We start from the raw sequence: 56,511 nt of genomic DNA, 5'->3' as shown, positions 1-56,511 counted from the left end.
ACCGCGCCGTGCTCAACGCCCTGGCCGACGCGGGTGTCACCCCGGACGAGGTCGACGTCGTCTTCGCCGACGCGGCCGGCCTGCCCGAGCTCGACGCCGCCGAGGCACGCGCCCTGACGAAGATCTTCGGACCCTCGGGCGTACCCGTGACGGCTCCGAAGACGATGTTCGGCCGGCTCTACGGAGGCGGGGGACCGCTCGACCTGGCCACCGCCCTGCTGAGCATCCGGCACGACACGATCCCGCCCACGACCAACACCCAAGTGCGCGCCGCGGACTGCGCGAGCCTCGACCTCGTCCTGGGCGAGCCCAGGCGGAGCGAGGTGCGGACCGCGCTCGTGATCGCACGCGGCTACGGCGGATTCAACGCCGCGACAGTTGTCCGCGACCACCCCCATTGAGTCAAGCGGAGGAGCAATGGCCGAGATGACCTTCGAGGAACTACGCACGATGATGCGCGAGGCCGCGGGCGAGGGCGACGACGTCGACCTCGGCGGCGACATCGCCCGAACTCCTTTCGGGGAGCTCGAGTTCGACTCGCTGGCCCTCATGGAGATGGCGGCGAGGATCAAGCAGGAGCACGGCGTCGAGGTCCCGGACGACGACCTCCCCGAGCTCAAGACCCCTCAGATGATGCTCGATTACGTCAACGCCCAGCCCGCAGTGAGGTGAGTGGAATGCCCGCGAAGACAGACAACAGCGTCGTCATCAACGCACCCTTCGAGCTGGTGTGGAGCATGACCAACGACATCGAGTCGTGGCCGCAGCTGTTCAACGAGTACTCGGACGCCAAGGTCCTCGAACGCGACGACGAGCGCATCCGGTTCCGGCTCTCCACGCACCCGGACGCGGACGGCCAGGTGTGGAGCTGGGTCTCGGACAGGTTCCCGGACCACGCGACGAAGACGGTGCGAGCCGTACGCGTCGAGAAGGGCCCCTTCGAGTTCATGAACCTGCACTGGGAGTACGAGGAGTTGCCCGAGGGCACCAGGATGCGCTGGCAGCAGGAGTTCGACATGAAGCCCGGCGCGCCCAAGAACAACGAGCAGATGACGAACCATCTCAACACCGCGACCCAGAGCAACATGGGCCACATCAAGAAGGTCATCGAGGAGGCCGCGCAGCAACAGGCCGGTACCCGGTCGGTGGTGGAGACGATCCCGCTTGCCGACGACGACCTGCACGGCTGGCACCAGGTCCTGCTCTCCTTCGGCGGCAGGCTGCTGAAGGTCGTCCAGGTGCTCCTCGAACTCGACATCGCCGAACGGCTGACGGGCGGGCCCCGCCCCGTCGAGGAGCTGGCACGCGAGTCCGGTGCCGACGAGACGGCGCTCTACCGGCTGCTGCGGACCGCCACCGCGGTGGGCATCTTCCGTGAGACGGCGGCCCGTTGCTTCGAGAACACGCCGATGTCCTCCGGGCTGCTGCGGTCCTCGGACGTCGTGCCGCTCATCAAGTACAACACGATGGACATGACGACCCTTCCGTACGAGGAACTGATGCACAGCGTGCGGACAGGCGAGCCGGCCTTCGAGCACAGGTTCGGCAAGTCCTTCTACCAGTACCTCGAGGACAACCCCGCCGACCGCGAGTTCTTCGAGCAGTTCATGAGCCACTGGGCGCGGCAGATGACCGAGGAGGAGATGAACTCCTTCGGGTTCGAGCGCTTCACGAAGCTCGCCGACCTGGGCGGCAACGACGGGTACTTCCTCGGCCAGGCGCTGCGCGGACACCCGGGGCTCAGCGCGGTGCTGATGGACCTGCCCGAGGTGGTGGGCTCCGCGGACCCGGTGCTCGCGAAGCACGGTGTGTCCGACCGGGTCGAGGTGTGCGCCGGGGACTTCTTCGAGCAGCCGATCCCGGAGGGCTGCGACGCGTACCTGCTCAAGGCGGTGCTCCACAACCACTCCGACGAACGGGCCGAGAGGCTGCTGCGCCGGGTCCGCGAACGGATCGGCGACACCGGCGCGACGCTCCTCGTGTGGGACATGGTCATGGCGCCGGCCAACCACTGGGACCACGGCAAGCTGCTCGACCTCGACATGCTCGTGCTCTACGGAGGCCGCGAACGCACCCTCGAGGACTGGCGGGAACTCTTCGCCCGCACCGGGTTCGAGCTGGTGAACGACCCCATCGAGCACTGGACTCTCCTGGAGTGCAAGGCACGGTAATCCACCGACGCAGGATTGGTTCTCGATCATGGTTCATGGTCAGGTCATCTCCGTCGCGGAGGCCGAGTGGTCTCCCTGCCGCGCGTGCGGCCGACTGGTCTACTGCCGGCAGTGGCAGCGGTCGTGGGGTGTATGCCCGCACTGCTCGCACCACAGCAGGCTCTCGGCCAGGGACCGGATCGCGCAGCTGGCCGATCCGGGCAGTACCCGGCTGCTCGACTTCGACGTCGGAGCGTACGACCCGCTGGAATTCGTGGACTCCGAGCCCTACTCGGAGCGGTTCCAGCGGGCCCGGGAGTCCACAGGGATGGACGAGGCGGTGGTGTGCGCCCGTGCCGAGATCATGGAACGGCCACTGGTGATCGCCGCGATGGACTTCCGCTTCATGGGCGGGAGTCTGGGCAGCGGCACGGGCGAACTCATCACGCGTGCCGCCGAGTTCGCGCTGGAGGAGCGCATACCGCTGCTGGTCGTGCCGGCCTCCGGCGGGGCACGGATGCAGGAGGGCGCCCTCTCGCTGATGCAGATGGCGAAGACGAGTCAGGCCCTCGCCAGTCTGAACGAGGCCGGGATCCTGACCGTCTCCCTGATCACGGACCCGACGTACGGCGGTGTGGCCGCGTCGTACGCCTCGACCACCGACGTCATCCTCGCCGAGCCGGGGGCGCGCATGGGATTCGCGGGCCCCCGGGTCATCCGGCAGACGCTTCAGCAGACGCTGCCGGACGACTTCCAGACCGCGGAGTTCCTGCTGGAACGCGGCTGGATCGACGACATCGTGCCGCGGGCCCATCTGCGGGGCACGCTCGGTTCGTTGCTTGCGGCGCAGACGCCCCGCACGCCGGTGGTCGACGGCGACGTGGAACTGGTGACGGACCCCTCGGGGCTGGCGGACACCGATCCGTGGGCCGCCGTGCAGCGGGCCCGGGACCTGTCCGGGGCGACCACGGCCGATTACCTCCAGCGCTCCTTCGACTCGTTCCTGGAGCTGCACGGCGACCGTGTCTCGGGCGACTGCCCCGCGGTGATCGGCGGTCTGGGAGTGCTGGAGGGAGCACCTGTCGTCGTGGTCGGGCATCAAAAGGGCCACGACTCCGCCGAGTTGGCGGCACGCAACTACGGCATGGCCTCACCCGCCGGCTTCCGCAAGGCGGCCCGGCTGATGAGGCTGGCCGGCAAACTCGGCCTGCCCGTGGTCACGTTCATCGACACCCCCGGCGCGTATCCCGGGGTCGCCGCGGAGGAGCGCGGACAGGCCGTCGCCATCGCGGAGAACCTGGTGCTCATGTCGGCGCTCCCGGTGCCGATCGTCACCGTCGTCATCGGTGAGGGCGGCAGCGGCGGTGCGCTGGCGCTCGGGGTGGCCGACCGGGTGCTGATGTGCCCCGGTGCCACGTACTCGGTCATCAGCGCGGAGGGCTGCGCCGCGATCCTCTGGGACGACGCGGAGAAGGCTCCCGACGCGGCTCGCGCCCTGCGGGTCGACGCGAAGTCGCTGCTCTCCCTGTCCGTCGTGGACGCGGTGCTGCCGGAGCCGGGAGACGCCTCCGGCTACGCCGGGTCCGTACCGGACGACGTGATGCGCGTGGCCCTGGCGAGCACGCTGACCGCCCTTTCGGGCGGCGATCCCGCGGCTCTCGTCGCGGAACGCAAGAAGAGGTTCCGAGCTTTCGGGGCCGAGGAGGCCCCGGTGATGCAGGAGGTGGCCGGGTGACTGACACGACGTACACGAAGGAGGAGAAGACAGAGGTCTCGCAGGACGAGCTGCTGCGGTCGGTGTGTGCGCGGGTGGCGCAGCTCGCGGAATCCTCGAAGCTGGGGCCGCGGGTGATCCGGATGAGCGTCTCGGGAATCTCGGTCGAGGTCGAGTGGCCCGAGTCCGGGAACCCGGTGATCCCGTCGGCGATGCCAGGCGAACTGGAGCCGGCTCCCGCGGACAACCCGAACGTGAACCACGTCTGCGCACCGACGGTCGGGCGCTTCTACCACTGTCCGAGCCCGGGCGCGAGGCCGTTCGTGACGGTCGGCGACCGGGTCGAGGAGGGCCAGCAGGTCGGGATCCTCGAGGCGATGAAGCTCATGATGCCGATCCACGCGGAGACGACCGGCATCGTCGAGGAGATCCTCGCCGCCGACGCGGCGTCTGTGGAGTTCGGTGAGGCCCTGCTGGCGGTCTCGCCGAGCGGCGGCGGGGAGTGACCGGCAGATGTTCGAGACTGTTCTCATCGCCAATCGCGGCGAGATCGCCCTGCGCATCGCCCGTACATGCCGGGAGATGGGAATCCGCGTCGTCGCCGTGTACTCGACGGAGGACGAGGACTCGGCAGTGGTGCGGTTCGCCGACGAGGCCGTACGCATCGGCCCGGCCGACGCCAAGCAGAGCTACCTGCTGATCCCCGCCGTGATCGAGGCGGCGAAGAAGACGGGCGCCCAGGCGATCCATCCCGGTTACGGATTCCTGTCCGAGGACCCGGACTTCGCGGAGATCTGCGCGCAGGACGACGTGAAGTTCATCGGCCCGTCCGGATCGACGATGCAGGAGCTCGCCGACAAGTCGCGTACCCGTGCCCTGATGCGCGACGCGGGAGTCCCCGTGCTTCCCGGGAGCACAGAGCCGCTGGACGACTGGAAGGACGCGAAGGAACTCGCCGACGAGATCGGCTATCCGGTGCTGCTGAAGGCCGTCGCCGGGGGCGGCGGCCGGGGCATCGGGCTGGCGAGGGACGCGGCCGAACTCCGCGGCGTCTACCGGGAGACCCGGTCCCAGGCGCAGGCGCTGTTCGGGGACGGACGCGTCTACCTCGAACGGTTCGTGGAGCGTGTCCGCCACATCGAGGTGCAGGTGCTGTGCGACGCGTACGGCAACGGAGTCCACCTCGGCGAGCGGGACTGCTCGCTCCAGCGTCGCCGGCAGAAGCTGGTGGAGGAGTCGCCCGCCCCCGGCCTGCCCCCGGGCGTGGCCACGAAGATGGGCGAGCTGGCGGTGCAGGGTGCGCTGGCGGTCGGCTACGAGGGAGCGGGCACCTTCGAGTTCGTCGTCGACGAGCACGGCGCCTTCCATCTGATCGAGGTCAACTGCCGCCTCCAGGTGGAACATCCGGTGACCGAGATGGTCACGGGGTTCGACCTCGTCGCCGAACAGCTGAAGGTCGCCGCGGGCGAGCCGCTGAGCATCCGCCAGCAGGACGTCGAGTTCCGCGGGACCGCGATCGAGGGCCGGATCAACGCCGAGAACCCCGCGCTCGGCTTCGTGCCGACACCGGGTGTCCTGGAGACCTTCGAGCCGGCAGGGGGCCCGTTCGTACGGGTCGACAGCCACGGCTTCCCCGGCATGACCATCTCCCCGGCCTACGACTCGCTGCTGGCGAAGCTGATCGTGTGGGCGCCCGACCGGGAGCGGGCGATCGCCCGGTTCCGCCGGGCGATCGGGGAGTTCCACATCGCCGGGCACGGCGTGAGCAGCACGGCGTCGTTCCTGTCCGACATCGTCGACCGCCCCGTGTTCCGCAACGCCGAGCACCACACGAACTCCGTCGAGCAGCTGCAGCAGCGCCCGGACGGAACCCACTGACGACCTTCACGAACGGACACCGACAGGAGAACTCCCCATGCACGCAGACAAGACGGCGGCTCTGTCACCGGCACCCGTGCTTCAGCTCACCATGGCCTTCTACGGTTCACAGGCGCTCGTCAGCGCCGTCGAACTCGACGTGTTCACCCAACTCGCGGACGAGCCCCTGCCCTTGGAGGAGGCCGAGCGGGCACTGGGGATCGACCCCCGCGGCGCTCGCGACTTCCTCGACGCCCTGGTGGCCCTGGACCTGCTCGACCGCGACGAGTCGGGCTACCGCAGCAGCACCGTCGCGCGGCGGTATCTGGACCGGCGTGAGCCGACGTACGTGGGCGGCTACGCGATGATGGCGAAGCACTACCTGATGCCCATGTGGGGCAAGCTGACCGATGCGGTTCGCACGGGCGCTCCCCAAGTCCCCACCGGCGGCGGCTTCTTCGACGGATACCAGGACCCGAACGCGGCGCGCCCCTTCCTCGGTGCGATGGACGCGGTGAACGCACAGGTCAGCCGTGAACTGACCGAACTCGTCGACTGGGAGCGGTACACGTCCTTCGTGGACGTCGGCGGTGCACGGGGCAACCTGGCGGCCACGCTGGTGAACCGCTACCCGGACCTCGGCGGCACCGTCTTCGACCTGCCCCAGATAGAGCCCTTCTTCCAGGAGCACGTCGAGGCGCTCGGCGTGGCGGACCGGGTCGGCTTCCGGGCGGGCGACTTCTTCGACGATCCGCTGCCGCAGGCCGACGTGCACATCCTGGGCCACATCCTTCACTACTACGGAGCGAAGGAGCGGCGGCAGATCCTCGAGTCCGTGTACGAGTCGGCCAACCCGGGCGGCGGCATCGTCGTCTACGACCGGATGATCGACGACGAGCGCAGCGAGCGGGCACTGAGCCTCCTCGGCAGCCTGAACATGCTGCTCACCTCCGACGGCGGCCGGGAGTACACGCTCGGCGAATGCCACGACTGGCTGCGGGAGGCCGGCTTCGAGGTGCAGATGTCGGAGCCGGTGGGAGGGATGGACGTGCTCGTCTTCGCGACGAAGCCGTCCGCGGCGTCGTAAGCCCTCACCCTTCCGGCGTCGCGACTCCCCGCGCCTCCGCCGTCGTCGGGCCGCCGAGCCGAGCGGCGGCGAGGCGGCGGCGCCTGCACGGGCGGCCGTACGGCCGGATGCTGGAAGCCCCGCCTCACCCGGCTCAGCCCGTACGTCCCGCACCGAGCGCGGGCAGGATGATGTAGTCGATCACTTCCCTGATGCCGTCCTCGGACAGCGGCCATCCGCGCAGCAGTTGCTGCTGAATGATCATGGCGGGGCCGACCCTGCCCGCGAGGAGCACAGGTGCGGCGGAGCTGATCTCTCCGCGGTCGGCGGCACGGCGCATGACGTCGACGATGAGCTGGATCCTGGGCTGGATCAGGCGCTCGTCGATCGCGGAGACCAGCGCGGGGTGCCGCCCGTCCACGATCACCCCGCGAAGTGCTCTGCCCGCAGGCGCGTTGAGCACCATCGTCATGCGGGTCAGCAGATACAGCAGGTCGCCGTGGAGCGAGCCGGTGTCGGGCAACGGGTCGTCGAGGCGGGGCAGTGCGTCCCGCAGGGCGTCGAGGACCAGCTCCTGCTTGGTCTGCCAGCGCCTGTAGATTGAGGACTTCCCGGTGTGCGCGCGCTCGGCGATGCCCTCGATGGTGGCGCCGTCGTATCCTGCTTCGGCGAGTTCTTCCATCGCCGCGGTGAAGATCGCTTCCTCGAGTGCCCGCCCGCGGCGGCGGGTCGGCGCAGGCCGGCCGCTCCCGTTCGTCCTGTTCACGGGGATCAGCGTACTCGCGGCCGCGGCGGCGGGTCGGCGGGCCGTATTCTCCGAATATTCACAAAGCCCTTTCGTCATGGATCCTCCCGGTTCATCGGGTATTCTCCCGCGTAATGCATGGCCGTGCAGGACACATGAATTCCTCATCTGAGTGCGTGATTTCCTCATGTTGTCGTCCCGTGTACGCCTCATCTACTGTTGGCTGGCTGTGGGCGGTCAACGGCGGCGCGAGATGAGTCAATTCGAATGACACGTACAGACCCTTTACAGGGGACACGGGGGAATTCGTCGGCGCGAGTGGCGCTGGTGCATCGGCTCCGCGGCCGATGTGAACGTACCGGCGAAAAGGTCATCGAGGCACTCGACGACGCATTCCCCGCGTTCTGCACGTCACGAAAAGTGCGCAAAGTGCGCGACGAGGCGGTTCTCTTTATTGTCCGCAGGTCGTTAGAACTGTGGTCCGAGGGTAAACGCGTCTCGGATTCGGACATGCAGATCTACTGTTCCAAGATGCTGGAGCTGTCGCGGTCCGGCTGCTCCTTCAGCGACCTGATGGCCATCTGCGAGTTCGTCGGGTCCACCACGCTGGCCGAGACGTGGGCGGTGGCCGAGGCGGGGGACCTCACGAACCTCGCCGACTTCACCCGGTGGCAGGCGGAGCAGCTGCCCTTCATCCTCGAGCGGGTCCAGTCGACGCTGTGCGATTCGATGCGCGACGAGAGCCGTGGGCGCAAGGTGCGCCGGGAGTACGCCCAGGCGCTGAGCAAGGGTCTGGCGACCAAGGAGCTCGCCGTCGCTGCGGATTTCGCGGCCGTCTACTCCTACGTCGTCATCGTCCCCATCGTGGCCGACCCGGCGATGCGGCACGACATCCTGCTCGCCGCGGAGGCCGCGGACGGCGGGGACTGGGGCAGGGTGATGATCTGCGACGGCGAGCCCCTGCCGGCCGTCTTCCTCGCCGTGACCGACGCGGCCGAGTGGAACGGCGACGCTCCCGCGCACCGGATGACCCGCGTCCATCGCCTCTACCAGGCCCTGCGCAAGCGGCTGGGGAACGGCTGGGCCATCGCGACGGCTCAGGCGGACGGGCCCGAGGCGGTGCCGGACGCGCTGGAGCGGGCCCGCGGCATCGCGAGCGTGGCGTGCAACTCCAGCACGTGCGGGGTCATCACGGAGGAGATGGTCCCGCTCGATCGCGCGATCGCCTCGGACGAGGGCCTGCGCGACGCGCTGTGCGAGGTCATCGCACCGCTCCTCCCGTACCCGGAACTGACCGAGAGCCTGGACCTGCTCTACCGGTTCGACCTCGACCGGGGCCGCACCGCCCATGCGCTGGGCATCCACCGCCGGACACTGGTGCACCGCCTGCGCCGGATCTCGGAGAAGACCCATCTGCATCCGGTCTCGAGCCGGGGGGTGGCGGTGCTCCAGGTGGGCCTCGTCGCTGCCCGCGCAGCCGGGCTGCTGGAGTTCCCGAAGGCTCCACGCGCGATACGCGCGAAGAACTGAGCCACATTTCACTTCGGATTCCGCAGGTGTATTCCTGAGCCGCTCATTGACCGGCGTTTGACCTTTTCTTGGGCCCTCATTTCATGTTCGGCCGACATGGGCAAGGAATGCCCGAGTTTGCGATGTTACCGATGGTAGCTGGCAGCATGGGAAATGGCTCGCCCTGCCATGGCCCACTGTGACATCCAGTTTGCCTTGACCCTCGGTCAAAGCCTCTTGAGTATTGAGAACGCCGTCGCACGAGTACCGCTGGGCAATCCATGCCTGATTTTCTCCCGCTTCGGCTCCGCACGAGAAAGCATGACAGTGCCGGACTCGTGCCGGCAGCACTGGCGATCCGTCGGAGGAGACGTGAACAGCAACGAAAATGAAGTCATGCATTACACCGTGCTCCGCGCGGTGGGAGTGAAATTGCGCGATCATTACCTCTCTCTTACCGCCGCAAAACCAAGGGCGGTGCTCGCGCTTCTCATGCTCAACGTCAACGAAACAGTGCCGAAATCGGTTTTCCTGGACGAACTGTGGGGCGAGGACCCTCCCAACAGCGCGTACAACACGCTCCAGACCTACATCTTCCAGATCCGCAAGTGGATCTCCCGCGTACAGGGGGTGGACCCCGCGCTGGTCAGCGGGGAGCGCGTCGTCACCGAGCCCTGCGGCTACAGCTTCTGCGTCCCGGACAGCAGGCAGCTCGACCTGGGCCAGTTCGTCCTCCTCGCACAGGAGGGCGAGCGGGAGTTCGCGTCGGGCAACTACACGGATGCGGTGAGGCTGCTGAACGCCTCGCTGGACCTGTGGAGCGGGCAGGGAACTGTCGAGGCCCGCACGGGCGGAGCCATCGAAGCGAAGTTCACACAACTGCGGGAGCGGCGGCTGCGTGCCCTGGAGGACCGCATCGAAGCCGACCTGATGCTGGGCAGACACCGTGAACTCCTCGGTGAGCTGGCCTCGTTGGCCATCGAGTACCCGCTGCACGAGAGCCTCCACGGCAAGCTCATGATCGCCCTGGCCCGCTCGGGGCGCGTGCCCGACGCACTCAAGGCGTACCAGCGCCTGCGCAACAGCCTCGTGGACGAGCTGGGGCTGGAACCGTCGGAGCAGTTGAGGAGCCTGCAGCAGGCCGTCCTCGCAGAGGACCCCCGTGTGAAGCCCGAGGGCGAACACGAACTTCTCGAACTCTCCAGCCGGCAAGCCGGATAGGGCTCGTCCCGGCGCTGAACAGACACCGGACGGCGAGAGCCGCGGTGGTCGGCCGGCAAGGCCGACCCGAGCGCTTCGCCGTACATACGGCCGACGGTCAGGGCCCGCCGGCCAGTCGACGACCTGTTCGACGTCGCGGAACGCGGGGCCGCAACTCCCGTACCGCTCCGTCGAATCCTGGGGCCGTCCGTCGCGTGACGTCACGCGTGCGGGCGGCCTTGCGCGTTCGTGCCGGAACCCTCCGCGTCCCCTGCGGCAACGACCCGGGCCGCCGTCGCCCGTCCCCGTCCACACCTCGACTCAGGCTCACGTGGATGTCGACGGGCGGGCGCCACGATGAGACCGCGTCACAGGAAAGGCCGGAAGCACACCCGACTACCGGACGGCGGAGACCAACTGATGCTGCACCAGACCCTGATGGTCAACCGATTCAACGACCCCTCGGACACCCGCGAGATCGCTGAGCTCTTCGCCGAGCACGACCGCACCCCGCTGCCGATCGAGCTCGGTGTGTCGCGTAGGACCCTGTTCCGCTACCGCGACCTGTACATGCATCTCATCGAGACGCACGGAGACCTCATGCCGAACTTGAACGCGGCACGCGAGGACCCGCTCTTCCAGAAGGTCAACACCCGCCTCGGCACCCTGCTGAGCCGCTACGACAGCAACTGGTCGGAGATGGAGGACTCGCGCGCCGAGGTCTTCTACGACTGGATGCCCGACCGGAGGTGACAGGCGGTTCCGGCAGGCCAGCTACCTTCCCGGAAAGGATCCCGGTGTCTGAGATCACGGTTCCCCGGCTCAACAACAACGACGCCTCGTACGTGTTCCTGGAATGGCTCTTCGAGGACGGCCAGGACGTGCCGGGCGACGCCGTCGTCGCCATGGTGGAGACCGCGAAGGCGGTCGAGGAGATCGTCGCCGAATCCGCCGGAGTGCTGCGCCAGGAGCGCAAGCCGGGCGAGGAGTGCGCGCCCGGGGACGTCCTCGGGCGCCTGCTGGACCCGGCCGAGTCCGGGTCGTCCTCCCCGGCGGCCGCGCCGTCGCAACAGACGCCCGACGAACCGGAGTTGACGGTCACCGAGCCCGCCGCCGCCTTCATGGCGGAGCACGGCATCTCGCGGAGCGACGTCGCCTCGCTGGGCAAGCCGGTCGTCACACGCGCCGACGTGGAGCAACTGGCCGCAGGGCCCGCTCAGGACGGCGAGCGAGTCGTCGACCTCGGACGGCACCAGCAGGCGGTGGCCGCCACGGTCGAGCAGTCGATGCGTGAGATCCCGCAGGCGTTCGCGCTCATGAGGATCAAGGGGACCGTGCTGGCCCAGGAGCGCAAGGCCGTACGGCTCGAGACCGGTCTGGTGTTCACCACCCTGGAGGTGCTCGTGCTGGCGGCCGGGAGGCTCGCCTCCGAGTTCCCGATGATCCACGCGCGCAGGATCGACGAGGGGCGCGTCGCGCTGGCAGACGACGTGCACGTCGGCGTCACCATCGACTCGGGGAACGGCCTGTACATCCCCGTCGTGCGCTCCGTGGCGACCAAGTCGCTGAGCCAAGTCACGGGCGAACTCGAAGAGTTCCGCCGCAAGTCGCTGACCGGCGACTTCCGCGCGCGGGACCTGACGGGCGCCCACCTCTCGGTCTCGGTGGCGGGATACACGGACCTCACGTGCTCGGTGCCGTTCGTGCAGCCGGGGCAGAGCTGCATGCTCTCGCTGTGCGGCACCCAGTACGAAGCCGACCCGGCCTCGGGCCGCCGGGTCCCCTACTTCAACGTCGGGCTCTCCTACGACCACCGCGTGGTCAACGGGCGCCTGGCCGCTCACTACCTCAAATCAGTGAAGGCACTGCTCGAGAGCCCCGAGAAGGCCGCCGAGATCTGCCGTGGCAACGACCCGGCCGTGCCGACCATGTGGACGGAGGAGAGCCGTGATGGCGGCTGACACACCGGGAAGCACGCCCCTGACGCACAGCCGGCTGACGTACATGATGTCGGCCTACAAGGAGACCAGCGTGCTCAAGGCCGGTATCCGGCTGGGCGTGTTCGACGAACTGGCCCGCAAGGAACCGCAGGACGCGGAGTCCCTGAGCGCCCTGCTCGGCTCGGACCCGAGGGGGACGCGGATCCTGCTGAACGCGCTGGCCGCCCTGCATCTGCTCGACACCGACGGGCACGAGTACCGGCTCACGGAGGGGGCCGCGGAGCTGCTGGCCCGCGACAGCGACGGATACGCCGGCGACATGATCCACGTCATCGCGAGCGACTTCGAGTGGGACGCCCTGAAGAACCTGGACGGCGCCGTGCGGCACGGAGGCACGGTCCTCGACGAGCACGCGGAGACCCCCGAGTACTCCTACTGGGAGGACTTCGCGGCGTACGCGCCGCACGTCGCCAAGCCGACCGCCCAGGTGCTGGCCGACGCGCTGGAGCCGTGGGCCCGCGACCGCGAGGGCCTCGACGTGCTCGACGTCGCCTGCGGGCACGGCGTCTACGGATACACCGTGGCCCAGCGCTACGAGCAGGCGGCGGTGTGGTCGCTGGACTGGAAGAACGTCCTGGACGTGACCGCGAAGCACGCCGAGTCGATGGGGGTGCTGGACCGGACGGAGTTCATCGTCGGCGACATGTTCGACGTCTCCCTCGGCGGACCGTACGACCTGGTGCTCGTCACCAACGTCCTGCACCACTTCTCCGACGAGCGCGCGCAGGAGTTGCTGCGCCGCGCGGCCTCCGCGCTCAAGCCCGGGGGGAAGGTCGGAGTGGTCGGCTTCGTCACGAGCGACGAACCGCCGATGACTGACCCGGCACCGCACCTCTTCTCGGTGCTGATGCTCGTGTGGACGGCCGAGGGTGAGGTCCACTCCGAACGCGACTACGAGCGGATGTTCGCGGCTGCGGGTCTGGAAGCGCCCTCGATCCACCCCGTCGAGAACATCCCCTTCCATGTCCTGCTCGCAGGCCGCGCCTGACGCGAGTGGAGGTACCGACCATGCTTGACGCGTCGACGACGACGGCCCCCCGCGTCGCCGGGCCGGCCGAGCCCGCTGACGACGATCTCGAACTGCTCCTGCTGATCCGGCACTTCGAGCTCAGCCTGCTCGACCTGTTCTCGGCGGGAAAACTGAACGGCACGACCCACACCTGCCTCGGCCAGGAGCATGTCCCGGTCGCTCTCGGCCCGTTGCTGGGCGAAGGCGACTACGTCTTCAGCAACCACCGCGGCCACGGCCACTATCTCGCCCGGTTCCGCGACCCCGAAGGGCTGCTGGCCGAGATCATGGGCCGGCAGGGCGCCGTCTGCGACGGCGTCGGCGGCAGCCAGCACATCCTGCGCGGGCGCTACCTCTCCACGGGCGTCCAGGGCGAGAGCCTGCCCGTGGCGGTCGGCACGGGACTGCATCTCAAGCGGCACGAACCGGGCTCCCTGGCGCTGGTCCACATCGGCGACGGCACCTGGGGCGAGGGCAGCGTCTACGAGGCGCTGAACATGGCCCAGTTGTGGCGGGTTCCGGTGGTCGTCGCCGTCGAGAACAACGGGATCGCGCAGTCCACGCCTGCCGCCCTGCAGATGGCGGGCTCCATCGAAGGCCGCGTGACGGGCATGGGCATCGCCTACCGCCGCATCGAATCGTGCGACGTCCACGACATCAGGACGGCCGTCGAAGCGGACGTGGAGCAGGTGCGGGCCACGAACCGGCCGCTCGTGCTGGAGTTCTCCGTGCCGCGGGTGGGCCCGCACAGCAAGGGCGACGACACCCGTACGCAGGAGGAACTGGCCGACGCCCGTTCGCGGGACTGGTACGAGGTCTACGGGCGGCGCTTCCCGGAGGGCTTCGCCCGCGCCGACGCCAGGCTGCGCGAGCGGGTGTCGCAGGTGACCCGGGACGTCGACGCGCGCCCCCTGTCGGAATGGAGGGACGCATGCCTCGCTCCGAGCGCGTAGTGGAGAACCTCAACGCCGCGCTGCACCGGGTGTTCGCCGAGGACGAGTCGGCGTACCTCATCGGTGAGGACCTCGCCGATCCGTACGGCGGAGCCTTCAAGGTCGGCAAGGGGCTGAGCACGAAGTACCCGGGCCGCGTCCTGAGCACCCCGCTGAGCGAGAGCGGCTTCGTCGGGGTGGCCAACGGGCTGGCGCTCACCGGGAACACCGTCTTCGCCGAGATCATGTTCGGCGACTTCGCCTTCCTCGCCTTCGACCAGTTGTGCAACTTCGCGGCCAAGTCCGTGTCGATGTACGGCTCGCGCCAGGAACTGCGGATGGTCGTCCGGTGCCCCGTCGGAGGGCATCGCGGCTACGGGCCCACGCACAGCCAGGCCGTCCAGAAGCACTTCATGGGCGTGCCGAACCTGGCGCTGTACGAGCTGACGCCGTTCCACGACAGCGCGGACGTCTTCGCGGAGATGGTCGGGCGCGGTGAGCCGTGCATCCACTTCGAGGACAAGACGCTCTACGGCACCCGTCGCTGGACCGAGGGAACGGACGACCTCTTCGAGTTCGGCTTCGCGGGCGCGCGTCGCGAGTACGGCACGGCGCAGCCGCGGGTCGGCTCCGGCGACGCGGACTGCGTGATCATCGCGACCGGCGGCACCGCACCCCTCGCGCTCCAGGCGGCGCGCAAGCTGTTCCTCGAGGCGGAGACCGTCTGCCGGCTCGTGGTGCCTTCCCGGCTGTACCCGCTGGATCTCTCGCCGGTCGAGGGGATGCTCGCGCGCGCCCGGCGGATCGTGGTCGTCGAGGAGGGAGTCGCGGGCGGAACCTGGGGCGCCGACGTGGCCCAGGAGATCTACGAGCGCATGTGGGAGAGCCTGTCCGGCCGTGTCCGGCTCGTCCACTCCGACTCCAGCGTCATCCCCTCCGCCGCTCATCTCGAACGCGAGGTGCTGGTCCAGGCGGAGGACATCGAGAAGACCGTCCGCGAGGCACTGGCCAGGTAGCGGACGGCGGCCCGTATCAGGAGGTAGCAGCATGGCGACCATCTCGGCCGGTGACGACGTCTTCACCCTGGTGAACGTCTTCCCGGTGGAACCGGAGGACCAGCAGGAACTCTTCCGGGTCCTCACGGACGCGACGGCCATCATCAAGCGGATGCCCGGCTACATCTCGGCGAACGTGCACCTGAGCCGCGACGGCAAGTACGTCATCAACTACGCGCAATGGCGCAGCGAGGCCGACTTCCGCGCGATGCACGGCAAGCCCGAGGTCCAGGAGCACTTCGACGCGTGCCGGCGGCTGTCGAAACCGCAGCCGATCTTCTGCAAGGCGGCCTATACCCACGATGCGGAGAGCGACGTGGAGCGCTGGGCGTGACGAGGACGCATCCCGCGGTACCCGGTCCGTCTGACGCACCGCCAGACGGACCGGAGCCGGGCCGGGCGCAGCGGCCGTACCGGTCCCTCGTGCCGCCGAACTGCCGCACCAGCCACCGGAATTGAGGACAGCAGCATGCGGAAAACGCTCCTACGAACCGTCTTCCGGCGCTTCTCGCCGGCCACCGAGAACCGGCTCCTGAGGCCGTTCCTGGTCGTCACCGGCCTGGTGGTCGGGGCCGGGTGGTTCGAGATGCGCGTGGTCATCCCGCAGTGGGCGGAGGCTTCGAACGCCGAGGAGGTGGCGGAGGCTCTGGAACGGTCCGGGCACATGGCCTCCGGAAAGCAGTTCTGGGCGCTCGTGAGTCCTGCCGCGGTGCTGCTGACGGCCGCCAACCTGTACGCGGCCGTGGGATCCGAGGCCCCCCGGCGCGGGCCCTGGATCCTGGCCTCCGGGACGGCAGCGGTGACCAGCGCGGCGACCGCGGCCTACTTCGTCCCGGAGCTTCACCGGCTGAGCAGCGCACACGACTTGAACGACCGTCAGGTGCGTGAGCGGATCCGGCGCCGGGTGCGCCTGGACCAGGTGCGGCTGGTCGCACTGACGGCCACCTGGTACGCGGGCCTGCGCGCGTTGTCCCGCTGAGCCCAGCTGAGCCCAAACGGGTGTCCGACGTCGGACGGCGTCACTCGATGCAGTCGATGAACCGGAATTGGCCTGCTGTTCACCCACACATGAAGGTCTTTTAGATACGCTTGCGTATCTAAAAGACGCGAATACAATACACAAGCGTCTGTTAACTGGTTCGACGTGGGAGTCTCCGATGACATCGACGAATCCGGCGCAGGCCGAGGCGAAGGAGAGCCCGGCCGCAGCGCGTTCCCCGGGGATGGTGCTCGCGGTGCTCGCGGGCGCGCAGTTCCTGGTCGCCCTGGACATCACGATCATCCTCATCGCAGTGCCGAGCATCGAGCGGGATCTGAACTTCTCGCCTGCCGCTCTGCAGTGGGTGGTCAACGCCTACACCCTTACGTTCGGCGGGCTGCTGCTGCTCGGCGGCCGGCTGGGCGACCTGTTCGGCAAACGACGGATCTTCCTGACGGGGACCGCCGTCTTCGTGGTCGCCTCGCTCTTCGGCGGTCTCGCCCAGGACCAGGCTTCGCTGATCGCGAGCCGGGCCGGGCAGGGCGTCGGCGCCGCCCTGCTCTCACCCACGGCCTTCGCGCTGGTCGCCACACACTTCTCCGAAGGGCCGCGGCGCAACCGGGCGTTCGGCGTCATGAGCGCCACCGCGGGCGGAGCGTCCGCGCTCGGAGTCATCGCCGGCGGAGTCCTCACGGACGCCCTGACATGGCGGTCCGCCTTCTTCGTCAACGTCCCGCTGGGCGCGCTCATCTTCGCCGGTGCGGCGCTGCTGCTCTCCGAGCCCGCCCGGCCCAGGCGCAAGCTGGACCTGCTCGGCGCCGTCACCGTCACGGGCGGCTCCACGGCACTCGTCAACGGAGCGATCAGCGCGTCCGGCAGCGGGTGGACCTCGGGTCCCACGCTGATCTCGTTCGGCGCCGCCCTGGTCCTGCTCGTCGGCTTCGTCGTCGTCCAGGCGACGCACTCCCAGCCGCTGGTCTCGCTCAAGCTGTTCGTGAACCGGGCCCGATCCGGCGCGTTCGGCGTCCAGTTGCTCAACAACTGCGTGAACATCGGCTTCTACTACTTCCTGAGCAAGTTCGCCCAGGACGTGTTCCACTACGACCCGCTCACCGCCGGCTTCGCGCTTCTTCCGGCGCCGGTGTGCGTGATGCTCGCAGCGCAGATCGCCTCCAGGCTGCTCGCCAGGACCGGCCCGCTCCCGATCCTCATCGCGGGCGCGCTGCTGCTCATCAGCGGGCTGTTCTACGCCTCGTTCCTCTCGTACGACTCCGACTACCTCACCCGGATGCTTCCCGCGCTGATCCTCTACGCCTCCGGCTTCGGCAGCATGGTCGTGCCGGTCACGATCACGGCGCTCTCCGGGATCCAGCCGCAGGACTCGGGCATGGCCACGGGCGTGCTCAACGCCTGTCAGCAGGTGGGCACTTCGTTCGGTCTGGCCGCGATGGTCACCGTCTTCGCAAGCGGGCTCCACGATTCGCCGGGCAAGCCGAGCCCCGGAGTCGTGACCGCCGCGTACGACAACGCCCTGACGCTCGGCGCGGGAATCGGGGTGCTCTCGCTCCTGGTGGTGCTCCTCACCATCCGGCAGCAGCGTGCCCGGACCAGCTGAGCCCAAGTTCCCTCGATCCGAGCGGAGTCGACTCTCATGAAGCTCGCGGTATTCGGCGGCACGGGCAGGACCGGCCACCACCTCATCCGGCAGGCGCTCGACGCCGGCCACGACGTCACGGCCGTGGTGCGAGACCCCTCCCGGCTCGAAGTCCGGCACGAGCGGCTCGACTTCGAGAAGGCGGACGTCTTCGATCCGCACGCGGTGGCACCGGCCGTCGACGGTGCGGACGCGGTGGTCACCGCGCTGGGCAAGACGTCGCGCAGTCAGCCGCACGTCCTGCGCGACGGCACGAGAAGCATCATCACGGCCATGCGGGCCACTGGCACGCGCAGACTCGTCGCGGTCAGCAACTCGGTGCACACGGCGGAGGCCGGCGACTCGCTCGGGCGGAGGCTGGTGCAGCGCCTGCTGCGGCTGCCCCTGAGCGTGCCCCTCGCCGACGTCGCCGCCATGGAGAGGGAGGTCGCCGCGAGCGGCCTGGACTGGACGATCCTCCGGCCCGCCCGCATGAAGGACGGTTCCCGTACCGGGAATTACCGCCTCGCCGTCGGCGAGCACGTGCCCGGTGGCTGGTCCATCGTGCGCGGGGACGTCGCCGACGCGATCCTCCGCGTACTCGACGACGAACGCGTGGTCGGCACCTTCGTCGGCCAGGCCCACTAGGCCCTGCCGGAGCCGAAGTCGGGGAGCGGCCGACAGCTCCTCTCAGACAGGCCCCAGGGAGAATCGGGAGCACATTGTGACGATCTTGGTTACCGGCGCCACCGGCCACGTCGGACGGCGCGTGGCCGAAAGGCTCATCGAGGCCGGCGAGCGTGTCCGCGTCCTGACCCGGAACCCCGAGGGGGCGGACCTCCCCGACGGCGCCGAGATCTGCGGGGGCGACCTCTCGAGTCCGGCGACGCTGGAAGGCCCCCTCGACGGCGTACGGCGCGTGTACCTCTTCCCCGTCCCGGAGACCGCGGAAGAGGTGGCCGGCGTACTGGAGAAGGCGGGAGTGGAGCACGTCGCGCTGCTGTCGTCGATGTCCATCACCGAGGACGGCGAGAACAACCCCAGCGCCCAGCACCATCTCACCGTCGAAAAGGCCCTGCGCGAGCGGCAGTTCACCTGGACCTTCGTGCGGCCCACCGGCTTCGCGACGAACACGCTCTGGCGCTGGGGGGACGCCGTCCGCGCCGAGGGCGTCGTGCGGGCCCCGTACGGGCGGTCCGCGCGGGCCCTGATCCACGAGTCGGACATCGGCGACGTGGCGGCCGAGGCGCTGCTCGGGGACGAGTGCGCGGGCAAGGTCCTCGATCTGACCGGACCCGAACTGCTCACCCAGATCGAGCAGGTGCGGCTGATCGGTGAGGCGATCGGCAGGGAGATCCGGTTCGAGGAGGTGACCCCCGAGCAGGCCCGGGAGGCGATGGCGGGGTCGGTGGCCCCCGAGTTCGCCGACATGGTGCTGGGGGCCCTGGCCCGTCAGGTCGACGACCCGGGCCCGGTGCTGCCGACCGTGGAGGAGGTGACGGGCCGTCCGGCCCGTACGTTCGCGCAGTGGGCGCGCGACCATGCCGACGACTTCCTCGGAAGGGACACGCGATGACGGATCTCGCGGAACGGACCGTCGACGAGGAGGTACTGGCCACCGCCGACCGGTTGCGGCAGGAGAGCGCCTACCGCCTCGCCATTGAGCTCTACCGGTGGCTGCTGGCCCGTGCCGAGTCGGAACGGGCCCACTTCGGGCTGGGGCAGAGCTACGGCAAGGCCGGTGACCACGGCCGCGCCCTGACGCACCTGGAACGTGCCTTCGCGCTGCGGCCCGAACGGGACTCGGGGGCGGGCTATCTCGCGTACGTCCTGGAACGGCACGGCCGGTTGCGGGAGGCGGGGAAGTGGTACGAGCGGGCACTCGGCGGTGCCGAGTCGGAGGACCTGTGGGTCCGTTCGCACCACGCGTGGTTCCTGGAGAAGTGCCACCGCGAGGAGGACGCGCTGCTCGCCTACGAGGACGTGCTGGAGCGGAACCCGCGTCACACGTGGACGATCAAGCGCTACGCCCTGATGCTGCGCCGGCTCGGCGAGGAGCAGAGGGCACGCGTCCTGCTGGAGGACGCGGTCCTGCGGGCACCGGAGAACCCCTTCCCGGCGGCGAACCTGCTGGAGTACCTGCTGCTCGTCGAGAGCCCCGAGTACAACGGCTTCCGGGCGTCGCTCGTGGGGGAGGCCGGTCCCGAGTGTCCCCCGTGGTTCGCCTTCCTGCTGGACCTGTTCGACCTCTACCGGGACCATCTGCTGCCCGGCCACACCGACGACGAGCGCCTGATCCGGGTTCGGTCGGCGGCGGACGCGCTGCCCGCCACACTGCACCGCGACTTCGACGATCTGACCGCGCTGCTCGAGGAGCGCGGCGGAGACGTCGAGGCATGGCGTGACCTTCTGCGACGCCTGGTGAAGTGACGGCTGCGTGAGGCGATCTGATCCACGGCGGGACGTGCCCGACGGGGCGCTCAGGTGCCCTCCTTGAGCACCTTCCTCACGAGAGCCGACTGCGCCTCGGTCAGGCGGGGATCGGCGAAGTGGCCCTTGTCCCCGTCGGCTTCGACCTCGTAGACGAAGCCGTCCGGCACGACCATGTGCATCTCGCCCCGGCCCTCGGCGAGAGCGCTCCGGGCGAGGGCGGCCAACTCTTCGGCGTCCGGCCGCCCTTGGGTCTCGAGCGTGGCCCGGCGGGTGATGCCCGCGAAGCCGCCGGTGCGGGTGACGGTGATGCGCATGGGCCCATCCTCCCGTGCTCGCGGCGAAAGCGCCCCTCAGGGGACCCCGGGGCTTCACGGGACGCCGACGGAGGTGCGACGGCCGGAGCCGCCACGCGGTGCGGCAGCCGGACGGCCGCCGCACCGCGTGGCGGGACGAACCCGCCCTCGGCTACGCCTCAGCGGGTGTCACGCCCACCTCGGACCAGGACTTCAGCACCGCCTCACGCTCCGGACTGCCGTCCCCGTAGCGGGAGCCGGCCGCCGAGACCGTGGCGCCGGCGAACGCCGCGAAGTCGGCGTCCGGGGTGAGGTCGCCGGAGGTGAGCGTGTCGTACCAGATCTGCCCCGCGCGCTCCCAGGCGTGGCCGCCCAGGTCGGTGGCGAGCTGGTGGAAGGCGTGGTTCGGGATGCCGGAGTTGATGTGCACTCCGCCGTTGTCGGAGCCGGTGTGGACGTAGTCCTCCATCGTCGCCGGCTGCGGGTCCTTGCCGAGGACGTCGTCGTCGTACGCCGTGCCCGGCGCCTTCATCGAGCGCAGGGCGGTGCCCTCGACCCGGTCGGTGAACAGGCCGTCGCCGATCAGCCAGTCGGCCTGTTCGGCGGTCTGAGCGAGTCCGTACTGCTTGATGAGAGAGCCGAAGACGTCGGAGACGGACTCGTTCAGCGCGCCGGACTGCCCGAAGTAGGCGAGGTTGGCGGTGTGCTGGGTGACGCCGTGGGTCAGTTCGTGGCCGATGACGTCCACCGGCAGCGTGAAGTCGCGGAAGACCTCGCCGTCGCCGTCACCGAAGACCATGCGCTCGCCGTCCCAGAAGGCGTTGCCGTAGTTCCGGCCGTAGTGGACGGTCGCGTCGAGGGGCATGCCCGCGCCGTCGATCGAGTAGCGGGAGAAGACGGAGAGATAGAGCTCGAAGGTGGCGCCCAGGCCCGCGTACGCGCGGTTGACGCTGGCGTCGTCCGTGGGCTCCTCACCCTCGGAGCGCACCTTCGTGCCCGGCAGCTCCTCCCTGTGGGCGGCGTCACTGATCGTGCGCTGCGGCTTCTTGTCCGCGTCCTCGCCCGTGACGCCGGGGACGCCCGCGGCCGCAGTCATGCGGACGGTGGTGATCCGGCGGCGGGTGCGCTGCAGGGCGTCGTGCTCCAGGGTGCGGCGGGCCGGCTCGTACAGCGTCGGATCACCCGAGCGGGAGAGGTGGTCCAGAACATGCGGCGGGACGATGGAACAGAAGACCGGGTGAACGGATTGTGTGCATGCGGTGCGCTCTGAGTGTGCGTCCATCTACGAAACGTGGCACAGGGTCATCCTTCTGTCACTCCCTGCTGCCGTGATTCGCAGGAATCCGCATGAAGATGTACGGATCCCTTCAACTCCCGTGCAGACAGGGCGATATCGCTCGCGGTCGCACCGTGAAGTGATGCACGGTCCCGCATGCTGATACGGACTCCGGGACTCCGGGTGTCTCCGTTACACTCGGCCATCATGAGTTTCGGGCTGCTTCTTCTTAGCTGCCGCGGCGAGGGTCTGTAGTCGTACGGCTGACCCCCTCCCCGCGGAGATCGGTGATGCCACCGTCGGCCCCCGAAGCCCACTCACGCGGAGTCTTCCGCGATCAGGAGCCCAAGCGTCATGACTTCCTCCGCATCCTTCGGCCGCCCCACGCCCATCACCGCGGCGACCGTACGGCAGAAGCCCTCCGGAATGCCGGTTCACAAGTACGGGCAGTACGAGGCCGTCGACATCCCCGACCGCACCTGGCCGGACAACCGCATCACCAAGGCCCCCCGCTGGCTCTCCACGGACCTGCGTGACGGCAACCAGGCCCTGATCGACCCCATGTCGCCCGCCCGCAAGCGCGCCATGTTCGATCTGCTGGTCTCGATGGGCTACAAGGAGATCGAGGTCGGATTCCCCGCCTCCGGCCAGACCGACTTCGACTTCGTGCGCTCCATCATCGAGGAGGACGCGATCCCCGAGGACGTGACGATCTCCGTCCTCACACAGGCCCGCGAGGAGCTGATCGAGCGCACCGTCGAGTCGCTGCGCGGCGCCCACCACGCGACCGTCCACCTCTACAACGCCACCGCCCCCGTCTTCCGCGAGGTCGTCTTCCGCGGCACCCGCGACCAGGTCAGGCAGATCGCGGTCGACGGCACCCGCCTGGTGGTGGAGTACGCGGAGAAGCTGCTCGACGACCGGACCTCCTTCGGGTACCAGTACAGCCCGGAGATCTTCACCGACACCGAGCTGGACTTCGCCCTGGAGGTCTGCGAGGGCGTGATGGACGTCTGGCAGCCCGAGGACGGCCGCGAGATCATCCTCAACCTGCCCGCCACGGTGGAGCGTTCGACGCCCTCCACGCACGCGGACCGCTTCGAGTGGATGTCCCGGCACCTGACGCGCCGCGAGAACGTCTGCCTGTCCGTACACCCGCACAACGACCGCGGCACCGCCGTCGCCGCCGCCGAGCTGGCGATCATGGCCGGTGCGGACCGCATCGAAGGCTGCCTGTTCGGCCAGGGTGAGCGCACGGGCAACGTCGACCTGGTCACCCTGGGCATGAACCTCTTCAGCCAGGGCGTCGACCCGCAGATCGACTTCTCGCAGATCGACGAGGTCAAGCGCACCGCGGAGTACTGCAACCAGATGGACGTCCACTCCCGGCACCCCTACGTCGGCGACCTCGTCTACACCTCCTTCTCCGGCTCCCACCAGGACGCCATCAAGAAGGGCTTCGAGGCGATGGAGGTCCGCGCCCGGAAGCAGGGCACCACCGTCGACGAGCTGGAGTGGGCGGTCCCGTACCTGCCCATCGACCCCAAGGACGTGGGCCGCTCGTACGAGGCGGTCATCCGCGTCAACTCCCAGTCGGGCAAGGGCGGCATCGCCTACGTGCTGAAGGGCGAGCACAGCCTGGACCTGCCGCGCCGGATGCAGGTCGAGTTCTCGAAGATCATCCAGGAGAAGACCGACAGCGAGGGCGGAGAGGTCACCCCCGCCGCCATCTGGGAGATCTTCCAGCACGAGTACCTGCCCACGCCGGACACCCCCTGGGGCCGCATCGCCCTGCGGGCCGGACAGACCACCACCACGGCCGACGGGCAGGACGAGGTCACCGTCGACGCGACGGTCGACGGCGAGGACATCGTGCTCGCCGGCAGCGGCAACGGCCCGCTGGCCGCCTTCTTCGACGCGCTGCAGGCCGTCGACGTGGACGTGCGGCTCCTGGACTACGTCGAGCACACGATGAGCGAGGGCGCGGGCGCACAGGCCGCCGCCTACATCGAGTGCGCCATCGGCGACAAGGTGCTGTGGGGTGTGGGCATCGACGCCAACATCGTCCGCGCCTCCATCAAGGCGGTCGTCTCCGCGGTCAACCGCGCGGCACGCTGAGGCAGTTCGCGGTTCCGGCCGCAGGGACCACCATCGGGCGTCCCCAGGCGTCCTGCGGGCCTCACCCACTTTCGGGTGAGGCCCGCAGGCGCCGTGGGCGGCGGTGTGCCCCGGCGTGACGGGGCCCCGGCACCGAATCGTCCGGAACGAACTGCTGACGTCGCATCCCCCCTGTGGTTAACATCACGTTCACCGGCAGCGTGGCCGATTCGTGACGGAGGTACGGCGTGAGCGGCGTGAGGCGTTCCCGTGACCAGCGAGGCAGTTGGTCGTCCCGTGGTCGTGGGGTGCGCCTGGCGGGCGTCCGCACAAGCTGGCACACGGTCGACGACGGGGACTTCTTCTGTCCCGGCTGCGGCGGCGACCGCAGCTACCGCCGCCGCGCGGGCCGGCGCCGTTTCGTGCTGCTCGGAGTGCCTCTGCTCTCGCGCGGCGCCGTCGCTCCCGTCCTCGAATGCGCCGCCTGCCAGGGCCACTTCGGCACCGAGGCCCTCGGCCACCCCACCACCTACCGCCTCGCGTCCCTCCTGCGTGACGCCGTGCACGCCATCGCGCTCACCGTTCTCGCGGCGGGCGGCTGCGAGAGCCGTACGGCTCGGCAGACGGCAGTGGACACCGTGCGAAGCGCCGGGTTCACCGAGTGCACCGAGGACCAACTGCTCACGCTCCTGGCCGCGTTGAGCGCCGAGCGGGGCCGAGGCGACAGCGTCTCCGCCGAGATCGAGCTGCACGAGGCGCTGGCCCCGCTCGCGCCCCACCTGGCCCCCGCGGGCCGGGAGGGCCTGTTGCTGCACGGGGCACGCATCGCCCTGGCCGACGGCCAGTACCAGGCGGCCGAGCGCGCCGCGCTCGCCGCGGTCGGCCGCTCGCTGCGTATCGACGACGAGGACGTCGACCGGCTGCTGGCCCAGGCTCATACCCCCTCCTGAGGACGAGCGCATGGCCGGGTGGGCGACAATGTCCGCATGACCCTGTTCCGTGACGACGGCGTCGTGCTGCGCACCCAGAAGCTCGGCGAGGCGGACCGGATCATCACCGTGCTCACTCGCGGTCACGGACGGGTACGCGCCGTCGCACGCGGAGTCCGCCGCACGAAGTCGAAGTTCGGGGCGCGACTGGAGCCTTTCAGCCACGTCGATGTGCAGTTCTTCGCGCGCGGCAGCGAGTTGACCGGCCGCGGGCTGCCGCTGTTCACGCAGACGGAGACCATCGCGCCGTACGGCCAGGGCATCGTCAGCGACTACGCGCGCTACACCGCCGGCACGGCCATGCTGGAGACCGCCGAGCGCTTCACCGACCACGAGGGCGAGCCCAACGTGCAGCAGTATCTGCTGCTGGTGGGCGGGCTGCGCACCCTCGCCGCGGGCGAGCACACCCCCGGTCTCGTGCTGGATGCATTCCTGCTTCGGTCGCTCGCCATGGGCGGCTACGCGCCCAGCTTCGAGGACTGCGCCAAGTGCGGCCTGGACGGCCCCAACAGGTTCTTCTCGGTGGCCTCGGGCGGGGTGGTGTGCGGCGACTGCCGCGTCCCCGGCAGCGTGGTGCCGTCGCCGGAGGCGCTGCGGCTGCTGGGAGCGCTCCTCACCGGCGACTGGGAGACGGCCGACGCGACCGAGCCGCGGCACGCCCGCGAGGGCACCGGGCTGGTCTCGGCCTATCTGCACTGGCACATGGAGCGCGGGCTGCGCTCGCTGCGCTACGTCGACCGCACTCCCGCCGTGGAGCGCGCACCCCGCCCCGAGCGCGCGCCGGGGGCGGAGCTGTCCTGACCGGCTTCGATGTCCGCCCGGACCTGCCCGTCGGCTACGCTCGCCGTACCCCACGCATCCCGCACCCGACCCGCACCCATCCCTGGAGCTGAACGCCCATGGCACGCCGCGGAATGCTGCAAAGGCAGCGTCGCGAGTACGTCACCCCCGAACCGCACCCCTCCGGCGAACACCCGCCGAAGATCCCCGCGGAACTGGTGCCCAACCATGTGGCCTGCGTCATGGACGGCAACGGACGGTGGGCGAAGCAGCGCGGGCTGCCGCGCACCGAAGGGCACAAGGTCGGGGAGGGCGTCGTCCTCGACGTGCTCAAAGGCTGCCTGGAGATGGGCGTCAAGAACCTCTCCCTGTACGCCTTCTCCACGGAGAACTGGAAGCGCTCGCCCGACGAGGTGCGCTTCCTGATGAACTTCAACCGTGACGTCATCCGCCGCCGCCGCGACGAGATGGACGAACTTGGCATCCGCATCCGGTGGGTGGGCAGGATGCCGAAGCTGTGGAAGTCCGTGGTGCGCGAGCTGCAGGTCGCCCAGGAGCAGACAGTCGACAACGACGCGATGACGCTGTACTTCTGCGTCAACTACGGCGGCCGCGCCGAGATCGCGGACGCGGCGCAGGCGATGGCCGAGGACGTACGTGCCGGGAAGCTCGATCCCTCGAAGGTCAACGAGAAGACTCTCGCCAGGTACCTGTACTACCCGGACATGCCCGACGTGGACCTGTTCCTGCGGCCCTCGGGCGAGCAGCGCACGTCCAACTACCTGATCTGGCAGAGCGCTTACGCGGAGATGGTCTACCAGGACGTTCTCTGGCCGGACTTCGACCGCCGCGATCTGTGGCGCGCCTGTCTCGAATACGCCCAGCGCGACCGGCGTTTCGGCGGCGCCCGTACGGACAACGGCGGCAAGGCGAGCGGGGCGACGGGAACGGCGTAGGCCGGAAGTAGCCTCGGAAGGTCAGCGGGGGAGCGGCCGGCCCCGGCCGCTCACTTCGCAGCCGCGGCGCAGTCCCCGCAGGTGCCGAAGATCTCGACGGTGTGGCCGACGTTCACGAAGCCGTGCTCCTCGGCGATCGCGTCGGCCCACGTCTCCACCGCCGGGCCCTCGACCTCGACGGCCTTGCCGCAGTGGCGGCACACCAGATGGTGGTGGTGGTCGTCGCTGTGACAGCGGCGGTACACCGACTCGCCCTCGTCCGTGCGCAGGACGTCGACCTCGCCCGCGTCGGCGAGGGACTGCAACGTGCGGTAGACGGTGGTCAGACCGACCGAGTCCCCGCGGTGCTTGAGCATGTCGTGCAGCTCCTGCGCGCTCCGGAACTCCTCGACCTCGGCCAGTGCCGCCGAGACGGCCGCACGCTGCCGTGTGGAACGACCGCGGACAGGGGGACCTGCGGTGGTCACGCTGTCTCCTTCTTTCGTCACGCTCACTGGACCTGCCCGGTCATTGTGCCAGGCAACTCCGGTCTTCAGTTCTACGCCCGGAAGGCGCCGCCTCCCGCAGTGCTTCCGCGGCCCTTGGAACCTCCGGCGCCCGTTCCGCCCTCCTTCTCGCGGGCGGACGCACTCCCGCTCCCGCCCGAGGCCTCCTCGTGCGGGGCGCCCGCGACGACTCCGCCCCCACCGTCACCGCGGGCCGCCCGGTACCGGGCGAGGGGCACCGAGAGCGCCGTCACCAGGGCGAACAGGGCGATCGCGAGCACGACGATGCTGGCACCGGGCGGGACGTCCGCGTAGAACGAGGTCGCCGTCCCCGAAAGAGTCACCGCGACACCGAAGGCCACGGACAGGCCGAGGGTGGTCGCGAACCCGCGGGTGGCCTGCTGCGCGGCCGCCACGGGGATCACCATCAGCGCGCTGACCAGCAGCAGGCCGACCACCCGCATCGCGACGGTGACGGTCACCGCGGCCGTCACGGCCAGGAGCAGGTTCAGCAGCCTCACCGGAAGACCCGTGACGCGGGCGAACTCCTCGTCCTGGCAGACGGCGAACAGCTGCCGCCGCAGGCCCAGTGAACCGGCGAGGACGAACGCCGACAGGCAGACGATGGCGATCACGTCGGAGTTCGAGACGGTCGTGATCGAGCCGAAGAGATAGGTGGTGAGGCTCGCGTTGGAGCCGTTCGGCGCCAGGTTGATGATCAGGACGCCGCCCGCCATGCCGCCGTAGAAGAGCATCGCGAGGGCGAGATCGCCCCGCGCCTTCCCGTACCAGCGGATCAGCTCCATCGTCACCGCTCCGAGCGAGGCGACGACCACGGCCGTCCACACCGGGCTGGTGTTGAGCAGGAACCCCAGGGCGACGCCGGTGAGCGCGACGTGGCCGATGCCGTCGCCCATGATCGCCTGCCGGCGCTGCACGAGGTAGATGCCGACGGCCGGTGCCGCGATGCCCACCAGCAGCGCGGCGAGCAGCGCCCGCTGCATGAACGGGTAGTCGAGCAGCTCGGTCATACGTGTGTCCCGGGGTTCAGTTCGCTCACGGACAGTCCGGACTGGATCGCCGGGCCTCCCGCACCCGGTTCATGGGTGTCGTGCGGGTGGCAGGCCAGGTCGTGCAGCGCTTCGGGGTCGGCGACGCGCTCGACGAGCCCGTCGCGCAGCACCGCCGCCCGGTCGATCAGCGGGGCGAACGGGCCCAGCTCGTGCAGGACGAGAAGTACGGACGCGCCCTCGCCGACCAGCTCGCGCAGCGCCTCGGCCAGCACGGCCTGGCTGTCCAGATCCATCCCGGCCAGCGGCTCGTCCATGATCAGAAGCTCTGGCTCGCCGGCCAGCGCGCGGGCGATCAGCACGCGCTGGTGTTGGCCGCCGGAGAGGGCGTTGACGGAGTCCTTCGCGCGGTCGGCCAGGCCGACCAGCTCCAGGGCACGGGCCACGGCGGCCCTGTCCTTGCGGCCCAGCGGGCGCAGCCCCGTACGGGCGAGACGCCCGGAGGAGACCACCTCGCGCACCGTGGCGGGGACGCCTCCGGCGGCGGTGGAGCGCTGCGGCACGTAGCCGATGCGGCGCCAGTCGCGGAAGCGGGCGAAAGGGGTCCCGAAGAGTTCGAGGTCCCCGCCGGTGAGGGGCACCTGCCCGATGACGGCGCGGACGGCCGTGGACTTGCCCGAGCCGTTGGCACCGAGAAGGGCGAGGACCTCGCCGCGCTCCAGCGTCAGGTCGATGCCGCGCAGGACGCTGCGCGCGCCCAGGCAGGCTGTCGCGGCTCGGAGGGACACCACGTTCTCCGGTGCGGCCATGGGGCGGACCTTCCTCGGGGGTCGGATGGGTGCCGGGCTTCCCGGCGGTTCCCCGCGTGATGCTGCGGGTCACGCGAGGTGCGGGGGGTGTGGGATTCAGGTCGCGCCGAGAGCTGTCTGCAGCGATTTCAGGTTCTGGTGCATGACCGAGAAGTAGTCGTCGCTCTTCGGGTTCTTCACGCCCTCCAGAGGGCTGAGTACCCCCGTCTTGAGCTTCAGATCGTTCGCGAGCGTCCTTGCGGTCTTGTTGCTGGCGCCGGACTCGAAGAAGACGGTGTCGACGTCGTCGGCCTTGGCGACCTTGTGCAGTTCCTTCATGCGGGCGCCGCTCGGCTCGGAGTCGGGGTCGATTCCGGAGACGGCGGCCTCGTGGAGCCCGTAGCGCTCGGCGAGATAGCCGAAGGCGGAGTGCGTGGTGATGAAGGTGTCGGTCTTCTTCTTCCTCAGACCGGCCTTGAAGTCCTGGTCGAGGGCGTGGAGACGCTTGACCATCGTCTCGGTGTTCTTCTTGTACTGCGCCTTGTGGGCCGGATCGGCCTCGGCGAGCTCCTTGCCCACGCCCTCGGCCATCTGCGCGTAGCGCACGGGGTCGAGCCAGACGTGGGGGTCGGCGCCCTTTCCGCCGCCGGCCGAGGAGTGGTCGTGCCCGTGCTCCTCGCCGTGCACGTCCTGGCCGTGCTTCTCGAGCGTGGTGTACGAGGAGGCCTCGGCGACGTGCTCGGCACCGGACTGCTGCACGCCCTCGTCCACGGCGGGCTGAAGGCCCTTGAGGTAGACGACGAGGTCCGCGTCGGTGAGCCCGCCGGTCTGCTGAGGGCTGAGCTCCAGGTCGTGCGGCTCCGTGCCGGGCTTGGTCAGGGATTCGACCTCGACCTGGTCCCCGCCTATCTGCTGGGCGAGATATTCCAGGGGGTAGAAGGACGCGACGACGTTCACCTTGCCGTCCTTCTCGTTCCCGGAGCCGCTTCCGCCGCAGGCGGTCAGCGTGACCGCGCCGAGGCCGAGAGCGGTCGCGGCCGAGACGGTGCGTATGAGTCGTCGCGAAGCGTTCATGACACTCATTTTCAACCTACTTGGAAACCATTGTCAAATGGCGTCCACGCACCGTCGGATCCTGTACCGATCGCTGGTACCGATTTGATCCCGCCCCCTCTTGGATCGGTAACCTGAAGTATTCCGTCCGCCGTTGATGAAGAGAGCACTGTGGCCGCCGACAAGATCGACACAATCGTCAGCCTGAGCAAGCGCCGTGGATTCGTGTACCCGTGCAGTGAGATCTACGGTGGTCAGCGTGCCGCCTGGGACTATGGACCGCTGGGCGTCGAACTCAAGGAGAACATCAAGCGCCAGTGGTGGCGCGCCATGGTCACCTCGCGCGACGACGTCGTCGGTCTCGACTCGTCCGTGATCCTGGCTCCCCAGGTGTGGGAGGCCTCGGGTCACGTCGCCACCTTCACCGACCCGCTGACCGAGTGCACTTCCTGCCACAAGCGGTTCCGTGCGGATCACCTCGAAGAGGCCTACGAGGCCAAGCACGGGCGGCTGCCCGCCCAGGGCCTCGCCGACATCAACTGCCCCCACTGCGGCAACAAGGGCGGCTTCACCGAGCCCAAGCAGTTCTCCGGTCTGCTCTCCACGCACCTCGGCCCCACCCAGGACGCCGGCTCGGTCGCCTACCTCCGGCCCGAGACGGCGCAGGGCATCTTCACCAACTTCGCCGCGGTGCAGCAGACTTCGCGTAAGAAGCCGCCGTTCGGCATCGCGCAGATGGGCAAGTCGTTCCGCAACGAGATCACGCCCGGCAACTTCATCTTCCGCACCCGCGAGTTCGAGCAGATGGAGATGGAGTTCTTCGTCAAGCCGGGCGAGGACGAGAAGTGGCACGAGTACTGGATGGAGCAGCGCTGGGCCTGGTACACGGGGCTCGGCATCAGCGAGGACAACATCCGCTGGTACGAGCACCCGGCGGAGAAGCTCTCCCACTACTCGAAGCGCACCGCGGACATCGAGTACCGCTTCAACTTCGGCGGCAGTGAGTTCTCCGAGCTCGAAGGTGTCGCGAACCGCACCGACTTCGACCTCACCGCACACTCCAAGGCCTCCGGCCAGGACCTCTCCTACTTCGACCAGGAGGCGGGCGAGCGCTGGGTGCCGTACGTCATCGAGCCGGCGGCCGGCGTCAACCGCGCCATGCTCGCCTTCATGCTTGACGCGTACGTCGAGGACGAGGCCCCCAACGCCAAGGGGAAGCTGGAGAAGCGCACCGTGATGCGGCTCGACCCGCGGCTCGCGCCCGTCAAGGTCGCCGTGCTTCCGCTCTCCCGCAACGAGAAGCTGTCGCCGAAGGCGCGCGGCCTCGCCGAGACGCTGCGCAAGCACTGGAACATCGAGTTCGACGACGCGGGTGCCATCGGCCGCCGCTACCGTCGCCAGGACGAGATCGGCACGCCGTTCTGCATCACCGTCGACTTCGACACCCTTGACGACAACGCCGTCACGGTGCGCGAGCGCGACACGATGAAGCAGGACCGGGTCTCGCTCGACCAGATCGAGGGCTACCTCGCAGGGCGGCTGCTGGGCTGCTGAGCCACGGGACCGCTAAGGGGCCGGTTCCGCCGTGAGGCGGAGCCGGCCCCATCTGTCTGTGTGTCAGGCGCCGCCCGGCTCACCGTCCTTCTGCGGGCCGCAGGGACGGATCAGGCCCGCAGGCCGCGCACGATCAGGGCGCGTACGGCGGCGAAGTCCTGCTCGGCGCCGGGCTTGGACCACTCCGCGGCGTAGGCGGGGTCGTGGAACCGGGCGGTCGCGGAGAAGACGGCGGCGGCCGTCTCGGCGGGGGAGCCGAGGGAATCGGACGAGAAGACGCCCTGGGTCCGCCCGTCTTCGATGATCCGGGCGAGCTGGCCCGTCAGATCGTCGATGTGCCGGTCGACCACCGTGTTGGTGTCGCCCGTCAACACCGAGTAGGTGGCGAACAGTTCGGGATCGTCCCCCGCCTTGTGGCGCTTGGCCTCGAACAGGCCGGTGAGCCAGCGGCCGAGGCGCTCCTCCGCCGACCCCGAGTCCTCCGCGATCGAGGCCAGCTTCTCGCTCGTACGGTTGAGCCAGCGCTGGGTCACGGCTTCACGGAGAGCCGCCTTCGTGCGGAAGTGCCGGTAGACGCTGCCGTGGCTGACTCCGAGAACCCGCGCCACGTCCACGACCGTGGCCTTGGCGGGGCCGTAGCGGCGCAGCACGTCCTCGGTGGCCTCGAGAATCCGTTCCGGGGTCAGCGCGTCCGACACCATCGGTCCTCCCCCTGGTTCTCATCAGTTCTCGCTGTCGAGGTGCGCCATCTGTGCCGCCGGGTAGCGCTCGCCCGCGGCGGAGTCGGCGGGCACTGCGCCCTCGACGGCGCGGAGATCGTCGTCGTCGAGAGTAACCGCCCCGGCCGCCAGGGACTCCGCCAGCCGGTCACGCGTACGGGCGCCCACGAGGGGCACGATGTCCGTGCCGCGTGAGAGCACCCAGGCGATGGCCGTCTGCGCGACGGTGATCCCCTTGCTGTCGGCGACCCGGCGCAGCGCCTCGACGAGGTCGAGGTTGTGCTGGAGGTTGTCGCCGGAGAAGCGCGGGCTCATGCCGCGGAAGTCGCCGGGGGCCAGCTCGCGGTCCCTTGACCAGTTGCCGCTGATGAGGCCGCGGGAGAGCACGCCGTAGGCGGTGATGCCGATGCCGAGTTCGCGGCAGACGGGGAGGATCTCCTCCTCGATGCCGCGTGAGATCAGTGAGTACTCGATCTGCAGATCGCTGACGGGAGCCGTGGAGGCCGCCTTGCGAATGGTGTCGGGACCGACCTCGGAGAGCCCGATGTGCCGTACGTGCCCGGCCTCCACCAGTTCGGCGATGGCGCCGACGGTCTCCTCGATCGGGACGGCCGGGTCCAGGCGCGCGATCCGGTAGATGTCGATGTGGTCCGTGCCCAGGCGCTGGAGCGAGTAGGCGGCGAAGTTCTTGACGGCCTCGGGGCGTCCGTCGTAGCCGGTGAAGCCCCCTTCGACGGTGCGCAGGGCGCCGAACTTCACGCTGACCAGGGCCTGTTCACGACGGGCGGCGGGGGCGGTGCGCAGGGCCTCGTTGATGAGCAGCTCGTTGTGGCCCATGCCGTAGAAGTCGCCGGTGTCGAGGAGGGTGACTCCCGCGTCGAGGGCGGCGTGAACGGTGGCGATGGATTCGGCGCGGTCCGTCCGGCCGTACAGGGCGGACATGCCCATGCAGCCGAGTCCCAGCGCGGAGGTCCGGGGGCCGGTGGTGCCGAGGGTGCGGGTCTGCATCGTGTGCTCCTTCCAAGAGGATGCCACCGATCGTGGCATGACGGATGACAGATTTCAATATCTGTCATCCGTTGGTTCACCACCTGCGCGGCGCCCTCACGCGAGCAGAGCGGTCAGGCGCCGGGCCTGCCGCGCCGCGGTTCCAGGAGGGTTCCGCGCCCTGCCCTCCTCGTCGAAGGCGAGCAGGAAGAGCCAGACGAGCGCCAGCAGCCTCCGGCACTCGGGCAGCCTCGCCGCCTCCGCGTCCGCCAGCACGAACCGTCCGAGGAAGGCTGCGACGTCGAGAGGCCGCTCCACCCAGCTGCCCACGTGCTCGGTCACCTCTGCGAGCTCGAAGGCGCGATCGCTGAGTCCCGAGTCCTCGAAGTCCACGACCCGCACACGGGAGCCGTCCCACAGGTAGTTGGCGAGGTTGCCGTCCCCCGCTCCGAAGACCGGCCGGACGCCGGGCGGCCACGCCTGCTCCAGAGCGCAGCCGGACAGCCACTCCAGGCCGAGGCGCATGGCGCGAACCACCTCGCCGTCGGGCCGGAGGTCGCACTGCGGCGCCCAGGCGCGCAGCTGCGCGACGAGTTCGCGCTGGTGACCCGGTCTCAGAGGTGTCCGCTCGGCCAGCACGCCGGCGGGGACGGCGTCGTGCAGCCGCCCCATTGCGGCCGCGAGAGCGTCGATCCGCTCGCCGTCGAGCTCCTGTCCGCGCAGCGGCCGGCCCGGCAGCCGGGACATCACGACGACGGGCTCCTCCGCTGTGAGATCCGCCTCGTACGGGACGGGCGCGAGCCCCGGTGCGTGGGCGGCGAGCAGGCTCAGCGCACGCCATTCGCGCTCGCCACCTCCCCGTGCCGTGCTCCGGAAGCGTTTGGTCACGCGGTGCGGGCCCAGCTCCACCGTGTGCGTCGTCCAGCTGCCCGAGCTCATGGGCGGGATCCTGTCAGCACTCCCCGCCGGCATGCGGGACAATGGGATGCCGTCGCCGCCCGCCCGCGCGCTGACCAACCGCATCCGCACGTACGTCTCGGAGGACGCCCGCGCCATGACGTCGCCGCTCCACATCGGCCCCCACACCGTCCAGCCCCCCGTGGTGCTGGCGCCCATGGCCGGGATCACGAACGCGCCGTTCCGGACGCTGTGCAGGGAGTTCAGCGGCGGCAAGGGGCTGTTCGTCAGCGAGATGATCACGACGCGGGCTCTGGTCGAGCGCAACCAGAAGACCATGCAGCTCGTGCGGTTCGACGACAGCGAGAGGCCGCGGTCGATCCAGCTGTACGGCGTCGACCCCGTCACCGTCGGCAAGGCGGTCCGCATGATCGCCGACGAGGACCTCGCCGACCACATCGACCTCAACTTCGGCTGCCCCGTGCCCAAGGTGACGCGCAAGGGCGGGGGTTCGGCCCTCCCGTACAAGCGGCCGCTGCTGCGCGCCATCCTGCACGAGGCCGTCGGCAACGCGGGCGGCCTGCCGGTCACCATGAAGATGCGCAAGGGGATCGACGACGACCATCTGACGTTTCTGGACGCGGGCCGCATCGCCGTCGACGAGGGGATCACCTCGATCGCGCTGCACGGCCGCACCGCGGCTCAGCACTACGGCGGGACGGCGGACTGGGACGCGATCGCACGCCTGAAGGAGGCCGTGCCCGAGATCCCCGTGCTGGGCAACGGCGACATCTGGTCCGCTGAGGACGCGCTGCGCATGGTGCGCGAGACCGGCTGCGACGGAGTGGTCGTCGGACGCGGCTGCCTGGGGCGGCCGTGGCTGTTCGCTGATCTCGTCGCGGCGTTCGAAGGCGCGGGGCCGGAGGCGTACACGCGCCCGGCTCTGCGCGAGGTCGCCCGCGTGATGCTGCGCCACGCCACGTTGCTGGGGGAGTGGCTCGGCGACGAGCCGCGAGGAGTGATCGACTTCCGCAAGCACGTGGCCTGGTACACCAAGGGCTTCTCGATCGGTTCCGAGGCGCGTCGCAGCCTGGCGGTCGCCTCCTCGCTGGAGGAACTGTCCGGTCTGCTCGACGGGCTCGACCTCGATCAGCCGTGGCCGCAGGACGCGGACGGCCCTCGCGGGCGCACGCACGGGCGCAACAAGGTCGTGCTCCCCGACGGTTGGCTGAAGGACCCCTACGACTGCGCCGAGGGCATCGACGCCGACGCGGAGTCGGACACCTCGGGCGGCTGACGTCCGGAGCGGCGGCGGCTCGCGCTTCTCCGTCGTTCACGTACGCGAGCAGGCGTGACGGCACGCGCTGCCGAGGTCGGGTGTGCCGAGCAGGACCGGTCCGGCGGTCACAGCCTGTTGATCCGGCACGAGCCCGTCTTGCTCCGACTCCACGCACCCGTGATCCAGGACGGCCGGTCCCTCGGCGTACTGATCGCCGCCCCCCGGAGGGGTCTTGAGCCGTTGGATGCGGGAATGTCCGACTGGTTGTGCTCAGTCGTCCTCCAGATGCGAAGAGACAGTGGAGAAGTTCTCTTCGGAACCGGAGGCGCGCTGCTCCCGGGACTGCGATACTCCCAGCTCGTGAAGGCCATCCTCTTTGAGGAGTTCGGGCAGCTCCCCACACTCCGCTCCGTAACCGATCCGTCCCCCGCCCATGACGGCGTCGTCATCGAAGTGGCGGCCACCGGCCTGTGCCGCAGCGACTGGCACGCCTGGAAGGGGCACGATCCCGACGTGCGTCTGCCGCACGTCGGCGGGCACGAGCTCGCCGGCACCGTGGTGAGCGTCGGACAAGAGGTGCGGCACCCGTGGATGGGGCGCCGGGTGACGGTGCCCTTCGTCTGCGGCTGCGGCACCTGCATGCAGTGCGCGACCGGCAACCACCAGGTGTGCGAGCGGCAGAGGCAGCCGGGCTTCAGCCACTGGGGATCCTTCGCCCAGTACGTGAGGATCGACCACGCCGACGCCAACCTCGTCCCGCTCCCTGAGTCCATAGCCTCGCCGGCCGCGGCCTCGCTCGGCTGCCGCTTCGGCACCGCCTTCCGCGCGGTGGTCCGGCAGGGCAAGGTCGGCGCGGGCGACTGGGTGGCGGTGCACGGCTGCGGCGGTACCGGCCTGTCCGCGGTGATGGTCGCGGTGGCCAGCGGCGCCCGCGTCGTCGCCGTCGACGTCTCCTCCGCCGCGCTGAACTTCGCCCGCGACCTGGGCGCCGCCGTCACGGTGGACGCCTCCACGGTGGACGACGTCGGTGCGGCCGTCATCGACCTCACCGACGGCGGAGCGCAGGTCTCCCTCGACTGTCTCGGCGATCCGCGCACCTGCGAGGCGTCCGTACGGAGCCTGGCCCGGCGCGGCCGTCACGTGCAGGTCGGGCTGCTGCCCGCGGGGGAGGCCGCTGCGGCGCTCCCGATGGACAGGGTCGTCGCCCGCGAGCTGGAGATCGTGGGCAGCCACGGCATACAGGCCCACGAGTACCCGGCCATCCTGGAGATGGTCGAGGCGGGGAGGCTCCGCCCGGAGCGGCTGCTGCGACGGACCATCGGTCTCCCGGAGATCCCGGCGGCGCTGACCGAGATGGACATCCCCGTGCCCGGCTCTCCCGGCCTCACGATCGTGGACCCGGCTCGCTGACCCCTGGGTGATCAGTGGTGCCGGTACCGGCCGCCGACGTTGTGGATCATGCGTTGGAGGACCTTGAGGGTGCGCACGTACTCCTCGTCGGGGATGCCGGTGTGGATCCGGGCACGCAACGAGCTCTGCAGCGCGGCCAGTTCGGCGTGGAAGGCCGCTCCCTCCGGAGTCAGCCGCAGCCGCTCGGCCCCGTCCTGGTCCGCCCAGCCCGCGGCGACGACACCGTCCATCTCCGCCTCCATCAAGGGCCGTCCGACGTCGAGGTAGGGGGACAGGAGGTCCGCCAGCTCCTCGCGCGTACGGCCGCCCTCGCTGCCCGCGAGCTGGGCGAGCACCCACCACTGAGGCTGGCTGACGCCGCGTTCGGCGAGGGCCTCCCGGATGTGGCCGACGGCGGCCTTGTGCGCAGCCCAGCTCCAGTAGCCGATCGGCTGACCGGCCAGTTCGGCGTCGGGGTGTGAGAACTGCATGGTTCGCCCTCGTCTCGTGTCATGCGTGGCCACGCGCCACGCTGCCGGTCCACGAGGACGAACCTAGAAGTTGAACTCACGTTGAGGTCAAGCGCTGCCTTCCAGAGCCGTCAGCAGCGCCAGCGGCGTGGCCGCCGCCCACGCCTGCGGCGAGCAGGCGTGCGGGTAGGGGACGGGGTCGGGGTGGTCGCTGCGCGAGTAGCCGGCAAGCACCTCGGGGAGGCGATAGCCCTGCCTGGCTGCCGCCTCGGTCATGCCGTCGGTGAGCGTACGGACCTCGCCGCGCAGCCCGTAGCGTGCCAGCCCGAGGGCGACGACGGCGTTGTCGTGCGGCCAGATGCTGCCCCGGTGGTAGGAGAGCGGGTGGTAAGGGCCCTGGCCCGAGGCGACGGTGCGCACCCCCCAGCCGGAGAAGAAGTCCGGTTCCAGCAGCCGCCGGCCCACCGTTTCGCCCCTGCTGCGGTCGAGGATGCCGGACCACAGCAGATGGCCCGCGTCGGAGGCGAGGATGTCCGCGCGGGTGCCGGTCTCGTCGAGGGCGAGCAGCGGGAAGCCGTGCTCCTCCATCCAGAAGTCGGCCGCGAAGCGTTCGCGGAGTGCGGCTGCCGCCTTCGTCAGGCGTTCCGCGTACGCCGCGTCCTGCCAGACGGTACGGGCGAGTTCGGCGGTGCGGCACAGCGCGTCGTATGCGTAGCCCTGCACTTCGGCGACCATGACAGCTCCGGAGGGGCGCGTGCCGTCCGCGGTGCATACGGCGCCCGGTGAGTCCTTCCAGTTCTGGTTGGCGAGGCCGCCCTCGTGCGCGTGGTAGGCGAGGTAGCCGTGCGCGTCCAGGCCGCCGTGCTCGAACATCCAGTTGACGGCGGCCCGCGCCTGCGGCTCCAGACGCCGCGCGAGCGACGTGCCGTCCTGCTCCGGACCCGCGCTCACCTGCTCGTGGTGGGCGCTGAGGAGGACCAGGAAGAGAGGGGTGGAGTCGACCGTGCCGTAGTAGCGCCCGTACGGCACCTGCCCGAAGTGGGCCAGCTCCCCGTGACGTACCTCGTGCACGATCTTCCCGGGCTGGGCGAGGCGTTCGGGTTCCGCCTCCGTCGCCTGCGTCGCGGCGAGCGCGAGCAGCGTGGCCTCGGCGAGACGCGGGCGGTAGGGGAGCGCGAAGAGGGAGGTGAGGAGGGAGTCCCGGCCGAAGAGAGTCAGGAACCAGGGCACGCCGGCCCCGGGGATGAGGAGCGGTTCGCCGTCCGGGCCGGGTGCCGTGACCCGGAGACCGGCCAGATCGGTCAGCCCCTGTTCGCACGCCCGCGCCAGCTGGGGACGGTCGCTGTGCGGCGAGGGGACGGGCGGGCTCGTGGTGAAACCGTTCGCCTCGGCACGGAGCCGGGCGAGCAGGGCGAGGGGGGCCTCGTGGAGCGCCTCCGCACCCTTGTCGGGCTCGCGCCCGCCGTGAGGGTACGCCGTCACGCGCAGGCTCACCTCGGCGGAGCCGTGCGGCGGGAGTTCGAGCAGCCAGCTCAACTGCCGGGCGGGGCTGCCGGTTTCCTCGACGGTCACTGGCGGCGGGTCGGCCGTGACCGCCGTACGGGAGTGCCACTCGCCGCGCCGGTAGGCGAAGTCGACGCCGTCCGGGCGCTGTTCGCGAGTACGCACGGCGTGCGGCTTCTCGTACGAGCGGTGGTCGGAGCGCAGCTCGAACTGGTCCGCGAAGTCGGCGTCGACGGTCAGAGCGACCCGGGCCGTGGTGGTGCGGCCGAGATTGCTGGTGAGCCGGATGCGCTCGCTCAACACACCGCTCACGACGGCCTGTTCACGGAAGACCGTGTAAGCGGGCGGCTCCCCCCGCGTCCCGTGCGGGGTCAGCACGGCGACCCCCGTGCTGTCGGTCGCGGGCACGAGGACTGCCGGGGCGGCGCCGTCGACCGTGAGCTGCCAGCGGCTCAGATGCCGGGCGTCCCGTACGAACAGGCCCTCGGGGACCGCCCCTTCGGACCGGGCGCCGGGAAGTCCTCCGTGCTCTGCGCTGACGTCGCCGGAGGGGCCCAGCACGGCGAAGGTGCCGTCGTGCACGAGCAGTCGGTGCTCGGTCGCATTCACAGGGTCAGGGTCCTTCCTCGTGCTCGGCGGTGAGATCTGGCCGGTCGGTCGTCGAACTCCCATAGCCGGGGCGGCTGTTCGGGCCCGATTCGATCTCGGGGCGGCCCTTCAGCAGATCGAGGGCGAGCGCCGCGGTCCAGCTGAAGTCACGGGTTCCCCGTCCGCCTCCGGTGTACGGGTCGAGGTACTCGGCGAACCGGGACGCGTCCGCCGCGACGAGCACGTCGGTGCGCAGCGCGTCGGCCCGCTCGGTCTCGCCGCACCGCCGAAGGCCCTGCTCCAGCAGCCAGTTGACGTTGAACCACGCCGGACCCCGCCAGTAGCGGTACGGATCGAAGTCGGGGCCGCGCAGGTCGTAGCTCGGCACCAGCCGCACGTGCGTGCCCAGCCCGAAGTGCTCGCCGCTGATCGTCTCCAGCAGCGCGGTGACGACGTGACCGGGAAGATCCGGCGCGATCAGCGGCAGCAGCCCGGCGACGCTGCGCACCTGCATCAGCTGCCCGCCGGGGTGTTCGTCGCCGCTCCGGTCCTCGCCGGGTTCCACGCCGGCACGCAGGTCCCGGCACAGGAACTGGCCCGCCTCCGGCGACCACAGCCGATCCACGAGTGCGGCGGTGAGCGCGGCAGCGCGCTCACGGTGAGGGGCCGGGTCGTCGCCGAGCTCGGAGACGATCGAGGCCAGGGCGTGTTCGGAGGCGATGAGCAGAGCGTTGAAGGAAGGGTCCTCGACGGCGAATTCGTGCGGGGCCTCCGCGTCCCGGTAGCCGTGGTCGCGGTAGTCGGCGGCGAGACGCACGTAACGCCCGTAGTCGAGGTCGGTCGGCCGGTCCGCGGCCGCCCCGTGCGTCAGGTCCGCGCGCCTGAAGGAGCCGGCGGCTGCGGGCTCGATCCGCGCCAACGGCCCGTCCCAGCAAGGGCTGTTGTCCATTCCCGGCTCCCACGGATGCACCACGGCCGCCAGTCCGCCCCCGCCCAGGTCGCGACGGTCCGCGAGGTAGCGGTGCCACGCCGTCAGCCTCGGACGGACCCTGGCGAGGAAGCCGCGCCTGCTGGAGAGCTCCGGGTCGGCCCGGTGCACCAGCCAGGCTGCGAGCGCGTGCACGGGGGGCTGGACGATGCCGGAGGTCTCCACCCCGCGTGGCGCCCCGGCGTCGGCGCCCGCCGATGAGGAGCGCCAGAAGTCCGGTCCGGGGAAGTACGCGTCGAGCGGCACATGCGGGTTGAAGACGATGTGCGGAACCCGCCCGTCGTCCCACTGCGCGTCCAGCAGGGTCTCCAGCTCCCGCTGCGCGCGAGAGGCGGACAGGTGGCGCAGCCCGATGGCGATGAACGCCGAGTCCCAGCTCCACTGGTGCGGATAGAGGCTGTTGGAGGGGACGGTCGAAGTGCCCTTCCAGTTCTCGAGCAGCACGCGTCGCGCGTCGCGGTGCAGCCGGCGGCGTGCGGCCTGGCTGAGACGGGAGTTCGCGGGCAGGGACGTCTCTCCGCCCTCCTCGGGTGCCGACGCCGACGCTGGTGCGTGCGCCGACGCCGGTGCCGTCGTCGCCGGGGATGCCGAGGCCGCCGATGCGGACGGGGCCGGGGCCGGGGTCACGCTGCTGACCTGGTGAGGAAGGGCGGAACCGCGCGCAGCGCCTCGGCCGGGTCGTCGCCGGTCAGCCTGCACTCCAGGGCCAGCGGCCCGGTGTAGCCGGCGCTGTCCAGCGCGGCCAGCCATGCGGGCCAGTCCAGATGTCCGGCACCGGGCTGGAAGCGGTTGGAGTCGCTGACCTGCGCGTGCCCGATGTACGGGGCGGCGTCCAGGATCGCCGCCGCCGGACCGGTCTCCTCGATGTTCATGTGGTAGCTGTCGATGCCGATGCGTACGGAGTCGAGCCCGACCTCCCGTATCAACTCCACTGCCTGGCCGAGCCTGTTGACCATGTGGTCCTCGTACCGGTTCAGCGGTTCGAGGTAGAGGGTGACGCCCTCGCGGCGCGCGTGCTCACCCATCTCGGCCAGCCCGGTCAGCAGCACCTCGCGGTCCTCCTGCTCGCTCCGCGGCGGTTCGAAGGGGGGCAGTCTCCGCGAGAACATGCCGTACGAGGCGGGGGTCTGGGCGCCCGTACCGCCCAGTTCCGCGATGACCGACAGCTGGGACTTCATCTGGGCGACGGCGTCGCGCCGCAGTTCCTCGTCGAAGGCGCCGAAGAAGTGCAGCATGTCGACGCAGACCGTCGGCATGACGACGCCGTCGGCCAGAGCTCCGCGGAGCTCTGGAAGCCGCTCGCGGAAGGCGAAGTCGCCCTTTCCGCGCAGCTCGACGGCGTCGTAGCCCGCGGCCTGAGCGAACTCCCACTTCTGCTGAAGGGTCTCTCCCGGCAGGAGTTGCTCCTGGCAGGCGATGGTGAACATGGCTGGTGCCTTCCCACGGTGCGCTCTTCGTGCTGTGTCGCTGCGTTGTGCTGCTGAGGTGCTGAGGTGCTGAGGTGCTGATGTGCTGTGATGCGTTCTGAACCGGCGTGACCGGGCCGCCGCCCGGTCACGCCCGATTCAGAATTCGAGGACGATCTGGAGCGCGTCCGACGGGCGCTCGTCCAGCAGCTCGTACGCCTGCGCGGCGTCCGCGACGGGCACGAGGTGGCTGACCAGGGACTGCACCTCCACCGCCTCCTCGGCCACCAGCCGCAGGAAGGTCTGTTGCAGCCGTTCCACGCTCCAGCGCCCGGCCAGCTGCTGCGGCACGCCGCCTATCTGCGAGCAGATCAACTGCGCCCTGTTGTGGTGGAATTCGTCGCCGAGGCGAAGCCCCGCGCCGTCTCCCTGGTAGAAGCCGGACGCGACGACCCGCCCGCCGACGGCCACCGAGCGCAGCGCCTCGTGAAGTGCCGGATAGGCGCCGCTGATCTCGATGGCGGCGTCCGCGCCCCGGCCCTCCGTGAACTCCCGCACCCGCTCCGCGACTTCGTCCGTACGGGCGTTGAGCGTGAAGTGGGCGCCGTGCTCCCGCGCATGGGCCAGCCGTACGTCGAGGGCGTCGACGGCCGTCACGCGGGCGCCGTTGAGCTGGGCGAGGCGGGTGGTGAGCAGGCCGATGACGCCCTGCCCGAACACGGCGACGTCCTCGCCGAGATGGATGTCGGCGCCGAGGACCGCGTTGAAGGCGATGGCGCCGACGCGGGCGAACGCGCCCGCGAGCGGCTCCAGTCCGCGGGGAAGGGTGTGCCCGGCCATCCGCTCTGCCGGGACGATGCCCTCACTGCGGTGACCCCAGATCCCCCACACCAGGTCGCCTGTTGCGGGAATCCCGGGGCTGCCGGTCAACTCCGGTGAGACCTCGGTGACTTCGCCGACCTCGGAGTATCCCCACCCGGTGACCGGATAGGCGATTCCCGCCTCGCCCTCCCGGAAGAGCCGGGTCTCGGCGTCCCAAGTACGGGTGAGGTAGGGGTTCGTGCCCCGGTACGCGGTCAGCTCCGTACCGGCCGATATCCCCGAGTAGCGCGTACGGACGCGCAGGTGGCCGGGTGGCAGCGGCTCTCTGCCGTGCTCGGCCACCTCGACCTGCCGCGGGCCGGTGAACTGGACGACTTGCTCCACAACGCACTCCGAAACGCTTGGCTCTGACGTGGGCTTCTGCGGTTCAGCCGAAGGTACATGAGAGTTACGTCTTGTTAAAAGACAAAAGTGGTGCTGGGATGCATGCCTGGAAAGCGGAAGTCGGTGAGGACGAGGCATGCGGATGTGGACACGGCGGTCGGCTGCCAGGCGGGCGACCGCGGCCGCCCTGGCCGGAACTCTGGGCGCCGCGCTGCTGGCGGGCTGCTCCGCGAAGGCGGGTACGGGGCCGGACAAGCCGGACGGCAAGATCACGGTCTGGACGCTGGAGAACCTGCCCGCGCGGATGGCGGCGGAGAAGAAGACGGTCGCCCGCTTCGAGAAGAAGAGCGGCGTGCAGGTGGAGCTCGTCGGCGTGGACGAGGGCCAGCTCCCGCAGCTGATCATGTCTGCCGCGGCCGCCGGCAGACTCCCGGACGTCATCGGGTCGTTGCCCATGGGTCAGGCCTGGCAGATGTACGGCAACGGGCTGCTCAACACGAAGGCCCCCGCGGAGATCGTCGAGGACCTGGACCCGGACACCTTCAACGCCAACGCGCTCGAGCTGACCTCGGACGGCGGCACACGGCTCACCGTCCCCTCCGACGCGTGGCTCCAACTCCTCGTCTACCGCAAGGACCTGCTGAAGAAGGCGGGACTGCCCGCGCCCGACAGCTACGCCACGGTCGAGGGGGCCGCGAAGAAGCTCGACCGCGGCAGCATGAACGGCATATCGCTGGCCACCGACCCCGCCGACCCCTTCACCCAGCAGAGCTTCGAGAACATCGCCCTCGCCAACGGCTGCGAGATGATCGAGAAGGACGAGGTTGCGCTGGACTCGGCCGCCTGCCGCCGCACCTTCGCCACGTATGACTCCCTCGCACGCGAACACGGCGCAAGCGGCACCCAGACGGTGGACACGACCCGCGCCACGTACTTCGCGGGCAGGTCCCCGATGATCGTGTGGTCCTCGTTCCTGCTCGACGAGCTCTCCGGGCAGCGTGCCGACGCCGTGCCCAACTGCCCGGAGTGCAAGAAGAACCGCGCCTTCCTCGCCGAGAACAGCGGCATCACCACGGCCCTCAAGGGGCCGGATGGGGAGAAGCCGGTCCAGTTCGGCGAGATCACCTCCTGGGCGATGACGAAGACCGCCGAGACGAAGGCCTCCGGCGCCTTCATCGAGTACATGCTCAGCGACGGGTACGAGGACTGGTTCGGGATGGCGCCCGAAGGCAAGATCCCCGTCCGCAAGGGCACTCCGGAGAACCCCGAGAAGTACATCCGCGCCTGGCGCAGCAGCCGGCTCGGCGTCGAGGCGACCGTGCGCAAGCCGCTCAACTCCATCTATCCCGACGAGTTCCTGGGCCAGCTCGCCGACGGCATCAGCGTGATGCGGCGCTGGGGCATCACCCAGGGCGAAGGCGCCCTCGTCGGCGCCACCAACGGCGAACTCCCCGTCCCCAAGGCGGTCTCCGCCATGACCAGCGGCCAGACCTCGCCCCGGGAGGCCGCCCGCGAGGCGGACGACGAGGTCGACGCCCTGCGCCGGTCACTGGAGTGAAGCGCCGCTTCCCACGTACGGCAGTCGAGGTCCGCACACACCCGAGGTACGCAGACATGTCCCTGGCGAAGCAACCCGCGAACACCGCACCGGACGGTGCCTCCAGTCCGGGCGACGGCCCCGGAGCAGGGGGCTCGGCCCCGCACGGACCCGGCCGCAAGAGCGGTCTTCGCCGCCGCGGCCGCCCGCTCACCCGGGCCGACAGGGAGAACCGCGCGGGTCTGGCCTTCGTCACGCCCACCGTCGTGGTCGTCGGCGTCGTCGTCGTGCTGCCCATCCTGTGGACCGTGCTGCTCGCCTTCCAGGAGGCCAGGCTCGTCGACATCCAGGGCATGGGCCTGCTGGGCAACTGGTCGCTGGACAACTTCCGTGACGTCTTCGGCTCACCCGGCTTCTGGACCAGCCTGTGGACCACCCTGCTCTACACGGCGGGTTCGACCCTCGGCTCGATCGCACTCGGTCTGATCGCCGCCCTCGCGCTGCGCAAGCCCTTCCGAGGCCGCGGCCTGGTGCGCGGCTCGATGCTGCTTCCGTACGTGGCGCCCGTCGTCGCCGTCGCCTTCGTCTGGGAGATCGCGCTCAGCCCGCAGTTCGGCATCATCAACGAGTGGGGCGCCAAGCTGCTCGGCTGGGACGAGCCGATCGCCTTCCTCTCCAGCCGGTCCCACGAAGTCTCGTTGCTCGGGCTGCACTTCGAGGTGCCGCTGGCTCTGCTGACCGTCATCGGCTTCGAGACCTGGCGCTACTTCCCCTTCGCCTTCCTCTTCCTGCTGGCCCGCCTCCAAGCGGTACCGGACGGACTGGAAGAGGCAGCGAAGGTGGACGGCGCCGCCCCGACCCAGCGCTTCCGCCACGTGCTGCTTCCGCAGCTGATGCCCGTCATCGCGCTGCTGTGCGTGCTGCGCTTCATCATGACGTTCAACAAGTTCGACGACGTCTACCTGCTCACCGGGGGCGGTTCGGGCACCGACGTGGTGGCCGTGCGGGTCTACGACTTCCTCACCGCACGCTTCGACGTGGGCGCCGCTGCGGCCCAGGCACTCGTCCTCGCCGTCGTCCTCATGGGGCTGCTGGGCCTGTACTTCACGTTCTTCGGCAAGAAGGTCCAGGAGGATTCATGAGCGACGCGCGCACAACCACCCGGCGGCAGACGCACGCGATGCCCGCGCCTCTGACTCGTGCGGGCGGAGAAGGGGGCACCACCCGGGCGGCAGCTCTGGGGGCGAATGCGGGAGAGGCGTCATGAGCCGTGCATCGATCCCCATGAGCCGGGCGCAGTTCGAGGAGCGGCTCTTCGGCGTGCTGCGCTGGGTGGTGATCGCCTTCCTGGCGGTGATCACGCTGGCGCCCTTCTACTACATGCTGCTGCTGTCGGTGAAACCCATCGACGCGCTCCTCCTCGACCCGGGCCGACTCTGGGTGAGCGCCCAGGAGTTCACCCTCAGCACGTACGAGGAAGTGCTCAAGCCGACGTCCGAGGGCGGCCAGGGATTCCTGGGCATGCTCTCCAACTCCGCGCTCGCCTCGATCGGCGCCGTGGTGCTCACCATGCTCGCCGCCATCCCCGGCTCGTACGCCGTCAGCCGGCTGCGCTTCTTCGGCGGACGGCACCTGAGCGCGCTCTTCCTTGCGGTCTACCTCTTCCCGGCGACCCTCCTGGCGGTGCCGCTGTTCGTGATGTTCGCCAGGATGGGCCTTCAGGGCAGCCTCGTCGGGCTCGCGATCGTCTACATCGCACAGACCGTGCCGGTCTCGATCTACATGATGAGGAACTACTTCGCGACCATCCCCTACAGCATCGAGGAGGCGGCCGCCCTGGACGGCTGCTCGCGGCTGCAGACGATCCGCAAGGTCGTTCTGCCGCTCGCGGCACCCTCGTTGATGGCCACCGGCCTCTACATCTTCATGATCGCCTGGAACGAGTTCCTCTTCGCGCTGCTCTTCCTCGCCGCGACCCCGGAGAACTGGACCGTCTCCCTCGGCCTGCAGCAGCTGGCCAACGGCATCGAGGTGTCCAAGACCGTTCTGATGGCAGGATCGGTGGTACTGACCATCCCGGTGGTCGTCCTCTTCCTCGCCGCTGAAAGGCTGTTGACCGAGGGCCTGACCAGCGGTGCGGACAAGAGCTGAGGAGTAGATGACCGGGAACCAGGCGAGCGCGGGCCACCTGCTGCGGCTGATCCGCGACGGGCGAGCCACCACGCGCGGCGCCCTTCAGCGGGCAACAGGGCTGTCCCGGTCGACTGTCGGACACCGCCTGGACCAGCTGTTCGCTGCGGGCTGGCTGCGTGAAGGGGAGGCGGCACCCGTCGAAGGCTCGACCGGCGGACGCCCGTCCACACGGCTGGAGTTCGACGCGGAGCACGCCGTGGTCCTCGCAGCGGACCTGGGCACCCGGCACGCGAGCGCCGCGGTGCTCGACCTCGCCGGCACCGTACTGGCCGAACGCTCCGGCGAGTTGGTCATCGCCGACGGCCCCGATCCCGTACTCGACCGGCTGGCACAGTGGTTCGCCGCTCTGCTGAAGGAGTCCGGTACCGCCCCCGAACGGGTCTGCGGCATCGGTCTGTCCGTGCCGGGGCCCGTCGACTGGGCCTCCGGCCTCGTCATCCAGCCGCCGATCATGCCGGGCTGGGACGCCTACCCGATCCGGGAACGGCTTCAGGAGGCATGGTCCCGGCACGTCGACGGCACCGTTCCCCCGGTCCCCGTACTCGTCGACAACGACGCCAACTTGATGGCCTACGCCGAGCAGCGTGCCGGGCACCAGGACTGCGCGGCGTTCCTTCTGGTCAAGGTCTCCACCGGCATCGGCGCGGGCGTCGTGGTGGACGGCCAGCTCTACCGCGGGATCGACGGCGGCGCCGGCGACATCGGCCACATCCGTCTGCACGACTGCCCCGAGGCGTTGTGCATGTGCGGCTCCTACGGCTGCCTCGCCGCGGTCGCCAGCGGTCGCGCACTGGCCCGACAGCTCACGGACGCGGGCATCGAGGTGACCTCGGGCTCGGGCGTGCGCGAGCACCTGGCTGCCGGGCATCCGGACGCGGTGCGGCTCGCGCGGGAGGCCGGCCGCCGCGTGGGGGAGGTGCTGGTCACGGTCGTCACCCTGCTCAACCCGGGCGTGCTGGTGATCGCGGGGGACCTGGCGGGTGCGCCCTTCCTCACCGGCGTGCGGGAGTTGCTCTACCAGCGCGCGATGCCCCGCACGACGGCCCACTTGAGCGTCGTCACCTCGCAGTTGGGCGAACGGGCGGGGCTCGCGGGCGCGGCCGCCATGGTCGTCGAGGACCTCTACGCCCCGGACCGCGCCGACGCACGCCTCGCCTCCCTCGCCGGCTGATCCACCAGGGCCCCCAACCCCCCTTCTCCGCACCCTCATCCCCTCTGCCGACCCCTGTATCGAAGGAGCCCTCGTGACCGAGCCGTGGACCGGCGACCCGATACGGGTCGGCCTCGTCGGAGCCGGGCCCTGGGCCCGCACCATGCACGCCCGCATGCTGGCGGCGGGGCCGGAGACGGAGCTGGTCGCGGTGTGGGCGCGCAGATTCGAGGCCGCGGCGGAGGTCGCGGCTCCCTACGGCGCGACCCCGGTCGCCTCCTTCGACGAACTCCTCGACGTCTGCGAGGCGGTGGCCTTCGCGGTACCGCCTTCCGTGCAGGCGGAGTTGGCCGTACGGGCGGCCGAGGCGGGCCGCGCCCTGCTGCTCGAGAAGCCGCTCGGGCTCGATCTCGCGTCGGCGCGTGCCGTCGCCGACGCGGTCACCGCGAACGGCACCGTCTCCCAGCTCGTACTGAGCAAGCGGTACCACCCGGCGACCCGCGAATTCCTCAGCCGCGCACGGCAGTTGAAGGTCACGGGTGCCCGTTCCTGCTATCTGCACGGCGCCTTCCTGGGCGGCGAACAGGCCACGCCCTGGCGCCTGGAGCACGGCGCGCTGCTCGACCTGGGCCCGCATCTGCTGGACCTGCTCGACCTGGCGGTGGGCCCGATCGTCTCCGTGCGGGGGACGGGCGACTCACGCCGCTGGATCGAGCTGACCTGCGAGCACGAGGGCGGTGCCGTCAGCCAGGCGTCGCTGTCCGGGGCGGTGCGCCTGCCTCGCGGCCGCACCCGTGTGGAGCTGTACGGGGAGCAGGAGGAACTCGTCTACGACACCGCGGAGTTCGACCTCGACGACGGCTGGCCCGTGCTGCGCCGGGAGTTCGCGACCGCCGTACGCGACGGGTGCTCACCGGACCTCGACGCCCGGCGCGGGCTCCGGCTGCAGGAACTGCTGGAGCAGGTGGTCCGGGCGGACTGACGGGCCTGCGCCGGTGGCCGATGAGCGAGATCGTCGTCCGCATCATGAGACCGGGTGGTCCCTCGTACGCGTGATTCTCGCCACCCTGATCAGGGGTGCGCTCAAACGAGCGCTCACCTGTGCAGTCCAGGTCTCCAAAGTGCAGCCCTTGACTTTACCGGCCCTAGATTCACCTTCCGAACCCGGAGATGACTCCACGTATTCGATGACTCGAATTCCGTCGCGATGCGGAGTCACCGCTTCGATTCATGGAGTTGATCTTTGAGGCCAGATGGGACAGCTGCCGCCTTCGATCCACGGCGGACGGGTGGTTACCGCCCTTTGGCGCACTGCCTGACGTACCTCTGTGCCTTCGATCTGGGTACGCTCCCCGCCGTCAGGGCAGCCGTTCGCGAGGGGTCGAGTCCCGTGCCGGATCACGAAGCAACGCAGAAGTTCGTCTACGACTTCACCGAGGGCAACAAGGATCTCAAGGACCTCCTCGGCGGTAAGGGGGCCAATCTCGCCGAGATGACGAATCTCGGTCTCCCCGTCCCGCCGGGATTCACGATCACCACCGAGGCGTGCAAGGAGTACCTGAGCCGCGGCGAGGAGCCCGTCGCCCTCCGCGATCAGGTGAGCGCCCATCTCGAGGCGCTCGAGCAGAAGATGGGCAAGAAGCTCGGCCAGGCCGACGACCCGCTGCTCGTCTCCGTGCGCTCGGGCGCGAAGTTCTCGATGCCCGGAATGATGGACACCGTCCTCAACATCGGGCTCTCCGACGAATCCGTGCACGGGCTGGCATCCAAGTCCGGTGACGAGCGCTTCGCCTGGGACTCCTACCGCCGCCTCATCCAGATGTTCGGCGACACGGTCCTGGGCATGGACGGCGAGGTCTTCTCCGAGGCGATCGAGCAGGCCAAGGCGCTCAAGGGCGCCAGGAGCGACGTCGAGCTGGACACGGCCGACATGCAGGCGCTGGCCGAGAAGTTCAAGGGCCTGGTGCTGAAGGAGACCGGGCGGGACTTCCCGCAGGACCCGCGCGAGCAGATGGACCTCGCCGTCACCGCGGTCTTCGACTCGTGGAACGGTGCCCGTGCCAAGCTCTACCGCCGCCAGGAGCGCATCCCGCACGACCTGGGCACGGCCGTCAACGTCTGCTCCATGGTCTTCGGCAACCTCGGCCCCGACTCGGGCACCGGCGTCGCCTTCACCCGCGACCCCGCCACCGGCCAGCAGGGCGTCTACGGCGACTACCTCCAGAACGCACAGGGCGAGGACGTCGTCGCCGGCATCCGCAACACCGTGCAGCTGGCCGAACTCGAGCGGCTCGACAAGTCCTCGTACGACCAGCTCATGCAGATCATGGAGTCCCTGGAGACGCACTACAGGGACCTGTGCGACATCGAGTTCACCATCGAGAGCGGCAAGCTCTGGATGCTCCAGACCCGCGTCGGCAAGCGCACCGCCGCAGCCGCGTTCCGCATCGCCACGCAGCTCGTGGACCAGGGCCTCATCGACGAGGCCGAGGCGCTGCAGCGCGTCAACGGCAACCAGCTCGCGCAGCTGATGTTCCCGCGCTTCGACAGCAACGGCGGGGTCAAGGGCGCCGACGAGATCGGCTGGGGGATCGCGGCCTCGCCGGGCGCGGCCGTCGGCAAGGCGGTCTTCGACTCCTACACCGCCATCAAGTGGTCCCGTTCCGGCGAGAAGGTCATCCTCATCCGCCGTGAGACGAACCCCGACGACCTCGACGGCATGCTCGCCGCCGAGGGCATCCTCACCTCGCGTGGCGGCAAGACCTCGCACGCGGCCGTCGTCGCACGCGGCATGGGCAAGACGTGCGTGTGCGGCGCGGAGGAGCTGGAGGTCGACACCAAGCGGCGGCGCCTGAAGGCCTCCGACGGGCGGGTGATCGAGGAGGGCGACGTCGTCTCGATCGACGGCTCCACCGGACGCGTGTACGCGGGCGAGGTACCCGTGGTGCCCTCGCCGGTCGTCGAGTACTTCGAGGGCCGTATGCACGCGGGCGCAGACGACGCGGACGAGCTGGTCAAGGCCGTCCACCGGATCATGGCCTACGCGGACAGCGTGCGGCGGCTACGGGTGCGCGCCAACGCCGACAACGCCGAAGACGCCTCCCGCGCAAGGCGGTTCGGCGCGCAGGGCATCGGCCTGTGCCGCACCGAGCACATGTTCCTGGGCGAGCGCCGCAGCCTGGTCGAGCGGCTCATCCTCGCCGACACGGAGGAGGAGCGCGAGGAGGCGCTGGAGTCCCTGCTGCCTCTGCAGAAGGGCGACTTCGTCGAGCTCCTGGAGTCGATGGACGGGCTGCCGGTGACCGTACGGCTGCTGGACCCGCCGCTGCACGAGTTCCTGCCCGACATCACCGAGCTCTCCGTGCGGGTGGCTCTGGCGGAGTCCCGCAAGGACGCCAACGAGAACGACCTCCGCCTCCTCCAGGCCGTCCACCGGCTGCACGAGCAGAACCCGATGCTGGGGTTGCGCGGCGTACGGCTCGGCCTGGTCGTACCCGGCCTGTTCACGATGCAGGTGCGCGCCATCGCCGAGGCCGCGGCCGAGCGCAAGGCCGGCGGCGGTGACCCGCGTGCGGAGATCATGATTCCGCTGGTGGGCACGGTGCAGGAGCTGGAGATCGTCCGCGAGGAGGCCGAGACCGTCATCGCCGAGGTCGAGCAGCGGCACGACGTTGACCTGAAGCTGACGCTCGGCACCATGATCGAGCTGCCTCGCGCCGCGCTGACAGCCGGTCAGATCGCTGAGTCCGCAGACTTCTTCTCCTTCGGCACCAACGACCTCACCCAGACGGTGTGGGCGTTCAGCCGGGACGATGTGGAGGCCAGCTTCTTCACCGCGTACCTGGAGAAGGGGATCTTCGGGGTCTCGCCGTTCGAGACCATCGACAGGGAAGGCGTCGGCGAGCTCGTACGCCTGGCCGTCGAGGCAGGCCGCGCCACGCGCCCGGACCTCAAGCTCGGCGTCTGCGGCGAACACGGCGGTGACCCCGACTCGGTGCACTTCTTCCACGACGTGGGTCTCGACTACGTCTCGTGCTCCCCGTTCCGGATCCCGGTCGCGAGGCTGGAAGCGGGGCGCGCGGCGGCGAACTGAGCCGCGTCCGGCTCAACTGTCCTCAGCGCGCCCTGAGGACACCTCCCGGCCGTAGGCCGAGAGGGACCGGTCTTCCTGGACCGTCCCGCGCCCGCCCACCTCACCGGCGGCGGGACGGACCGGGGACCCGAAGGGGGCGGCACCTGTGCGGAGGTGCCGCCCCCTTCACTCTGAGCGGACACCGTTCGTCGCGACCCGGGCCAGTCGGGTCGACTGCCCTGGATAACGCATTGAGTCCGAAGAGGGCGCCGAACCGTCAACTGTCTGTGGCTGGGCTCAGCTTGCGTTGGCGTGAGCCGTCGCTGCTGGCTTCGCTCGGTCGACGATCGTCGATGACGATGCGGATGACGTTCCCGACTTGGCTTGTGTTGCTGTCGGCGAGCGAGCCATGGATGCGGTTGTAGGCCTGTGCGGCGAGGTGGTGGGTGCCTGGTGGGGTGCCAGGTGTTTGTGTGACTTGCCAAAGTGCGTCGGAGATGGCGATGAGGCTGCGACCGGAGAGTTCGACTTGCACCGTGCCGCTGTCGGTGTGGGTGATGTCGACAGGCATTCGGAAATGCTCGCCCTGGCTTGCTCGTTCAGTGAGGAAGGCCCAGGTGTCGCGGTGGCAGACGAGTTCGGCGTTCGCTACGCCGGCGGCTTGGGCGAGGAGGTCATGGTGCGGCTGGTTTTCGCCTGCATGGGGGCTGTTGTCGAAGAGCTCGGGTTCGGCCGGTTGAACGCTGCGCGCCTCTGCTGAGTCGGCGCGCCAACCCTCGATCAGAGCGTGCAGCTCTGCAAGTTCTCGGCGGACGGTTGCCACGTCGCGGCTGTTGGCTTCGTTGATGCGGCGAGTGTCGTCGATGCGGGTGCCGAGGTCTGTTCGGGTGTGTGTGATGGCTTCGCTGACGAGGTTACGGGTTTCGGCGAATCCGTCTCGGAGTGCGCTGCTGATGTCAGTGACCTGGGTAGTGAGGTGTTTGACTGCCACGGCTAACCGCTCGATGCCGAATGCCACGCTTGATGCCCTCCTGTTCGTGACCCGCTGCTGGCCGCGGAGAGGCTTTCCGTGTACGGGCGTTGTGACGCGGCGGCTTTCGGCCGTATCCGCACCGAAGACCCGCTCCGGACCGGTCCCACCCCCCAGGCCCGGCCGCTCCCGTCGTCTACAGCTCGGCCCCGATCCGCTCGGCGGTGCGGTGCAGCAGCGGGGCCAGTTCGGCGGCGCGTGAGAGGTCGAGGCGGGTGCTGGGGGCGGAGACGGTCACCGCTGCCAGGCACGTACCGAAGCGGTCGCGGACCGGGACGCCGACACCGTGCACGCCGGTGACGCTCTCGTCGATGTTGAGCGCGTAGCCGCGGGACCGTGAGAGGGCGAGGTCACTGGTCAGGGATTCCAGGTCGGTCAGTGTCTCCGAGGTCAGCCGGGTCAGACCGCGGCGGTAGCGCGTACGGGCCGCCTCCGGGGCGAGTTCGGCCAGCAGTGCCTTTCCCCCGGCGGTGGCGTACGCGGGAACGCGGTCGCCGGTGCGCGTGCCCACGCGCAGCGGGTGCGTGCCCTCGACGCCGTCGGCGAAGCGCGAGTCCGGCCCGTCCAGGACAAGGAGGTTGGTCGTCTCGCCTGCGGCGTCCCGCAGTTGCACCAGGTGCGGGTGAGCGACCTGGACGAGGCTCTGCTCGTCCACGGCTCCGCGCGTGAGGCCGAGCAGCACCGGGCCCAGGCGGTAGCGGCGGCTGCCGGGTTCCTGCTCGACGAAGCCGTGGCCGCGGAGCGTCGTCAGCAGCCGGTGTGCCGTGGACCGGGCAACACCCAAGTGATCGCTGATGTCCGTGACGCGGGCCTGCTGGTGTCCACGCAGATACACGAGGGTGCGCAGAGCGTTGTCGACCGAGCTGGCGGCGTAGGCGTCGGCATGGTTGTTCGACATAGCAGAAAACATACTCCCATGTGTTCCGCACCCCGCTCCGTGAGCCTAGCTTGACGGTCGGCTCGGCGTGACCTGGACGGACGCCGGGCGCACGGCACCGCACCGAACCGCTGACGTACCGCACCAACCGCCGACGGAGAAACCATGAAGGCCGTACCGGGAGACCCCTCTTCAGCCGAGCAGAGTACGGAGACCGCGGAGACTTCCCAGGAGCGCCGCGGCTGGCGTTCCTGGCACACGCTGTGGGTCCTGCTGCTTCTCGGATGGACCGTGAGCGCCGCCGACAGAGCTGTCACCGGCCCCGTCGTGACCTGGATGATCGACAACGGTGTGGGCTTCCTCGCCGACGCGGAGAACCCGCACGCCCTCGGCGGTCTCGTCGGCGGCCTCTTCTTCGCGGGCTACATGCTCACGCAGTTCCCCGGCGGCTACCTCGGCGACCGGTACGGGCACCGCACCCTCATCGTGGTCAGCCTGCTGTGGGCCGGTGTGGCCACCATGCTCACCGGTTTCATCGGCGGTCTCGTCGCCTTCATCGTCGTACGTGTGGTGACAGGTCTGGGCGAGGGCGCGTTCTACTCCAACGACCGCACGCTGATCACCGCCACGACCCCCGAGCGCGACCGCAGTCTGGCTATGGGCGTGGTCATCACCGGTCTCTCCCTCGGCATCACCATCGCGATCGTCTTCACGCCGGAACTCGTCGCGTTCGGAGAGATGTTCCTCGCCCACGTCGAGGCGTGGCGGATGGTCTTCTGGGTGCTGGGTCTGGCGACCATCGTCGTGGGCGGCATCGTCGCCTGGTGGTTCCGCTCCCACCTCACGCTCGGCGGGCTGAGCCGCGCGACCCTGCACCTGGGCGCGTACTCCGCCGTCTCGCTGGCCCTGGTCATGGCCGTCTACTGGCTGGGCACCAGCGCGGGTCTGTCCGAGCTGTGGATCGCACTGCTCGAAGTGGCCCTCGCCGTGGGCCTGGTGCTCTTCGCGCTGGCCCGCAAGGGCACGGAGATCGGTCCGGTGATCAAGAACCGGGACCTGTTCCTGCTCTACATCTGCAACATCGCCATCCTGTGGAACCTGTGGTTCTTCAGCTTCTGGTCGGTCTCCATCGTGGCCGGTGCGGCGGACTCCTCGTTCATGAGCGCTGCCTTGACCGCCGGATTCAACGCGGGCGCGGGCATCCTCGGCTTCCCGGCCGGCGGCTGGCTCTCGGACTACGGGCTGCGCCGCGGCTGGGGACGCAAGGAGATGATGCTGACCTTCACCGGCATCCAGGCCGTGCTGACCGTGGCCTTCGCCTGGTACCTGAGTGCGGCCGCGCACCCGTCCCTGTGGGTGATGGGTCTGCTCCTGTTCACCGCGAGCCTGTTCTTCAACGCGCTCCAGCCCGTGGGCCACGCCCTGACCGCCGAGCTCGCGCCGGCGCGCCTGCGCGGCTCCGCGTTCGGCATGGAGAACCTCATCGGCGAGATGGGCGCCGTGCTCTCCCCGGCGATCAGCGGTGTCCTCCGCGACAGCACCGGCGACTGGACGGCCGCCGTGTGGATGGACGCGGCCATCGTCGTCGTCGGGTTCTGCATCCTCACCCAGGTCCGCTACCGGCCGCCGGCCGAGGTCTGACGCCGCGCGTCGCAAGGCCGCACACCGGTGCCCTTCCGCACCGGAAGTCACAAGGAACCAGGAGCTCCACACCCATGCCCACCGTCCGTGAGGCGGCGCTCGACGTGATGCGCCGGCACGACCTGACCACCGTGTTCGCCAACCCCGGCTCGACGGAGGTGCCGTTCCTCGCCGGTCTCCCCGACGACATCCGATTCGTGCTCGCACTGCACGAGGGCTCCGTCGTCGGGGCCGCCACCGGCTGGGCCCTCGCCCGCGACGCACCCGCGCTCGCGCTGCTGCACACCACGGCGGGGCTGGGCAACGCCGTCGGCGCTCTGTCCACCGCCCGCGTCAACCGCGCCCCGCTGGTCGTTCTCGTCGGGCAGCAGGACCGGCGGCACCTCGTCCAGGAGCCGTTCCTCGCCGGCCGCCTGGAGCAGCTGGCCGGCGACTATCCCGTACGGACGGAGACGCCTCCGCGCGCCCAGGACGTCCCCGGAGCCGTCGCCCGTGCCGCGCACGCCGCCCGTACGCTCCGGGGCCCGGCCCTCGTCATCGTGCCGATGGACGACTGGGCGCAGCCCGCTGAGGACGTGCCGCTCCCCGCACCCGCAGAGCTGCGGCTGCCTCCCGCGGTCGACACCGCTTCCGTGAGCGAGGTGTCCGGGCTGCTCGACTCCGCCGCCGCTCCGGCGCTGGTCGTGGGCGCGGGTGCGGACCACCCGGAGACCTGGGAGGCACTGACGCTCCTCGCCGAGCGGCTCGAGTGCCCCGTCTGGCAGGAGTCCTTCGGCGCCCGGGCGGGATTCCCCCAGGACCATCCGTGCTTCGCCGGGCATCTCCCGGCGGACCGTACGCGTCTGCGCGAGACGCTCTCCCCGTACGACCTCGTGCTCAGCGTCGGTGCGCCCGTCTTCCGGCAGTACCCCTACGAGACCGGCCCGTTGGTACGCGGCGGCATCCGGCTCGCCCTCGTCACCGACGACCCCGCCGAGGCGCACCGGGCGCCTGTGGACCTGGCGGTGGTGGCCGGA

The 56,511-nt window shown here is 69.9% G+C and carries 52 protein-coding genes and 1 pseudogene (1 of these 53 only partly in view); 36 read left to right on the top strand and 17 right to left on the bottom strand.

Annotated features, from left to right (window positions below; translation table 11 throughout):
- From H5J26_RS01790 to H5J26_RS01760, 8 genes and pseudogenes are all read left to right on the top strand, one after another.
- A protein-coding gene (locus H5J26_RS01790; protein WP_181763847.1) for a ketosynthase chain-length factor crosses the window boundary here: on the top strand, positions 1-401 show its 3' end. Its footprint begins 832 nt before the window's first position; 401 of the gene's 1,233 nt are visible here — the last part of the coding sequence; its start codon lies off the left edge, out of view; the stop codon is at positions 399-401.
- A 16-nt stretch (positions 402-417) separates the two neighbouring features.
- Complete coding sequence (locus H5J26_RS01785) at positions 418-672, top strand: acyl carrier protein (RefSeq protein WP_181763846.1); 255 nt, start codon at positions 418-420, stop codon at positions 670-672.
- A 5-nt stretch (positions 673-677) separates the two neighbouring features.
- Positions 678-1,130, top strand: a pseudogene (locus tag H5J26_RS31185) (SRPBCC family protein); the annotation flags it as partial.
- A gap of 15 nt (positions 1,131-1,145) precedes the next feature.
- Positions 1,146-2,171 carry a methyltransferase gene (locus H5J26_RS31180; RefSeq protein ID WP_419183745.1) on the top strand — a complete coding sequence of 342 codons (1,026 nt, stop codon included), beginning with the start codon at positions 1,146-1,148 and terminating at the stop codon, positions 2,169-2,171.
- A 28-nt stretch (positions 2,172-2,199) separates the two neighbouring features.
- A complete protein-coding gene (gene accD, locus H5J26_RS01775; protein WP_181763844.1) occupies positions 2,200-3,885 on the top strand; it encodes an acetyl-CoA carboxylase, carboxyltransferase subunit beta in 1,686 nt (561 codons plus the stop codon).
- Positions 3,882-4,370 carry an acetyl-CoA carboxylase biotin carboxyl carrier protein gene (locus H5J26_RS32170; protein WP_210770901.1) on the top strand — a complete coding sequence of 163 codons (489 nt, stop codon included), beginning with the start codon at positions 3,882-3,884 and terminating at the stop codon, positions 4,368-4,370. The genes accD and H5J26_RS32170 overlap by 4 nt, the downstream gene beginning before the upstream one ends.
- Positions 4,371-4,377: 7 nt before the next feature.
- Positions 4,378-5,742 carry an acetyl-CoA carboxylase biotin carboxylase subunit gene (locus tag H5J26_RS01765; RefSeq protein ID WP_181763843.1) on the top strand — a complete coding sequence of 455 codons (1,365 nt, stop codon included), beginning with the start codon at positions 4,378-4,380 and terminating at the stop codon, positions 5,740-5,742.
- A 37-nt stretch (positions 5,743-5,779) separates the two neighbouring features.
- Positions 5,780-6,808, top strand: coding sequence for a methyltransferase (locus H5J26_RS01760; RefSeq protein WP_181763842.1), 1,029 nt, complete (start codon positions 5,780-5,782; stop codon positions 6,806-6,808).
- A 133-nt stretch (positions 6,809-6,941) separates the two neighbouring features.
- On the opposite strand, the gene H5J26_RS01755 is transcribed toward H5J26_RS01760, so the two are convergent.
- Complete coding sequence (locus H5J26_RS01755) at positions 6,942-7,553, bottom strand: TetR/AcrR family transcriptional regulator (RefSeq protein WP_181763841.1); 612 nt, start codon at positions 7,551-7,553, stop codon at positions 6,942-6,944.
- A 489-nt stretch (positions 7,554-8,042) separates the two neighbouring features.
- Here H5J26_RS01755 and H5J26_RS01750 point away from each other — a divergent pair, with 489 nt between their 5' ends.
- The 13 genes from H5J26_RS01750 (at position 8,043) to H5J26_RS01690 (ending at position 20,279) form a co-directional block, all read left to right on the top strand.
- A complete protein-coding gene (locus tag H5J26_RS01750) occupies positions 8,043-9,062 on the top strand; it encodes a helix-turn-helix domain-containing protein (protein WP_181763840.1) in 1,020 nt (339 codons plus the stop codon).
- A gap of 375 nt (positions 9,063-9,437) precedes the next feature.
- The gene (locus tag H5J26_RS01745) at positions 9,438-10,262 is read left to right on the top strand and encodes an AfsR/SARP family transcriptional regulator (protein ID WP_181763839.1); all 825 of its coding nucleotides are present in this window, start codon (positions 9,438-9,440) and stop codon (positions 10,260-10,262) included.
- A gap of 399 nt (positions 10,263-10,661) precedes the next feature.
- Positions 10,662-10,994: a TcmI family type II polyketide cyclase gene (locus H5J26_RS01740; RefSeq protein WP_181763838.1), complete on the top strand. Its 333-nt coding sequence runs from the start codon at positions 10,662-10,664 to the stop codon at positions 10,992-10,994.
- Between the two features lie 44 nt (positions 10,995-11,038).
- Positions 11,039-12,202, top strand: a complete 1,164-nt coding sequence (locus tag H5J26_RS01735; RefSeq protein WP_181763837.1) for a 2-oxo acid dehydrogenase subunit E2 — start codon at positions 11,039-11,041, stop codon at positions 12,200-12,202.
- Positions 12,192-13,229, top strand: a complete 1,038-nt coding sequence (locus H5J26_RS01730; RefSeq protein WP_210770900.1) for a class I SAM-dependent methyltransferase — start codon at positions 12,192-12,194, stop codon at positions 13,227-13,229. Before H5J26_RS01735 ends, H5J26_RS01730 begins: the two co-directional genes overlap by 11 nt.
- Positions 13,230-13,249: 20 nt before the next feature.
- On the top strand, positions 13,250-14,203 hold the full coding sequence (locus H5J26_RS01725) for a thiamine pyrophosphate-dependent dehydrogenase E1 component subunit alpha (protein WP_181763836.1): 954 nt from the start codon (positions 13,250-13,252) through the stop codon (positions 14,201-14,203).
- Positions 14,182-15,198: an alpha-ketoacid dehydrogenase subunit beta gene (locus tag H5J26_RS01720; protein WP_210770899.1), complete on the top strand. Its 1,017-nt coding sequence runs from the start codon at positions 14,182-14,184 to the stop codon at positions 15,196-15,198. The genes H5J26_RS01725 and H5J26_RS01720 overlap by 22 nt, the downstream gene beginning before the upstream one ends.
- A gap of 31 nt (positions 15,199-15,229) precedes the next feature.
- A complete protein-coding gene (locus H5J26_RS01715) occupies positions 15,230-15,571 on the top strand; it encodes an antibiotic biosynthesis monooxygenase family protein (protein WP_181763834.1) in 342 nt (113 codons plus the stop codon).
- A 135-nt stretch (positions 15,572-15,706) separates the two neighbouring features.
- Positions 15,707-16,216, top strand: a complete 510-nt coding sequence (locus H5J26_RS01710) for a hypothetical protein (protein ID WP_181763833.1) — start codon at positions 15,707-15,709, stop codon at positions 16,214-16,216.
- A 178-nt stretch (positions 16,217-16,394) separates the two neighbouring features.
- On the top strand, positions 16,395-17,831 hold the full coding sequence (locus H5J26_RS01705) for an MFS transporter (protein WP_181763832.1): 1,437 nt from the start codon (positions 16,395-16,397) through the stop codon (positions 17,829-17,831).
- Between the two features lie 36 nt (positions 17,832-17,867).
- Positions 17,868-18,497: an NAD(P)-dependent oxidoreductase gene (locus H5J26_RS01700; protein ID WP_181763831.1), complete on the top strand. Its 630-nt coding sequence runs from the start codon at positions 17,868-17,870 to the stop codon at positions 18,495-18,497.
- Between the two features lie 76 nt (positions 18,498-18,573).
- Positions 18,574-19,425, top strand: coding sequence for an NAD(P)H-binding protein (locus H5J26_RS01695; protein ID WP_181763830.1), 852 nt, complete (start codon positions 18,574-18,576; stop codon positions 19,423-19,425).
- Complete coding sequence (locus H5J26_RS01690; protein ID WP_181763829.1) at positions 19,422-20,279, top strand: tetratricopeptide repeat protein; 858 nt, start codon at positions 19,422-19,424, stop codon at positions 20,277-20,279. Before H5J26_RS01695 ends, H5J26_RS01690 begins: the two co-directional genes overlap by 4 nt.
- 50 nt (positions 20,280-20,329) lie before the next feature.
- Here H5J26_RS01690 and H5J26_RS01685 read toward each other — a convergent pair whose 3' ends face one another.
- Both H5J26_RS01685 and H5J26_RS01680 read right to left on the bottom strand, forming a co-directional pair.
- Positions 20,330-20,596 carry a protealysin inhibitor emfourin gene (locus tag H5J26_RS01685; RefSeq protein ID WP_181763828.1) on the bottom strand — a complete coding sequence of 89 codons (267 nt, stop codon included), beginning with the start codon at positions 20,594-20,596 and terminating at the stop codon, positions 20,330-20,332.
- A gap of 151 nt (positions 20,597-20,747) precedes the next feature.
- Positions 20,748-21,857 (bottom strand): M4 family metallopeptidase, encoded by a 1,110-nt coding sequence (locus H5J26_RS01680; protein WP_181763827.1) that lies wholly within the window; start codon positions 21,855-21,857, stop codon positions 20,748-20,750.
- Positions 21,858-22,205: 348 nt separating this feature from the next.
- Between H5J26_RS01680 and leuA the strand changes: the two genes are divergently transcribed.
- From leuA to H5J26_RS01660, 4 genes are all read left to right on the top strand, one after another.
- The gene (gene leuA / locus H5J26_RS01675; RefSeq protein WP_181763826.1) at positions 22,206-23,969 is read left to right on the top strand and encodes a 2-isopropylmalate synthase; all 1,764 of its coding nucleotides are present in this window, start codon (positions 22,206-22,208) and stop codon (positions 23,967-23,969) included.
- A gap of 236 nt (positions 23,970-24,205) precedes the next feature.
- Positions 24,206-24,898 carry a TerB family tellurite resistance protein gene (locus H5J26_RS01670; RefSeq protein WP_309237742.1) on the top strand — a complete coding sequence of 231 codons (693 nt, stop codon included), beginning with the start codon at positions 24,206-24,208 and terminating at the stop codon, positions 24,896-24,898.
- Positions 24,899-24,934: 36 nt separating this feature from the next.
- On the top strand, positions 24,935-25,738 hold the full coding sequence (gene recO / locus H5J26_RS01665) for a DNA repair protein RecO (RefSeq protein ID WP_181763825.1): 804 nt from the start codon (positions 24,935-24,937) through the stop codon (positions 25,736-25,738).
- Positions 25,739-25,836: 98 nt separating this feature from the next.
- Positions 25,837-26,673 (top strand): isoprenyl transferase, encoded by an 837-nt coding sequence (locus H5J26_RS01660; protein WP_181763824.1) that lies wholly within the window; start codon positions 25,837-25,839, stop codon positions 26,671-26,673.
- A gap of 50 nt (positions 26,674-26,723) precedes the next feature.
- Here H5J26_RS01660 and H5J26_RS01655 read toward each other — a convergent pair whose 3' ends face one another.
- The 4 genes from H5J26_RS01655 to H5J26_RS01640 form a co-directional block, all read right to left on the bottom strand.
- The gene (locus H5J26_RS01655) at positions 26,724-27,140 is read right to left on the bottom strand and encodes a Fur family transcriptional regulator (RefSeq protein ID WP_181763823.1); all 417 of its coding nucleotides are present in this window, start codon (positions 27,138-27,140) and stop codon (positions 26,724-26,726) included.
- A 71-nt stretch (positions 27,141-27,211) separates the two neighbouring features.
- Positions 27,212-28,189, bottom strand: a complete 978-nt coding sequence (locus H5J26_RS01650; RefSeq protein ID WP_181763822.1) for a metal ABC transporter permease — start codon at positions 28,187-28,189, stop codon at positions 27,212-27,214.
- The gene (locus H5J26_RS01645; RefSeq protein ID WP_181763821.1) at positions 28,186-28,977 is read right to left on the bottom strand and encodes a metal ABC transporter ATP-binding protein; all 792 of its coding nucleotides are present in this window, start codon (positions 28,975-28,977) and stop codon (positions 28,186-28,188) included. The genes H5J26_RS01650 and H5J26_RS01645 overlap by 4 nt, the downstream gene beginning before the upstream one ends.
- 96 nt (positions 28,978-29,073) lie before the next feature.
- Complete coding sequence (locus H5J26_RS01640; protein WP_181763820.1) at positions 29,074-30,030, bottom strand: metal ABC transporter substrate-binding protein; 957 nt, start codon at positions 30,028-30,030, stop codon at positions 29,074-29,076.
- 150 nt (positions 30,031-30,180) lie between these two features.
- Between H5J26_RS01640 and H5J26_RS01635 the strand changes: the two genes are divergently transcribed.
- Positions 30,181-31,563: a glycine--tRNA ligase gene (locus H5J26_RS01635; protein ID WP_181763819.1), complete on the top strand. Its 1,383-nt coding sequence runs from the start codon at positions 30,181-30,183 to the stop codon at positions 31,561-31,563.
- Between the two features lie 110 nt (positions 31,564-31,673).
- On the opposite strand, the gene H5J26_RS01630 is transcribed toward H5J26_RS01635, so the two are convergent.
- The 3 genes from H5J26_RS01630 to H5J26_RS01620 all read right to left on the bottom strand — a co-directional run bounded on the left by H5J26_RS01630 (position 31,674) and on the right by H5J26_RS01620 (position 34,208).
- Positions 31,674-32,264, bottom strand: coding sequence for a TetR/AcrR family transcriptional regulator (locus H5J26_RS01630; protein ID WP_181763818.1), 591 nt, complete (start codon positions 32,262-32,264; stop codon positions 31,674-31,676).
- Between the two features lie 21 nt (positions 32,265-32,285).
- A complete protein-coding gene (locus H5J26_RS01625; protein ID WP_181763817.1) occupies positions 32,286-33,290 on the bottom strand; it encodes an aldo/keto reductase in 1,005 nt (334 codons plus the stop codon).
- Positions 33,291-33,386: 96 nt separating this feature from the next.
- Entirely contained in the window at positions 33,387-34,208 is an 822-nt protein-coding gene (locus H5J26_RS01620) for a phosphotransferase family protein (RefSeq protein ID WP_181763816.1), read from the bottom strand.
- 115 nt (positions 34,209-34,323) lie between these two features.
- Here H5J26_RS01620 and dusB point away from each other — a divergent pair, with 115 nt between their 5' ends.
- Together dusB and H5J26_RS01610 are read left to right on the top strand one after the other, a co-directional pair.
- Positions 34,324-35,463 carry a tRNA dihydrouridine synthase DusB gene (dusB, locus tag H5J26_RS01615; RefSeq protein WP_181763886.1) on the top strand — a complete coding sequence of 380 codons (1,140 nt, stop codon included), beginning with the start codon at positions 34,324-34,326 and terminating at the stop codon, positions 35,461-35,463.
- Positions 35,464-35,805: 342 nt separating this feature from the next.
- Positions 35,806-36,855, top strand: coding sequence for a zinc-dependent alcohol dehydrogenase family protein (locus tag H5J26_RS01610; RefSeq protein ID WP_181763815.1), 1,050 nt, complete (start codon positions 35,806-35,808; stop codon positions 36,853-36,855).
- A gap of 11 nt (positions 36,856-36,866) precedes the next feature.
- Here the strand turns inward: H5J26_RS01610 and H5J26_RS01605 are convergent, their stop codons facing one another.
- From H5J26_RS01605 to H5J26_RS01585, 5 genes are all read right to left on the bottom strand, one after another.
- Positions 36,867-37,325 (bottom strand): MarR family winged helix-turn-helix transcriptional regulator, encoded by a 459-nt coding sequence (locus tag H5J26_RS01605; protein ID WP_181763814.1) that lies wholly within the window; start codon positions 37,323-37,325, stop codon positions 36,867-36,869.
- A gap of 87 nt (positions 37,326-37,412) precedes the next feature.
- Positions 37,413-39,416 (bottom strand): glycogen debranching N-terminal domain-containing protein, encoded by a 2,004-nt coding sequence (locus H5J26_RS01600; RefSeq protein WP_309237740.1) that lies wholly within the window; start codon positions 39,414-39,416, stop codon positions 37,413-37,415.
- Between the two features lie 4 nt (positions 39,417-39,420).
- Positions 39,421-41,010 carry an MGH1-like glycoside hydrolase domain-containing protein gene (locus tag H5J26_RS01595; protein ID WP_419183744.1) on the bottom strand — a complete coding sequence of 530 codons (1,590 nt, stop codon included), beginning with the start codon at positions 41,008-41,010 and terminating at the stop codon, positions 39,421-39,423.
- Positions 41,007-41,810, bottom strand: a complete 804-nt coding sequence (locus H5J26_RS01590) for a sugar phosphate isomerase/epimerase family protein (RefSeq protein WP_181763812.1) — start codon at positions 41,808-41,810, stop codon at positions 41,007-41,009. Before H5J26_RS01590 ends, H5J26_RS01595 begins: the two co-directional genes overlap by 4 nt.
- Before the next feature lie 138 nt (positions 41,811-41,948).
- Complete coding sequence (locus H5J26_RS01585; RefSeq protein ID WP_181763811.1) at positions 41,949-42,995, bottom strand: zinc-dependent alcohol dehydrogenase; 1,047 nt, start codon at positions 42,993-42,995, stop codon at positions 41,949-41,951.
- A 136-nt stretch (positions 42,996-43,131) separates the two neighbouring features.
- Between H5J26_RS01585 and H5J26_RS01580 the strand changes: the two genes are divergently transcribed.
- The 6 genes from H5J26_RS01580 (at position 43,132) to ppdK (ending at position 51,968) form a co-directional block, all read left to right on the top strand.
- On the top strand, positions 43,132-44,553 hold the full coding sequence (locus H5J26_RS01580) for an ABC transporter substrate-binding protein (RefSeq protein WP_181763810.1): 1,422 nt from the start codon (positions 43,132-43,134) through the stop codon (positions 44,551-44,553).
- A gap of 56 nt (positions 44,554-44,609) precedes the next feature.
- Positions 44,610-45,674 carry a carbohydrate ABC transporter permease gene (locus H5J26_RS01575; protein WP_181763809.1) on the top strand — a complete coding sequence of 355 codons (1,065 nt, stop codon included), beginning with the start codon at positions 44,610-44,612 and terminating at the stop codon, positions 45,672-45,674.
- A gap of 142 nt (positions 45,675-45,816) precedes the next feature.
- Complete coding sequence (locus tag H5J26_RS01570) at positions 45,817-46,683, top strand: carbohydrate ABC transporter permease (protein WP_181763885.1); 867 nt, start codon at positions 45,817-45,819, stop codon at positions 46,681-46,683.
- Positions 46,684-46,690: 7 nt separating this feature from the next.
- Positions 46,691-47,896, top strand: coding sequence for an ROK family protein (locus tag H5J26_RS01565; protein ID WP_181763808.1), 1,206 nt, complete (start codon positions 46,691-46,693; stop codon positions 47,894-47,896).
- Between the two features lie 73 nt (positions 47,897-47,969).
- Positions 47,970-48,857 (top strand): Gfo/Idh/MocA family oxidoreductase, encoded by an 888-nt coding sequence (locus tag H5J26_RS01560; RefSeq protein WP_309237739.1) that lies wholly within the window; start codon positions 47,970-47,972, stop codon positions 48,855-48,857.
- 408 nt (positions 48,858-49,265) lie between these two features.
- Complete coding sequence (gene ppdK / locus H5J26_RS01555; protein WP_181763807.1) at positions 49,266-51,968, top strand: pyruvate, phosphate dikinase; 2,703 nt, start codon at positions 49,266-49,268, stop codon at positions 51,966-51,968.
- A 256-nt stretch (positions 51,969-52,224) separates the two neighbouring features.
- On the opposite strand, the gene H5J26_RS01550 is transcribed toward ppdK, so the two are convergent.
- Together H5J26_RS01550 and H5J26_RS01545 are read right to left on the bottom strand one after the other, a co-directional pair.
- A complete protein-coding gene (locus H5J26_RS01550) occupies positions 52,225-52,965 on the bottom strand; it encodes a hypothetical protein (RefSeq protein WP_181763806.1) in 741 nt (246 codons plus the stop codon).
- A 148-nt stretch (positions 52,966-53,113) separates the two neighbouring features.
- Positions 53,114-53,875, bottom strand: coding sequence for an IclR family transcriptional regulator (locus H5J26_RS01545; RefSeq protein WP_181763805.1), 762 nt, complete (start codon positions 53,873-53,875; stop codon positions 53,114-53,116).
- Between the two features lie 144 nt (positions 53,876-54,019).
- Between H5J26_RS01545 and H5J26_RS01540 the strand changes: the two genes are divergently transcribed.
- Positions 54,020-55,495: an MFS transporter gene (locus H5J26_RS01540; protein WP_181763804.1), complete on the top strand. Its 1,476-nt coding sequence runs from the start codon at positions 54,020-54,022 to the stop codon at positions 55,493-55,495.
- 74 nt (positions 55,496-55,569) lie between these two features.
- Positions 55,570-56,511: thiamine pyrophosphate-binding protein (locus tag H5J26_RS01535; protein WP_268932959.1), on the top strand; the 942-nt coding region annotated here is incomplete at its 3' end.

The organism is Streptomyces albidus (ex Kaewkla and Franco 2022), assembly GCF_013870515.1.
Classification (GTDB): domain Bacteria; phylum Actinomycetota; class Actinomycetes; order Streptomycetales; family Streptomycetaceae; genus Streptomyces; species Streptomyces albidus.
The sequence above is the reverse complement of the archived record's forward strand: the minus strand, read 5'-3'. Positions and strand labels throughout refer to the sequence as shown.

Excerpts from the sequence above, each read along its gene's own strand:
- H5J26_RS01720 (WP_210770899.1), top strand. The coding sequence starts at position 14,182 with ATGCCTCGCTCCGAGCGCGTAGTGGAGAACCTCAACGCCGCGCTGCAC.
- H5J26_RS01740 (WP_181763838.1), top strand. The coding sequence starts at position 10,662 with ATGCTGCACCAGACCCTGATGGTCAACCGATTCAACGACCCCTCGGAC.
- H5J26_RS01565 (WP_181763808.1), top strand. The coding sequence starts at position 46,691 with ATGACCGGGAACCAGGCGAGCGCGGGCCACCTGCTGCGGCTGATCCGC.
- H5J26_RS01700 (WP_181763831.1), top strand. The coding sequence starts at position 17,868 with ATGAAGCTCGCGGTATTCGGCGGCACGGGCAGGACCGGCCACCACCTC.
- H5J26_RS01690 (WP_181763829.1), top strand. The coding sequence starts at position 19,422 with ATGACGGATCTCGCGGAACGGACCGTCGACGAGGAGGTACTGGCCACC.
- H5J26_RS01685 (WP_181763828.1), bottom strand. The coding sequence starts at position 20,596 with ATGCGCATCACCGTCACCCGCACCGGCGGCTTCGCGGGCATCACCCGC.
- H5J26_RS01605 (WP_181763814.1), bottom strand. The coding sequence starts at position 37,325 with ATGCAGTTCTCACACCCCGACGCCGAACTGGCCGGTCAGCCGATCGGC.
- H5J26_RS01625 (WP_181763817.1), bottom strand. The coding sequence starts at position 33,290 with ATGCAGACCCGCACCCTCGGCACCACCGGCCCCCGGACCTCCGCGCTG.
- H5J26_RS01760 (WP_181763842.1), top strand. The coding sequence starts at position 5,780 with ATGCACGCAGACAAGACGGCGGCTCTGTCACCGGCACCCGTGCTTCAG.
- H5J26_RS01620 (WP_181763816.1), bottom strand. The coding sequence starts at position 34,208 with ATGAGCTCGGGCAGCTGGACGACGCACACGGTGGAGCTGGGCCCGCAC.
- H5J26_RS01575 (WP_181763809.1), top strand. The coding sequence starts at position 44,610 with ATGTCCCTGGCGAAGCAACCCGCGAACACCGCACCGGACGGTGCCTCC.
- H5J26_RS01580 (WP_181763810.1), top strand. The coding sequence starts at position 43,132 with ATGCGGATGTGGACACGGCGGTCGGCTGCCAGGCGGGCGACCGCGGCC.
- leuA (WP_181763826.1), top strand. The coding sequence starts at position 22,206 with ATGACTTCCTCCGCATCCTTCGGCCGCCCCACGCCCATCACCGCGGCG.
- recO (WP_181763825.1), top strand. The coding sequence starts at position 24,935 with ATGACCCTGTTCCGTGACGACGGCGTCGTGCTGCGCACCCAGAAGCTC.
- H5J26_RS01750 (WP_181763840.1), top strand. The coding sequence starts at position 8,043 with ATGCAGATCTACTGTTCCAAGATGCTGGAGCTGTCGCGGTCCGGCTGC.
- H5J26_RS01590 (WP_181763812.1), bottom strand. The coding sequence starts at position 41,810 with ATGTTCACCATCGCCTGCCAGGAGCAACTCCTGCCGGGAGAGACCCTT.
- H5J26_RS01745 (WP_181763839.1), top strand. The coding sequence starts at position 9,438 with ATGCATTACACCGTGCTCCGCGCGGTGGGAGTGAAATTGCGCGATCAT.
- accD (WP_181763844.1), top strand. The coding sequence starts at position 2,200 with ATGGTTCATGGTCAGGTCATCTCCGTCGCGGAGGCCGAGTGGTCTCCC.
- H5J26_RS01650 (WP_181763822.1), bottom strand. The coding sequence starts at position 28,189 with ATGACCGAGCTGCTCGACTACCCGTTCATGCAGCGGGCGCTGCTCGCC.
- H5J26_RS01785 (WP_181763846.1), top strand. The coding sequence starts at position 418 with ATGGCCGAGATGACCTTCGAGGAACTACGCACGATGATGCGCGAGGCC.
- H5J26_RS01680 (WP_181763827.1), bottom strand. The coding sequence starts at position 21,857 with ATGGACGCACACTCAGAGCGCACCGCATGCACACAATCCGTTCACCCG.
- H5J26_RS01710 (WP_181763833.1), top strand. The coding sequence starts at position 15,707 with ATGCGGAAAACGCTCCTACGAACCGTCTTCCGGCGCTTCTCGCCGGCC.
- dusB (WP_181763886.1), top strand. The coding sequence starts at position 34,324 with ATGACGTCGCCGCTCCACATCGGCCCCCACACCGTCCAGCCCCCCGTG.
- H5J26_RS01705 (WP_181763832.1), top strand. The coding sequence starts at position 16,395 with ATGACATCGACGAATCCGGCGCAGGCCGAGGCGAAGGAGAGCCCGGCC.
- H5J26_RS01645 (WP_181763821.1), bottom strand. The coding sequence starts at position 28,977 with ATGGCCGCACCGGAGAACGTGGTGTCCCTCCGAGCCGCGACAGCCTGC.
- H5J26_RS01570 (WP_181763885.1), top strand. The coding sequence starts at position 45,817 with ATGAGCCGGGCGCAGTTCGAGGAGCGGCTCTTCGGCGTGCTGCGCTGG.
- H5J26_RS01540 (WP_181763804.1), top strand. The coding sequence starts at position 54,020 with ATGAAGGCCGTACCGGGAGACCCCTCTTCAGCCGAGCAGAGTACGGAG.
- H5J26_RS01630 (WP_181763818.1), bottom strand. The coding sequence starts at position 32,264 with ATGGTGTCGGACGCGCTGACCCCGGAACGGATTCTCGAGGCCACCGAG.
- H5J26_RS01545 (WP_181763805.1), bottom strand. The coding sequence starts at position 53,875 with ATGTCGAACAACCATGCCGACGCCTACGCCGCCAGCTCGGTCGACAAC.
- H5J26_RS01730 (WP_210770900.1), top strand. The coding sequence starts at position 12,192 with ATGGCGGCTGACACACCGGGAAGCACGCCCCTGACGCACAGCCGGCTG.
- H5J26_RS01640 (WP_181763820.1), bottom strand. The coding sequence starts at position 30,030 with ATGAACGCTTCGCGACGACTCATACGCACCGTCTCGGCCGCGACCGCT.
- H5J26_RS01725 (WP_181763836.1), top strand. The coding sequence starts at position 13,250 with ATGCTTGACGCGTCGACGACGACGGCCCCCCGCGTCGCCGGGCCGGCC.
- H5J26_RS01715 (WP_181763834.1), top strand. The coding sequence starts at position 15,230 with ATGGCGACCATCTCGGCCGGTGACGACGTCTTCACCCTGGTGAACGTC.
- H5J26_RS01660 (WP_181763824.1), top strand. The coding sequence starts at position 25,837 with ATGGCACGCCGCGGAATGCTGCAAAGGCAGCGTCGCGAGTACGTCACC.
- H5J26_RS01765 (WP_181763843.1), top strand. The coding sequence starts at position 4,378 with ATGTTCGAGACTGTTCTCATCGCCAATCGCGGCGAGATCGCCCTGCGC.